We start from the raw sequence: 57,671 nt of genomic DNA, 5'->3' as shown, positions 1-57,671 counted from the left end.
CCGGTCATGGCTGTGTGCTACTTTGTCATCACGGTGGGCATCGTGGTGCTGAATATCCGGCAGCTGCCCGCCGTGCTGGCACGCATCTTTGCCGAGGCCTTCGGCCTGCGTCAGGTGGCTGCCGGCGGCTTTGGTGCGGTGCTGATGAACGGCGTCAAGCGCGGGTTGTTTTCCAACGAGGCAGGCAGCGGCTCTGCCCCCTGCGCCGCTGCCGCCGCCGAGTGCGACGACCCGGTAAAGATGGGGCTTGTGCAGGCGCTGGGCGTATTGATCGACACGGTGGTCATCTGCAGCTGCACCGCCTTTCTGATGCTGCTGGTGCCGCAGGACATCACCGCCGGGCTGACCGGCATGGACCTTTTACAGACTGCCATGCAGTACCATTTAGGCAGCTTTGGCATCGTGTTCATTGCGGTGATCTTAGCACTGTTCAGCTTCTCCACCTTTCTGGGGGTGCTGTACTACGCCCGGGGCAACGTGGCCTATCTGTGCGGCGACAACTGGTGGAGCCAGACCGCCTACAAGCTGCTGGCGCTGGCCATGCTGCTGATCGGCGGCACACAGGCCTACACCGTGGTGTGGGATCTGGGCGATGTGGGCATCGGACTGATGACCCTCTTCAATATGCTGGCGCTCGTTCCCCTTTCCGGCGAGGCGCTGACCGCCCTCAACAACTACGAAAAGCGCAAAAAGCTACATTGATAAGAATCCACCGCACAGCGTATTTTGTACGGCAGATTCTTCTCCGATAAAACGATTTAAAATGCCCGCCGCGCTTGCTCTGGGCAAAATCAGCGGAAAAACCATTTTAAATTAGAACAAGCCCGGAAAGTCTGCGGACTTTCCGGGCTTGTATTTTCACGGGAGGGGTCGTGACCGGAAACAACATCTACAAATGCTGCTTGACCTTGCCCCTTTGCTATAAAAATCAGCTATGCTGCTTCAGGGCGCAGACGGCGATGCTCAGGGCGCTCCATGCGGCCTGATACATCAGCACCGTGGCGATGGACAGCTGCCAGATGCTGCCCGCGTAGGTCAGCAGCACTGCAATGAACACCGAGAAGCACACCGACACCAGCTGCACCGTGGTGGCGCTGGTCTCGGCATTCTGTGCCTGATCTGCGGCCTGCAAGCCGCCGGTCAGGCTGGCAAAGCCCCGGTGGTGGTACAGGCAGCACTTGGGCTTTTCCGGGGCAGCATCAGCGGCTTCAATGGCCTGACACTGCTCGCCGTCCAGCACGGTGACCATGCCCTCCGGCAGATGATAAGCCTCGGTGATGTGCCGTGCCGTCAGGCTGGGGTCCTTGCTGGTGACCAGCAGACGGATGTTCTCCCTTTGCAGAGAAGCAAGGCTGCGTGCCACATTGCGGCCGCCCACATAGTGCAGCACGAACATGGCGTGCAGGTTGCCGGACACCGCCAGATACAAAATTTGCAGCGCGCCGTTTTTGGAGTGGCCGTCCTCGTAGTCCTGCTCCGGCAGAGTAACGTCCTCCTGCTCCATGTAGCGGCGGGTGCCGATGAGGATGCGGTTATTGTCGCACCATGCCGAGAAACCCTGCCCGGTGTGCTGCTCCAGATCCTTGACCGGGAACAGGATATCGGTGCGGTCCTCGATGATCTGGCTGAACAGCCCGCGCAGGGTATCGCAGCTCTCGTTCAGCACACTGGCCGCATACAGGATGGCGCGGTCGATGCGGCCGCCCTTGAAGATACGGATATCCTCCAGCGTTACGCTGTCGGCGGTAAACAGGTCGTCGGCGTCCAGCTCAATGGTGTCGATGCCGCCCAGCTCCTCAATGGCAGCCCAGCCGGGCACCACAGCGCCCACAGCGGCAGCCGCTCTTTGCAGCCGCAGCGCCGCCAGACCGGGCACCAGCACCGAGGAAAGGGGCGCGCCCATGCACAGCACGGCAGCCACTGCAGCCACGGCGCAGTTGATGCCGCCGCCGAACAGCAGGAAAGCTACGCCGCTGAGCACTGCTGCCGCCAGCAGGATATAGGCCACCTTGCGGGCGCGGCGCTCGCTGGCGCGCTCGCTGAGGCTCTGCTCCACAAAATCATCGCTGGCGGTCTGCACCGGGCGGCTCAGCAGCACCCACGGGTCCTTCTGCTCCAGATCCCGGGCGAGGGCGCGGATCAGATCTTTATCGCGGGTGCGGTAAGCGCCCCGCACTTCGCCGCCCTCTGCGGCCGGCGTGTAGCCGCCCTGCACGGCAGCCAGCATTACCCGGCTGCCCACCAGCGCCAGAAACAGCCCCAGCGCTGCCATACCGGTCAGCAGGCCGATGCCCTCGGTGCTGCGGTAGGCGTTGGCATTCAGCATGGCCACCACTGCCTGCAGCAGCGCTGCCACAGCGGCCAGCGCGGGCATGGTGTCTGCACTGGGACGACCGCGCAAGCCGGTCAGGCCGTCCCGCAGCACCGGGTAGCCCACAAACAGGCTGGCGGCAAACAGCAGCAGATTGGCGGCATAGAACGCCGCCGGGGCAGCGTCCGGGTCCAGCACCGAAAGCGGCGGCAGCAGACGCTCTGCCGTCAGCCCAAAGTGCAGCAGCACCACAGCCAGAATGCCCGCCAGCACACAGCGCAAGGTCAGCTCTGCGGCCATGTGGTGCAGCTTATCGGCAATGGATTCCGGCACAGCTTCCTCGGCAGAGGCCGCCGTTTCTGCTGCGGGTGCGGTCTCGGGCTGTGCCGGAGCCGCAGGGGCGGCAGCTGCCGGTGCGGGTACTGTTTCATCAGCAGGAGCGCCGTCCTGCTCCAGCGGGAGCAGCGGCAGGCTCATGGTATCCTCTTTTTCCGGCTTGCGGGCAGCGGGCTTCTCGTCCTCTGCTGTGCCGAACATTTGGAAAATCGACTTTTTCTCAGGCTTTTTCGGCAGTGTCTCCGGGTCTGCCGGAACGCTGGCAAACACCGCCGACGGCAGCTCCTCGGCAGGCTTCTGTGCTGCCTTTGCCGGGGCTTTCTCCGGCTCTGCGGCGGGCTGTGCAGGCGCAGGCTGCACCTTGGGCTGCGGCACTGCCTGCACAGGTTTTGCGGGCTGCGGGGCAGGCTTTGCCTTGCCGCTCATGTCGTTGAGCATATCCTTCAGCTGCTGCATCTCCCGCTGCTCCAGCTCCTCCTGCGGCAGCAGCGTCTCCGGGGCGTTCTTCGCCTTGGGCTGCTTTTTAGGGGCAGCAGCAGGCTGCGGCTCCGGCTGGGGTGCAGGCTTTTTCGGCTTCGGCTGCACGGCAGCAGCCGCCTTGGGTGCAGGCACCGGCTCTGCCGGGACAGCCTTGGCAGGCTCTACCCGGGCAGGCTGCATCGGCATAGCCGGAATAGGGTCTGCGGTGCGCAGCTCCAGCGCCATGTCCTCCTGCTCCGGCTGCACCGGCTTTGCATCTGCCCCCAGCAGGATCTCGCCGGTGGGGATCTCCAGCACCGGCTGTGCCGGGGCGGGCGTCTCTTCTTTGTCGTGGCCGAACAGCTTGCCCAGCAGCCCGGCCTTGGGCTTTTCCTCCACCGGGGCAGGCTCGTCCCGGCGGGTCATTTCCTCGGGCAGATCGATCACACTGGTGCTGAAAAAGTTGCGGAACCGCTCTTCTGCCGAGAGCTCCCCCGCCTGCTTGCCCTTGCGTTCATTTTTATTGTTCGGCATCCTTGTCCCTCCCACTGTTCTGGATGGAGTTTACCGCTTGTTTTATTCTTCTACGGCGCGCTGCGACTGGATCTCGTACAGGATGATGCCAGCCGCCACCGAAACGTTATAGCTGTCCACACCGGTGCCGGGTGCAGCCATATCCAGCCGCACCACACCGTCACACAGCTTCTTGACCAGCTGGGACACCCCGCTGCCCTCGCTGCCCAGTACCAGCGCGATGGGGCCGGTCAGGTTGTTTTTGTGCAGAGACACACCGTCCATATCGGCGCAGTAGACGAACACGCCCTGCTCCTTCAGGCGGCGGATGGTCTCGCCGATATTGGCCACCCGCGCCACCGGCAGACGCTCGGCAGCGCCTGCGCTGGACTTGATGACGGTGGGGGTGACGGACGCGCCGCCCCGCTTGGGGATGACGATGCCGTGGGCACCGCACAGCAATGCGCTGCGCATGACTGCACCCAGATTGTGGGGGTCCTCAATGCCGTCGCTCAGCACCAGAAACGGCGGCTCACCCTTGGCCTTGGCTGCTGCCAGCAGATCCTCCACGGTCGCGTACTCGATCTCACTGGCAAAGGCCGCCACGCCCTGATGGCTTTCGGTGCCGGTCATCAGGCGCAGCTTGTTGGGGTGCACCCGCTTGACCGTTGCGCCGGCCTCCTTGGCCAGTGCTGTATAGTATGCCGCCACTGCCGGGGCCATCCCCTCGGCAATAAGCACGGTGTCCACACCGGAGCCGCTCTTGAGCAGCTCGGTCACCGGGTTTTTGCCGTAGATCAGGCTCTCGCTCTTCTGCTGCGGCTGCTCTGCATCGCGGCGCGGACGGCGCGGCTGGTTACGTTCTTCCATCTTTTTATGCTCCTTCCGTTCCGGGCGGGCAGTGCCGCGCCGGAGCGTTTTATTTTGTTTATGATAATCCAAGATAAAGTATACCATATCTCGTCCGGTTTCGCCACAAATTGCAGGGATTTTATTCCCAGACACCTAAAATTTTTTCAGTAAAACACAGCTTCCCTGCCAGACTGGGCGGCTGTAAAAATGTTTTGCCCGCCGCCCGGGAAGCCCGGCGCATTTCCGCTGTTTTGCCAAGGCAAAAAGTTTTCCACAAAAAATGTCTATACATTCCGTAAACAGCCTATGATTTTTCCACAAGTTGAAAACCCGGTGGAAAGTGTGTAAAAGTCCAGCCACAGCGCCTGTTTTCTGGGTGGAATTAAACAGTTTCCACCGGGTTTTCAACAGCAGCTTCCCCCATATCTTGGCAAAAGCCTTACAATTTGTAAAATTCAAGTCGGAATTATGACAATTTTTTGAACCGGAAATTGTCCGCTTTTGCAATTTCCTCCAACATCATTTTGACGAATGTTAAAATATGTTGAAAACCCGCGCCGCTTCCGCACAAGGCGGATGTTGCAGCATATATGGATTTTTGTTGTTAAGTGCAGAACATTTCTGCCGCAGCTGCATCAGCCGCTTTGTGCCGTGACTGTTCCGCAGCAGCTCTATGCAAGAAAAAGCGCCTGTTCGGATTGATTTTAGGCGCATTTTGGGGTATACTAGCCATGTGGGCTCGTTAAACCATGCACAATGCGGTGTGTGGCAGAGCCGGAACCCCGATAATTTTTGGAGGTAATGAATAATGTTGGTAAATGCAACCGAAATGCTGCTCAAGGCACGCGATGGCCACTACGGTGTGCCGCAGTTCAACATCAATAACCTGGAGTGGACCAAGGCCGTCCTGACCGCCTGCGAGGAAATGAAGAGCCCCGTCATTCTGGGTGTTTCCGAGGGTGCAGGTAAGTACATGACCGGCTTTAAGACTGTTGCTGCTATGGTCAGCGCCATGGTCGATTCCATGGGCATCACCGTTCCCGTTGCTCTGCATCTGGATCACGGCACCTACGAGGGCTGCAAGGCCTGTGTTGAGGCTGGTTTCTCCTCCATCATGTTCGATGGCAGCCACTACTCCATCGAGGAGAACGTGGAAAAGACTAAGGAACTGGTCGCTCTGGCACACGCTCACGGCATGAGCATCGAGGCCGAGGTTGGCTCCATCGGCGGCGTCGAGGACGGCGTTGTGGGCTCTGGCGAGATCGCTGATCCCGAGGAGTGCGCAAAGATCACCGCTCTGGGCATTGACTTCCTGGCTGCCGGCATCGGCAACATCCACGGCGTCTACCCCGCAAACTGGAAGGGTCTGGACTTCGAGGCTCTGGACCGCATCCACAAGGCCACCAACAACATTCCTCTGGTCCTGCACGGCGGCACCGGCATCCCCGATGAGATGATCGCAAAGGCCATCAGTCTGGGCGTTTCCAAGATCAACATCAATACCGAGTGCCAGCTGGTGTTTGCTGAGGCCACCCGTAAGTACATCGAAGAGGGCAAGGATCAGCAGGGCAAGGGCTTCGACCCCCGCAAGCTGCTGGCTCCCGGCGCAAAGGCCATTGAGGCTAAGTGCAAGGAGAAGATCGAGCTGTTCGGCTGCGCAGGCAAGGGCTAAGCAGAAGTTCGTATCCTGACCGGTACACCACCCAATAAAGTATGCGGCCCCGCCGCACTGTTATGCACAGTGCAGCGGGGCCGCTTTTTATTTTGAAATTCGGTAATGGCCCACAATGTCGGTGCGTTTTTCCAGAATGTCCTGCTCGTAAGCCGTCTGCCATGGGTCATTGTGGTGAATGATATAGGGCACTCCGTTTTTATTTTGCCGGTCGGACACGATGCCGATATGTCTTTCAAAGATCACAATATCACCGCCCTGTCATTCTTCTATTTCTGAAACATCTGTGGTCAGAGCAACCGCGGTATGTGCAAAAAATACCTTCAGGTTTCGTACCCGTCGGAAATCTATGTTTGCATCCGGCTCTGCCACCATATAATCTTGTGACTGCTTCCGGATATCTGCGTCCACAAGCACTTGCAGATCATATCCAGCATCTTTCAACGCATAAGCAACCACATCCGTGCAAACTCCATAACCATCGTCAGGATAACCGGTCGCATAATAGCGGCTTTTGTATTTTGGATGTGTGCTCACATAGTCCATTGCTCCGTTCAGAATATCCAACTGATCGTCTACGCCGTCAACATCCCGATCTACGCTGCTATGAAACTGCGGTATCCTGCCCGGATAGTCATCCTCAAGCCGGAACGCCGAGGTGTGCTGATAATGTGTCTGCGCATAAAATACGATGCTGCAGAACAGTAAAAGCGCCAGTACCGCTATATAACACTTTGCTGTATCCTTGCGGGTTCTGTCCAAACGCATATTCTCACCCTTTTCTGCTCTGAGGATACCAGTTTTTCCCCTATTCTGCAACCCTTAAGCATATATAGCGCAACAAAAAAGCCCTGAGACTTTCATCTCAGAGCTTTCAGTTAAGTCGGCGACTACCTATTTTCACAAGCCGTTTCCAGCTAACTATCTTCGGCACAAGTAAGCTTAACTTCTGTGTTCGGAATGGGAACAGGTGGAACCTTACCGTCATCGACACCGACCGATTTGACTGAATCAGTATAACACATTTCTGTGCTTCTGTCCAGTATTTCTTAGAAGGACGTGCCTTCAAAACTGAATAATCACTGCTGACATTTTTTCGTTGACTTAAAAGTCTCAAGCGAATTGTGGTCAAGCCCTCGACCTATTAGTACACGCTTGCTGAATGGATCACTCCACTTACACATCGTGCCTATCAACCTTGTAGTCTTCAAGGGGTCTTACTTGTTTGAAACAATGGGATATCTTATCTTTGGGTCGGCTTCACGCTTAGATGCTTTCAGCGTTTATCCGATCCGTACATAGTTGCCCAGCTATGCCCTTGGCAGAACAACTGGTGCGCCAGAGGTACGTCCGCTCCGGTCCTCTCGTACTAGGAACAGCTCCCATCAAATATCCTGCGCCCACGACAGATAGGGACCGAACTGTCTCACGACGTTCTGAACCCAGCTCGCGTACCGCTTTAATTGGCGAACAGCCAAACCCTTGGGACCGAATACAGCCCCAGGATGCGATGAGCCGACATCGAGGTGCCAAACCTCCCCGTCGATGTGGACTCTTGGGGGAGATCAGCCTGTTATCCCCAGGGTAACTTTTATCCGTTGAGCGATGGCATTTCCACTCACATACCACCGGATCACTAACTCCAACTTTCGTTACTGCTCGACCCGTCAGTCTCGCAGTTAGGCTCGCTTCTGCGTTTGCACTCTTTTGCTTGATTTCCGTTCAAGCTGAGCGAACCTTTGAACGCCTCCGTTACTCTTTAGGAGGCGACCGCCCCAGTCAAACTGCCCACCTAACAATGTCCCCCGCCTTGATTCAAAGGCGCAGGTTAGAATTCCAATATCGCAAGGATGGTATCCCAACGGCCACTCCACAAAAGCCAAAGCTCTTGCTTCCCAGTGTCCCATCTATCCTGTGCATGCAACATCGAAACCCAATATTAGGCTACAGTAAAGCTCCATGGGGTCTTTCCGTCTTGTCGCGGGTAACCGGCATCTTCACCGGTACTACAATTTCGCCGGGCGGGCTGTTGAGACAGTGCCCAAATCATTACGCCTTTCATGCGGGTCAGAACTTACCTGACAAGGAATTTCGCTACCTTAGGACCGTTATAGTTACGGCCGCCGTTCACTGGGGCTTCGATTCAATGCTTGCACATCTCCTCTTAACCTTCCAGCACCGGGCAGGCGTCAGCTCGTATACGTCATCTTTCGATTTAGCACAAACCTGTGTTTTTGGTAAACAGTTGCTTGGGCCGATTCTCTGCGGCTCCATCTCTGGAGCACCCCTTCTCCCGAAGTTACGGGGTCAATTTGCCGAGTTCCTTAACAACCCTTCTCCCGTTGGCCTTAGAATCTTCTTCCTACCTACCTGTGTCGGTTTGCGGTACGGGCACCGCAGAAATTCACACAGCTTTTCTCGCCATCTTCCATCCCGGACTTCGGTACTAATTTCCCTCGATCGCTACCGGAACCAACACCCGGCTCCGAGACTTCAAATGTGTCCCTGTGTTTAACTCTTTTGGTGGTGACGGAATCTCTACCGTCTGTGCATCGGCTACGCCGTCAGGCCTCACCTTAGCTCCCGACTGACCTGGAGCGGACGAACCTTCCTCCAGAAACCTGAGGCTTTCGGCCATGCAGATTCTCACTGCATTCGCGCTACTCATTCCGGCATTCTCACTTCTATACACTCCACAGCCGCTTGCGCTACTGTTTCACCGCGTATACAACGCTCCCCTACCCAATGTACAAAGTACATTGCCTAAGCTTCGGTGTCAGGTTTAGCCCCGTTAAATTCTCCGCGCAAAGACGCTCGACCAGTGAGCTATTACGCACTCTTTGAATGTGTGGCTGCTTCTGAGCCAACATCCTGGTTGTCTACGTATCTTCACATCGTTTTCCACTTAACCTGACTTTGGGACCTTAGCTGTAGATCTGGGCTGTTTCCCTTTTGACAATGACATTTATCTGACACTGTCTGACTCCCAAGCATCAATACTCTGGCATTCTGAGTTTGATAAGCTTCGCTAACCTCTCGGCCGCTAGGCTATTCAGTGCTTTACCTCCAGGTATCTAACTTGAGGCTAGTCCTAAAACTATTTCGGGGAGAACCAGCTATCTCCGGGTTCGATTGGAATTTCTCCGCTACCCACAGTTCATCCGCCGCCTTTTCAACGGAGGTCGGTTCGGTCCTCCATGGAATTTTACTTCCACTTCAACCTGACCATGGGTAGGTCACCCGGTTTCGGGCCCATTATATGCAACTTAACGCCCTTTTCAAACTCGCTTTCGCTTCGGCTCCAGACCTTAAGTCCTTAACCTTGCTGCATACAATCGCTCGCCGGACCGTTCTACAAAAAGTACCCTATCACACTTTGACGTGCTCTAGGTGCTTGTAGGCACAGGGTTTCAGGTTCTCTTTCACTCCCCTCCCGGGGTGCTTTTCACCTTTCCTTCACAGTACTATACGCTATCGGTCACTGGGTAGTATTTAGGGTTGGAGGGTGGTCCCCCCGTATTCCGACCAGGTTTCACGTGTCTGGCCGTACTCTGGATCCTGCGCAGCTCTCTCCGTTTTCACCTACGTGGTTCTCACACTCTCTGACCGGCCTTCCCATGCCGTTCGGTTAACAGATTAAGTCCTAAAAGCAGTCCGTACCCCGGAAGTATTTCTACTCCCGGTTTGCCCTCTTCCGCGTTCGCTCGCCACTACTTACGGAATCTCGTTTGATGTCTCTTCCTCGCCCTACTTAGATGTTTCAGTTCAGGCGGTTCCCTCGATATACCTATTTTTAAGTTCAGTATAACGTACCTGAGTATGAACCCAGATGAGTTTCCTCATTCAGAAATCTCCGGATCAATGCTTATTTGCAGCTCCCCGAAGCTTATCGCAGCTTATCACGTCTTTCATCGGCTCCCAGTGCCAAGGCATTCGCCCTGCGCCCTTGTTCGCTTGACCTTTCAAACGTTCTCTTGGAACATTTGGTATCCTCTTGATTCTCTCTTGCCAACGAAGATTATTGTTACCCTTCCTTTTGAAATTGTAATATTTCTTAAAAAAGAACTTACTATAATCTTTGTTTCGCAGTTATTATTCAGTTTTCAAGGTACGTCTTTGAGTGTCCTTTTCAGGGCCCTCAAAATCGAACAATATCTACTTAAACTTTAACTTGTCACCTGTTCCAATGACTGACCATCTTGGATGCTCTGTCATTGCCTGACTCCTTAGAAAGGAGGTGATCCAGCCGCAGGTTCTCCTACGGCTACCTTGTTACGACTTCACCCCAATCACCAGTTTTACCTTCGGCGGCGTCCTCCTTGCGGTTAGACTACCGACTTCGGGTCCCCCCGGCTCTCATGGTGTGACGGGCGGTGTGTACAAGGCCCGGGAACGTATTCACCGCAGCATGCTGATCTGCGATTACTAGCAATTCCGACTTCGTGCAGGCGAGTTGCAGCCTGCAGTCCGAACTGGGACGTTGTTTCTGAGTTTTGCTCCACCTCGCGGTCTTGCTTCTCTTTGTTTAACGCCATTGTAGTACGTGTGTAGCCCAAGTCATAAAGGGCATGATGATTTGACGTCATCCCCACCTTCCTCCGTTTTGTCAACGGCAGTCTGGCCAGAGTCCTCTTGCGTAGTAACTGACCATAAGGGTTGCGCTCGTTGCGGGACTTAACCCAACATCTCACGACACGAGCTGACGACAACCATGCACCACCTGTCTCTGCGTCCCGAAGGAAACACATATTTCTATGTGCGTCGCAGGATGTCAAGACTTGGTAAGGTTCTTCGCGTTGCGTCGAATTAAACCACATACTCCACTGCTTGTGCGGGCCCCCGTCAATTCCTTTGAGTTTCAACCTTGCGGTCGTACTCCCCAGGTGGATTACTTATTGTGTTAACTGCGGCACTGAAGGGGTCAATCCTCCAACACCTAGTAATCATCGTTTACAGTGTGGACTACCAGGGTATCTAATCCTGTTTGCTACCCACACTTTCGAGCCTCAGCGTCAGTTGGTGCCCAGTAGGCCGCCTTCGCCACTGGTGTTCCTCCCGATATCTACGCATTCCACCGCTACACCGGGAATTCCGCCTACCTCTGCACTACTCAAGAAAAACAGTTTTGAAAGCAGTTCATGGGTTGAGCCCATGGATTTCACTTCCAACTTGCCTTCCCGCCTGCGCTCCCTTTACACCCAGTAATTCCGGACAACGCTTGTGACCTACGTTTTACCGCGGCTGCTGGCACGTAGTTAGCCGTCACTTCCTTGTTGAGTACCGTCATTATCTTCCTCAACAACAGGAGTTTACAATCCGAAGACCTTCTTCCTCCACGCGGCGTCGCTGCATCAGGGTTTCCCCCATTGTGCAATATTCCCCACTGCTGCCTCCCGTAGGAGTCTGGGCCGTGTCTCAGTCCCAATGTGGCCGTTCAACCTCTCAGTCCGGCTACCGATCGTCGCCTTGGTGGGCCGTTACCTCACCAACCAGCTAATCGGACGCGAGGCCATCTCAAAGCGGATTACTCCTTTTCCCTCTGCTCGATGCCGAGCTGTGGGCTTATGCGGTATTAGCAGTCGTTTCCAACTGTTGTCCCCCTCTTTGAGGCAGGTTCCTCACGCGTTACTCACCCGTTCGCCACTCGCTCGAGAAAGCAAGCTCTCTCTCGCTCGTTCGACTTGCATGTGTTAGGCGCGCCGCCAGCGTTCGTCCTGAGCCAGGATCAAACTCTTTATAAATGATATTTATCACTTAAAAGTGTTAAATCTTGTTTCGCTCAGCACGCAATCGCTTGCGTCCTGTGTGAATTACTTTTGTTTGGAATTGTTTACCGTGTTTTTCCAACACGAAAATAGGTTCCGTTACAAGTTCTTTCGATATTGTTCAATTTTCAAGGTCCTGTGCGCCGCAGCCTTAGCGGCTGAAAGCTTAATTATTTTATCACTTTCGTGATAAGTTGTCAAGCACTTTTTTGAGAAGCTTTTGAACTTTTCTGAACTTGGAGCGCTTTGTACATCTCAGTGTCAACCGTGAGCTTGTCGGGGTGAGACCCCTCCATCTTGCTTTCGCAAGACCGCTCCGTTTGCTTGAACGCCCCACTGGGGCGATTCATTGCTTTCGCAACCGCAAAGCTTTTCAGCGTCTATTGGTTCTTTTCAAGGGCTTCCTGCTGGGACTTCAGAAGTCATTCTTTTGTCTCAGCGCTTGGCGCTCACATATAGTACCATACCGCAACCACTTTTGCAAGTCTTTTTTATATTTTTTTCGCCTTTTTTTTCACTTTGTATACATCATCTAGTTTTTCGCTTGGTTTCAGGGGTGGTTTTGGCCTTTCTTCCACCATTTCTGCGCAAAAACAGCCGCCGCACAAAAAGTGCAGCGGCTGTTGCCTTGTAATTCAGTTCTTTTCTTCCTGCTTCATCTCCCGCAGGGTCAGCCAGACTGCTGCTGCCAGCATCGGCAGCGCGGCGATCAGACCAATGGGCATGGGACCCAGCACATTATAATAAGCATCCGCCGGGGTGACCAGCACCTGCGGCAGCGCCGCAACGGCATTGAACGCGCCGTGCGCAATGGCGGGCACCCAGATGCTCTCCGTTTTCTCGTAGAGGATATCCAGCAGAGTGTTGAGGGCAAAACAGACCACACACCACACCACCAAACCCAGCAGGGGTGCGCCCAGATAGTTGGTGCCGTACTCGTAGCCCACCAGCAGCATCAGCGGCCAGTGCCAGATGCCCCACACAACGCCGCCCAGCAGGCGGCCATTCAGCAGACCGAACTGCTCCTTCAGGCGGGGCATCATGTAGCCGCGCCAGCCAACCTCCTCGCCCAGCGCAGGGAACATATTGATAGCTGGGGCAAGGAGCACCGCAAACAGCCCGTTTTGCAGCAGATAGCTGAGGGTGGAGACGCCCAGCTGGCTGCGCAGGGTCTGGGCGTCCATCTCGCCGCCGTAGGCGGCTACCAACCAGCTGCAGGAAAAGTCCAGCCGGGAGGGGAACACAGCAAAATACAGCACTGCACCCAGCAGGGTGAGCACCGCCGGGCCGAACCATGCCGCCAGCCAGAACCGACGCTTGCCCTGCACCTTCCAGCCGATGCCGGTGGGCTGGCGCAGAAATGCCTTTTGCACCAGCAGTACAGCCAGCAGCGGGCAGAACATGGTAACGATGAGCGCCAGCTGATACAGCACCGCATTATTCTGCTGCAATAGCGCCATGCAGCCGCCGACCTGACACAGCCATGCCATGCCGAAGGCGAACAGGAAGTACAGGCCGAAGCCCTGTTTTTCTTTTGCTGTCATATGAACTTCACCGCCGTTCCGTAAGCTATGACCTCTGCCGCGCCCTGCATGACGCTGGCAGAGGCGTACCGCATGCCCACAATGGCATCTGCGCCAAGGCTTTCAGCGTCCTTGACCATGCGTCCGGTGGCGATCTGCCGTGCTTCGGTGAGCATATCGGCGTAGTCGGTCACCTCGCCGCCCACGAGGGTGCGGAAACCGGCCATCATGTCGTGGCCAAGGTTGCGGCTCTGCACCGTGCTGCCCCGCACCACGCCCAGCGCTTCCAGCTTTTTGCCCGGGATCTCGTTAATAGTTACGATAAGCATCTTCTTCTCCCTTTCCGATCTCTTCGATTCGATCCAGCAGCACCTTCAGGGTGCCCACGATGCAGCCCGCCGGAATGCCGAACATCACTACCAGCAGCGGCAGCGGCGGAGCGTCTTGCGGGTCGGTGTAGATTGCCCAGCCCATGGTAGCCATCACAAAAGCCATCATGGCCACAAAAAGGGCGGCACCGATGCACGCACCCCGGATGCGGCGGGTCTTTTGGTCGGTCCGTTCAATGTTCACAAAAGTCACTCCCTGTTCTTCCCGTGCGGTCAGGCGCGCCAGCGTCTGCTCCACATCCAGTTGTTCCAGAGGGCCGTTCTCCTGTTGCAGCAGCGTGCAGAAACCGATTGCCTCCTCCAAGTCGGCGCGGCGGCTGCGCAGACGCTCCAGCTGCTGGCTCATGCCCTCGGCCAGCGTGCGCTGCCCTTCCAGCATCTCCCGGATCTCTGCCAGCGGCACGTCCAGCTTACGCAGCAGCTTGATGCGGCGCAGGCGTTCCACATCCGCCTGCGAGTAGCTGCGGTAGCCGTTGCCCGGCTCCCGGCTGGGACTGATGAGCCCCTCTTCCTCGTAAAAGCGGATGTTCTTTTTGGTCACGCCGACGGCGGCTTCCACTTCGTTGATCTTCATGGGTCACGACCCCCTCCTTACGGGAATATTCTACACCTTCCACAAAGGGGAAGGTCAAGCTTTTTTTGCAAAAAGAGCCGCTGCACAACCTTGTACAGCAGCTCCTTCCTTTAAAAATAGCACTTGATCTGGAAACGGTCGGCGTTATCCTGCTTTTTCTCCACCACGATGTGCTCATGGTTAAAGTCGAAGTGCACCGGGGTGCACAGGTCGGTATTGCGGGTCAGGCGCAGCAGCTCCTGCACGCGCTTTTTCTCCTCCGGCACATAGAACAGGTAACTCACGCCCTCTTTTTTGGCGCGGCCGGTGCGGCCGATGCGGTGGGTGTAGTGCTCGTTCTCGCTGGGCACATCGTAGTTGATGACGGCATCCACGTCCGAGACGTCAATGCCGCGGGCGGCAACGTCCGTAGCCACCAGAATGGCCAGCTTGCCGTCCCGGAAGGCCTGCATGATCTGGTTGCGCTCCTTCTGGGAGAGGTCGCCGTGCAGGCAGTCCACCGAGAAGCCCAGCCGTGCCAGTTGGTTTGCCAGCGTGGCGGTGTTGAACTTGGTATCGCAGAACACCATCACCCGCTTGTAGCCCTCGCCGATGATGATCTGTGCCAGATCCGACAGCTTGTTGCGGCCGGAGGTCTCCAGCATATACTGGGTGATCTTGGGCTGGCTTTCCTCCCGGGGCTGCACGGTGATTTCCTCGGCGTTGTGCTGGTACAGCCAGCCGATATCCATCACCTCGCGGCTGATGGTGGCCGAGAACATGGACAGCGCCTTGCGTGCCTTCATCATCTCGATGATGTGACGCACATCCTTATAAAAACCCATGTTCAGCATTTCGTCGGCCTCATCCAGCACGATCTGGGTCACATGGGAGATATCGATGCTGTGGTGTTTATAGTGGTCCATCAGCCGGCCCGGGGTGGCTACCACGATCTGGCAGCCCTCGGCCAGACGCTTTGCCTGTTTTTCCATATTGGCGCCGCCGTACACGCAGGCCACCTGCACCTCTGGCATAAAGTAGGTGAGGTTGGTCAGCTCCTCAGCGATCTGTTGAGCAAGCTCCCGGGTGGGTGCCATGATGACGGCCTGCGGGTATTTGTTTTCCGGCTGGATATGCTCCACCACCGGGATGCCGAAGGCACAGGTCTTACCGGTACCGGTGGGTGCCTTGGCGATGACATCATGCCCGGCCAGCATGAGGGGGATGGTCTTTTCCTGAATTTCGGTCATTTCGGCAAAGCCCATGCGTTCCACAGCCTTGTGGATGGCTTCGCTGCACTGCAACTCGCTGTAAAGCATTTGGACAACTCCGTTCTTTATGGCGTTTTTCTCGTTGCAACAAGTATAGCATGAAATGCCGCGCTTGTCAGCAGAGAAACAAAAAGATGCCGTGCGCCGCACGCAGGGCGGGACGATTCGGGATATCGGAACGCCTGCGGGCGTTCCGATATCCCATTTTCACAACAGAGTTTTTGGTAAACAAAAAGAACCGCACCCGGGGTCACGGGTACGGTTCTCAGTGTGTGGGATCAGGCGGTCTCTTCCACGCTCTTCTTGCCGGCCTCCAGCTTCTGCTTGAAGCGGCCGCTGGCCTTGAAGCCGGGGATGGAGGTGGACTCCAGCTGGCTGGACACCTTGGTCTTGGGGTTGGTGTAAGCCTTCGGCTTGCGGGGGCGCATCTCAAAGCGGCCAAAGCCGGCGATGGTCACCTTTTCGTCAGCGCGCAGGCAGTCCGCGATCTGGTCAAACATTGCATCCATCGTGGTCTCGACCTGAGCTTCGGTAAAGCCGGTCTTGCGTGCCACGGTTTCGATCATCTGGGAACGGGTCATGTATCGATATCCTCCTGGAATGTCCAAAAGTAACGTCTTTTGGCAAATTTTGCGTTGTTGAGTATAACATATTTCGCGCACTGTTTTCGATGGATTGCGCACGAAATGTAGTTTATTGCGCACGAACCACATTCAGTTCCGTGCACCCCGCACAAATACAGCGCCCACCGTTTCGGCAGGCGCTGTAAAGAGCTGTTTTATGCGGGTGTTACGGCTTATTTTCCGCGGTACAGGGTGGCAATATCCACCAGCGGGATGTTAGCCAGGCTGTGCTCACTGCGCAGGCAATCCACCAGAGAAGCGGCGGTATCCACTGCGGTGATGCAGGGGATGCTCAGCTCCACGGCTTTACGGCGCAGGCGGACGGAATCGCGCCGGGGGTCACGACCCTTGGCGCTGGTGGAGAACACATAGTCCACCAGACCGCTCTGCAGCAGGTCCACGATGTTGGGCGCCTCGCCGGAGATGTTGCGCACCTCGTTGCAGGGGATCATGTGCTTATTGAGCCATGCACAGGTGCCGGAGGTACCATAGAGCTTATAGCCCATATCCTTCAGCTTCCATGCAATATCCACGAACTCGGGCTTGTCGCTGTCCTTCACGGTGAAGATGCAGCAGCTGCCCGGGCCGGGGGTCTTGAAGGTATAGCCTGCACCGATCAGACCCTTGAGCAGGGCGTCGTGGTAGTTGGGCGCAATACCCAGCACCTCGCCGGTGGATTTCATCTCGGGGCCGAACTGGGTATCCACAGCGTGCAGCTTTTCAAAGCTGAACACGGGCACCTTGACCGCCACATAAGGGGCGTTGGGGTGCAGACCGGTGCCGTAGCCCATATCTGTCAGCTTCTCGCCCAAGCAGCAACGCACGGCCAGATCCACCATGGGCACGCCGGTGACCTTGGAGATATACGGCACGGTACGGGAGGAGCGGGGGTTCACCTCGATGACGTACACACGGCCATGGGAGACGGCGTACTGCACGTTGACCAGACCGGTGACGTGCAGCTCGCGGGCAAAGCGGCCGGTATAGTCCACCATGGTGTCGATCTCGTCCTGCGTCAGGTGCTGCGCCGGGTAGACACAGATGGAGTCGCCGGAGTGCACGCCGGTGCGCTCCACCTGCTCCATGATGCCGGGGATCAGGAAGTTTTCGCCGTCGCAGATGGCGTCCACCTCGCACTCGGTGCCCATGATGTACTTATCCAGCAGCACCGGATGATCCATGTCAACGTGCTCGGTGATAACGCCCATGTACTCGATGATATCCGCCTTGTTGTAGGCCACGATCATGTTCTGACCGCCCAACACATAGGAGGGACGCATCAGCACCGGCAGACCGATCTCCTCGGCAGCGGCCAGAGCCTCGTCCAGATTGAACACGGTACGGCCTGGAGCGCGGGGAATGTTGCAGCGCTCCAGCAGCTCGTCAAAGCGCTCGCGGTCCTCGGCCTCATCGATGGCGTCCGCCGGGGTGCCCAGAATGGGCAGACCGATCTCGTCCATGTGCTTGGCCAGCTTGATGGCGGTCTGTCCGCCGAACTGCACCACGCAGGCATCCGGCTTTTCGGTGGCAATGATGTTGTCCACGCTCTCCGGGTTCAGCGGGTCGAAGTACAGGCGGTCACCGGTGTCAAAGTCGGTGGAGACGGTCTCGGGGTTGTTGTTGACCAGAATGGCCTCGCAGCCGTTTTTCTTCAGCGTCCACACGCAGTGCACAGAGCAGTAGTCGAACTCGATGCCCTGACCAATGCGGATGGGGCCGGAGCCAAAGACCAGTACCTTCTTCTTTTTGGGCTCGCCCTTGGCAGCGGTCTCGGCTTCCTTCTCGGCGATGAAGCCTGCGGCTTCGTTGTCGCCGTCGTAGGTGGAGTAGAAGTAGGGGGTATTGGCAGAGAACTCGGCAGCGCAGGTATCCACCATCTTGAAGCCGGCGCGGTAGTTCTCCACGGGCAGGGTGTCCACCTGTGCCAGACGGCGGATGGTCTTATCCTGGAAGCCGTACTTCTTGGCAGTCTTGTACTGCTCCACAGACAGCTGGCCGTTGCACTGTGCCAGACCCTTTTCCAGATCTGCCAGATGCTGCATCTTATCAAGGAACCACCAGTCGATCTTGGTGATATCGTAGATGACCTTGTGATCGATGCCGCGCTTCAGCGCCTCATACACGCAGAACACGCGCTCGGCGTCCTGAACGTGCATGTGCTCCACCACTTCCTCGTCGGTCAGCTCCTCAAAGGGCTTGTGGGTCAGGGTGTCCATGCCCAGCTCAATGGAGGAAACAGCCTTCATCATGGCGGCTTCGAAGCTGTTGCCGATGCTCATCACCTCGCCGGTAGCCATCATCTGGGTGCCCAGAGACTTGTCGGCGTAGACGAACTTATCAAACGGCCACTTCGGGTACTTGACCACGATGTAGTCCAGCGCAGGCTCGAAGCAGGCGCAGGTCTTGCCGGTAACGTCGTTGGTGATCTCGTCCAGCGTGTAGCCGATGGCGATCTTGGTAGCCACCTTAGCAATGGGGTAGCCGGTGGCCTTGGAGGCCAGTGCGGAGGAGCGGGACACACGGGGGTTGACCTCGATGACCGCGTAATCGAAGCTGTCAGGCTTCAGGGCAAACTGGCAGTTGCAGCCACCCTCGATGCCCAGCTCGGTGATGATATCCAGTGCAGCGGTACGCAGCATCTGGTACTCGTGGTCGGTCAGGGTCTGGGAGGGAGCCACGACCACCGAGTCACCGGTGTGGATGCCCACGGGGTCGAGGTTTTCCATGTTACATACGGTGATCACGTTGCCCTTGTGGTCGCGCATCACCTCGTACTCGATCTCTTTCCAGCCGGCGATGCACTTTTCCACCAAAATCTGATGGATGGGAGAAAGGCGCAGGCCGTTGGTGCCGATCTCGATCAGCTTTTCGCGGGTCTCGCAGATGCCGCCGCCAGTGCCGCCCATGGTAAAGGCCGGGCGCACGATGACCGGGTAGCCGATGCGGTCGGCGCAGTCCAGTGCGTCCTGCAGCGTCTCCACCACCTCAGAGGGGATGATGGGCTGGTGCAGCTTTTCCATGGTCTCCTTGAACAGCTCGCGGTCCTCGGCACGGTCGATGGTCTCGGGCTTGCAGGCCAGCAGACGGATACCGGTGCGGTCCAGATAGCCGGAGCGTGCCAGCTCCATGGACAGGTTCAGGCCCATCTGGCCGCCGAGGTTGGGCAGCACGGAGTCCGGCTTTTCGATGTCCAGAATGCGCTCCACGACTTCCAGCGTCATGGGCTCGATATACACATGGTCGGCCACGTCCGGGTCGGTCATGATGGTAGCGGGGTTGGAGTTCAGCAGAACGGTCTCGATGCCCTCTGCTTTCAGGGCGCGGCAGGCCTGCGTGCCGGAGTAGTCAAACTCCGCAGCCTGACCAATGATGATAGGGCCGGAGCCAATGACCAGCACCTTTTTGATTCTGGGGTCCTTCGGCATTTCAGCGTGCCTCCTTTGCTGCTTTGACGTTGTTCAGGAAGCGGTCGAACAGGAATTCGGTGTCCTTGGGGCCGCCGTTTGCTTCCGGGTGGAACTGCACGGTAAAGCAGTTCCACTTTTTGTACTTGATGCCCTCACAGGTGCCGTCGTTGGCGTTCACCTGTGCCACCTCGCCCATCTCAGCGGGCAATTCCTCGCCCACGACCGCATAGCCGTGGTTCTGGCTGGTGATAAAGGTGCGGCCGGACTCAAAGTCGGTCACAGGCTGGTTGGCGCCGCGGTGGCCGTACTTCAGCTTCATGGTCTTGGCACCGGCTGCCAGTGCGGACAGCTGGTGACCCAGACAGATGCCGAAGGTGGGGATGTTCAGCTCAAAGATGTGCTTGAGGTTCTCGATGACCTCCACCGGCTCGGCGGGGTCGCCGGGGCCGTTGGACAGCATGATACCGTCCGGGGCAAGGGCTTTGATTTCCTCTGCCGTTGCAAAGGCGGGCATCACGGTCACCTTGCAGCCGCGCTTGACAAGGCAGCGCACGATGTTGCGCTTGCAGCCGTAGTGCATCAGCACGATATGGGTCTCGCCTTCCGGGTTGAACACCTCGGGGGCGGCGCAGGTCACGTTCTTCACAGCATCGGTCACGGCATAGGCGCGGATCTCGGCCAGCAGGGCCTCGGTCTCGGCCTTATTGGCCGGGTCGGCGGGGTCGAAGGTGGTCAGGATGGCACCGTTCATCACGCCGCTCTCCCGGATGATGCGGGTCAGGTGGCGGGTGTCGATGCCCTCGATGCCGATGGTGTTGTTCTTTTTCAAAAAGCTGTCCAGCGTCTCCTCACAGCGCCAGTTGGAGGGGGTGGTGCAGGCTTCGCGCACGATGTAGCCCTTTGCCCAAATGCGGTCGGACTCCATGTCATCGTGGTTCATGCCGTAGTTGCCGATGAGAGGATAGGTCTGGGTGATGATCTGGCCGTAGTAGCTGGGGTCGGTCAGGGTCTCCTGAAAGCCCACCATGCCGGTGGAGAACACCACCTCGCCCACGGTCACGCCCTGCGCGCCCACGGACTGTCCGGCAAAGACCATGCCGTTTGCCAAAAGAAGATATGCGTTCATAGTTTTCCTCGTTTCAACAAAAGCTTTCAGTTTACAGGGTCTGCTTTGCTTCCTGCTTCATCTTACGGCTGCCCAGATGCACCAGCGGCAGCTTGCCCTCCTTGCAGATGGGGCACTCCTCCGGGGTATAGTTGGGCAGGTCCAGCTTCAGGGCGCTGGCCAGAATGGGGATGGGAGACGGAGCCTCGGGCTTGGTGCGGTCCACCACGCAGGTGATGCCAAGGCAGATGCCGCCGGCCTCTTCGATGACACGCTTGGTCTCCAGAGAGGAGATGCCGGTGGTCACCACATCCTCGGCGATGATGCACTTTTCACCCGGGTGGATGGCAAAGCGCTTCAGGCACATCACGTTGTCCACGCGCTCGGTAAAGATGGCGCGCTTGCCGGTCTGGCGTGCCAGCTCGTAGGCGTACACGATGCCGCCCATGGCAGGGCCGACGATGACATCCACGTCCATCTCCTTGACCTTGTCGGCCACAGCCTTCATCACCTCGGCGCAGCGGTCCGGGTACTGCTGCAGATAAGCCATCTGGCAGTATGCGCCGGAGTGCCGGCCGGAGGACAGCAGGAAGTGACCCTCCAGAAATGCGTCACAGCTCTTCAGAATTTCAAGCGCTTCACTCATTGTACTTCTCCCTCTCTTTTCAGTGGTGTATATTCCTTTGGGTGGTATTGTACCACGCTTTTACGCTATTTGCAAATTTATGCGTTAAGTTTTATTTTATGCGCATAATTGTAGATATTTTATGGATATATCGGTTTTTATTCTGCATGACGGGCACAGCCGCGGATCTCGTCCAGCGTTTTCACGCCGTTTTTGTCCATCCATGCTGCCATCTCGTCCGCAATGGTCTCCATGGCGCGGGGGTTTGCAAAGTTTGCGGCACCCACCTGCACTGCGGCGGCACCTGCCATGATGAACTCCAGCGCGTCACGGCCGGTGGCAATGCCGCCCAGACCCACCACCGGGATATTCACAGCGCCCACGGCCTGCCACACCATGCGCAGGGCAATGGGCCGCACCGCCGGGCCGGACAGGCCCGCAAAGATGTTGTTGAACACCGGGCGGCGCTTTTCCAGATCAATGGCGCAGGCCTGGAAGGTGTTGGTCAGGCTGATGGCGTCTGCACCGGCGGCCTCCACAGCTTTGCACATCTCGGGGATGTTCTCGGCCTGCGGGCTCAGCTTGACCATCAGGGGCTTTTTGCAGGCAGCGCGCACCATGCGCACCACCTCACCGGCAGCCTCGGCCTTTACACCGTAGGCCATGCCGCCCACCTTGACGTTGGGGCAGGAGATGTTCAGCTCCACGATGTCCACTGCGCTCTCGCTCAGCATCGCAGCGCCTTCCACATACTCTTCCTCGCTGTGGCCGCCAAGGTTTGCAATGGCCACCGTGCCGTACTTCTGCTTCAGTTCCAGCATCTCGGGCAGCTCCACGTCAATAAAGTGCTGCACGCCGGGGTTCTGCAGGCCGATGCTGTTGATCAGGCCGGAGGGGGTCTCCCACAGGCGCTCGCCCTTGTTGCCGTACTGGCCGTGCAGGGTAAGGCCCTTGCCGGAGATGCCGCCGATTTTAGCAAAATCGGCCAGCTCCTCGTACTCCACACCGTAGCCCACGGTGCCGGATGCGCCGATGACCGGGCTGTTCATCACAAAGCCCAGCAGGTTGGTTTTCAGGTCTGCCATCAGAAGAACACCTCCGTTGCGTCAAATACAGGGCCGTTCTTGCACACGCTCTTGCCCTCGCCGCCCTTGGTCTCGCAGGTGCAGCCAAGGCAGGCACCAATGCCGCAGGCCATCTTCTTTTCCATGCTCACAAAGCAGGGGGTGCCTTTTTCGGCACACAGGCGGGCGGCGTTCTTCATCATCACGGTGGGGCCGCACACCAGCACCACGTCGTAATCGGCAGGGTCGTACAGCTGGGTGACAAAGCCGTGGAAGCCCACCGCGCCGGTGTCGGTGGACACCTTGACGAGGTTTGCGATGCTGCGGTACTCCTCCATGCAGTAGGGGGTGTCGCGGAAGCCGAAGAACACATCCGGCTTTACCCCGGCAGCGGCCAGCTCGCGGGTAAGCTGGAACATGGGTGCGGTGCCGATGCCGCCGCCCACCACGGCGATCTTTTTGTACTTGCTCAGGATATCCGGCACATCAAAGCCGTTGCCCATGGGGCCGGTGAGCTGGAAGGTATCCTGCTGCTTGAGCTGTGCCAGCTTCTCGGTGCCCTCGCCCACCACCTGATACAAAAACTCGATGGTGCTGCTGTCCGGGTTCCAGCGGTGCACGCTGATAGGACGGGACAGGAAGGGGGCTTCGTCTGCGCCCCAGGAGCGCAGGGTGAAGAACTGGCCTGCGTGGGGGGCATGGTCGCGGTCCGGCCACACCACGGTCAGCAGACGGATGTCCGGGGCAATGACCTCATTGCGCAGGACGGTGGCTTCACAGCAGGCTGCACGCATGAGCAATGGCCTCCTTCATGTTCACACACTCGTTGTAAGCGGCCTCGTCAAAGGCAACACCCGGCTGCTTTTTGTAAGCCAGCAGGATGCCGCGGCTGGAGTTGACCACGCCGCCGTTGCCCTTGGTCAGGTACTGGGCGATATCCTCGGCCTTGCCGCCCTGTGCGCCGTAGCCGGGGATCAGGAAGAAGCTGTCCTTGTACTTGGCGCGGATCTCAGTGGCCTCCTCGATGTGGGTGCCGCCGATGACCAGACCGATGGAGGAGTAGCCATGCTCGCCCATGTAGTCCTTGCCCAGTGCGTTCAGCTTGTCGCCCACCAGATCGTAGACGTGGCGGCCGTCGGCCAGCTTCTCGTACTCAAAGTCCTTGGCACCGCCGTTGGAGGTGCGGCAGAGCACGAACATGCCCTTGCCCTGCTTTTCGGCGTAGGGCAGATAGGGGCTGATGGAGTCCAGACCCATGTAGGGTGCCAGCGTAACGAAATCGCTCTCGAAATCGCCGGTAAAGTGACCCATGGCGTACATCTCGGCGGTCTTGGCAATGTCGCCGCGCTTGATGTCCGCGATCACCGGCACACCGGCCTCGCGCACAGCCTTCAGGGTGTCGGCGTAGGCCTTCATGCCCTCCATGCCCAGAGACTCATAATAAGCGATCTGTACCTTGTAGCAGCCCGCCACAGCCTTGGTGGCATCGATGAGCTTCTTGTTGAAGCGCACGATGTTCTCGCCCTTGGTCAGGGTGCTGTCCACAAAATCGGCAGGCAGGTAGCTGAAATCGGTGTCCAGACCCACGCACACCGGGCCGCGGGCCTCCACAGCTTCGTACAGTTTGTCCATGTTCGTCATTTGGGTGTCCTCCTGTTTGTTCTCTGTTATATTAGATATCGTTATATCGCATCTTGTAAGCGTCCTCGCCCTCTCAGCCTCACTTCGTTCGGCAGCTCTCCCAAAGGGAGAGCCAAGCCCCTTACCGTAAGGCTTTGCCTGAGAGGGTCTCGTTCTTTTTACTCCTCGGCCTGATAGGTGATCTTACCGGCCTTGATGGTGGCAAACACCTTGCCGTAGAGCTGTGCGCCGTCAAAGGGGGTGTTGTGGCTCTTGGAGTGCAGCTTTTCCTTTTCCACCGTGTAAGGAGTGTCCAGATCCACCAGCACAAAGTCGGCATCGAAGCCCGGCTCCAGCTGACCCTTGGCAAGGCCCAGGATCTCGGCGGGGCGGGTGCTCATCAGGTGCACCAGCAGCTCCAGCGGCAGTCCCTCCTGCTTGCAGAGCTTGGTGTAGCACACGCCAAAGGCGGTCTCGCTGCCCACCATACCGGCCATGCCCTTCAGCTTATCCTCTTCGGAGTGGGGTGCATGGTCGGTGGCAATGGCATCCACGATGCCGGTGCGGATGCCCTCCACCAGTGCCTCCACGTCATCGGCGGTGCGGATGGGCGGGTTGACCCGGTAGTCGCAGGTGTCGTTGGTGAACCACAGGTGGTGAGGGGTCACCTCACAGGTGACCGGTGCGCCCCGCAGCTTTGCCATACGGATGGCGTCCAGCGCACCCCGGGTGGACACATGGCACATGTGCAGCCGGGTCTGGTAGTACTCGCTCAGCCAGCAGTTGCGCACCGTCTCGATATCCTCGGCCAGACGGTAGTCCCACGGGCTGATCTCCATATCCTCGGCGTGGCTCATGACCGTGATGTCCTTCTGGGTGCAGATGGCAAACGCCCGCGCCATGGTGGCGTTATCCTGCACGCCGTGGCCGTCCTCGGTGATGAACTTCACGCTGGCGGGCAGGGTCTTGAGGTGGTCGATGCTCACGCCGTCAAAGTTCTCGGTGATGGAGACAGTCTGGTTTGCATCGCACAGCCCTACCTCGGCAGCCTTCTGCTCCACCATCATGGCCTGTGCGGCAGAAGAGCAGACGGGCTTTGTGTTGGGCATCAGGTTTACAAAGGTGTAGCCACCGGCGGCGGCGGCGCGGCTGCCGGTCTCGATGTCCTCCTTGTACTCAAAGCCCGGGGTACGCCAGTGGCAGTGCAGATCCACAAATGCGGGCAGCACAGTCAGCCCACCGGCATCCACCACCGTCTCATTCTCGGCGGCAAGGGCAGAAAGATCCTGCCCTACGGCAGCGATCTTTCCATCCTTTACATAGATCTCGAGCGGCCGTCCCTCGGTGTTCACAGCGTTTGTCAGCAGCATCGCGGTTCCCTCCTGTAATGATATTTTTGGGTGTCAGGTGCCCGAAAACGGGCAAAAAAAAACTTTTCCCCGCAAAGGGAAAAGCTCATTGCGCAAAAAAAGGAAACAACGAAGCCACGGCAAAACCGGACGCGAACTGCTTGTTCAGTTTCGGGCTCTGGGCGCTGCACAGCATGGTGTTTCTCCTTTTTATGATGGTTGCGTTTTCATTCGCATTATTTTATCATAGAACCGCAAAATGTGTCAATGGCTGTGCGCAAAAACAGGTGCTAAAAGGTTTCTGGCATCTCTCGCCGAATTTTGGATACTCTACCCAAAACCCGGGGCACGCGGCAAAATAAAAGCCATTTTGTTCCACAATCCCTAGTACGGCACTGTACTTTCGTTGCCTGCTGTGCTATTATAATACGGTAAAAGGGAGAGCCCCGCCGCGTGGGCGGGTGTTTATGGGAAAGAGAGGTTTTCCGCATGGGTTTACTTGAGGACGCGCGGAACATCCAGCGCAAGGACCCCGCCGCACGCAGCGTGCTGGAGGTAATGCTGCTGTACCCGGGATTCCACATTCTGGTGTACCACCGCATTGCGCACTGGCTGTACGGGCACAAGCACTTTTTTCTGGCGCGATGGGTCAGCCAGCATGGCCGCCACCGCACCGGCATCGAGATCCACCCGGGTGCTACCATCGGCAAGTGTCTGTTCATCGACCACGGCATGGGCATCGTGTTCGGCGAGACCTGCGAGATCGGGGACAACTGCACTATCTACCACGGGGTAACGCTGGGCGGCACCGGCAAGGATACCGGCAAGCGCCACCCCACCTTGGGCAACAACGTGCTTATCGGCGCGGGCACCAAGGTGCTGGGTCCGGTGTTCATCGGGGATAACGCCCGCATCGGTGCGGGCAGCGTGGTGCTGCGCAACCTGCCCGCCAACTGCACTGCCGTGGGCGTGCCCGCCGAGGTGGTGCGCATCAACAATAAGGCGGTGAACCCCGCCGACGATCTGGACCAGCAGGATCTGCCGGACATCGTCTCGCAGCGGCTCACCGATCTGGACCGCCGCCTGAGCCAGCTGGAAAAGACCGCACAGGGCGATATCCCGCCCACTGCCGCGCAGATCGCCGCCCGGCAGCGGAAATAAAAGATTTCTTTGAAAAAAGAGGAGACAGGCTTCCCGGAAAGGGTCGCCTGTCTCTTTTTTGTTGTCAGCTGCGGTTATAACACCTGCTCGCCGTTTTCTTTATTGCAATACATCCGGGCATCGGCCTGCCGGATGGCCTCGGTCAGGGGCTGCACATTGCACACGCCGCCAATGCTTACCGAAAGCCGGAGCTCCGGGTGGCTGGGCACCCGTGCCGCCTGCACGGCGTTCTGCACCCGCCTGACGACGCTTTCCACGTCGTCAGGGCAGTTCTGCGGCATCAGCAGCAAAAATTCATCGCCGCCGTAGCGGATCAGGATATCGGTCTGGCGCAGGCAGCTCTGCATGGCTGCGGCCACAGTTTGCAGTGCCTCGTCCCCTACCAGATGCCCAAAGCTGTCGTTGACCGACTTGAACTGGTTCACATCGATCATGGCCACGCCGCCGTGCATCTCGCCCCCGGCAAGGAACTTATCAAAATAGCGGCGGGTGTAGGCCCCTGTCAGGGGGTCTACAAAGGCGCTGCGCTCCATTCCATCGCAGCGGTCCAGCAGCAGCCGGTGGCCGCCCATATCCAGCCAGCGACCATCCGTCAGCCGGGTGACCATTTCCAGGATACAGCCCCTGCCGCCTACCTCGATGTACTTGGAGATGACAAAGTAGGCTTTCTCGTCCTTGAACTCGATCTTATTCAAAATGGTCTTGCGGGCGTAGGCTTTGGCCGAGATGCAGTTTTCGCACCGGGTATCCCGGTTCCATACCATGTGGCAGTTGCCGGGCTTTTCGGTCAGGACGCCGTCACTGTCCAGCACAAGCACCTTGCGGTGCCCCGGGTCTACCAGACGCACCACATCAAAGATGCCCTGCAGCTGCCGCAGGAAGTGGGCGGGGTCCTCCTCCGGGTCGGTGGCGGTCAGCAGCTCCGCCTGATGCTCTATGCGGTGCTGCTCATCGGTCAGCTGCCCTAGCACGTTCACGCAGCGGCGCACCCCGGCACCGCTCCAGATGGTGTGCAGCACCATCCGGTGCAGGTGCGGCTTCCCGTCCCGCTGCACCATGACCGGCAGCACCACGTCCGGTGCTTCCGGCGTGGCGCGGCTGATGGCCTTGGAAAGCTTGCGCCGATCCTGCTCGTTCAAAAAGCCAAGTCCCCTGCCCTGTGCAAAATCGGTCACCGTTTTTTGCTGCATGGGCTCGGCATGGTAGTCATACACGGTCACGCTGCCTGCCAGCAGGTCATAGTCGAACCGGATGCCGCCGCACTGGGCGGCGTAGAAATCCGTGCGCTCCTTTTCCTGCTCCAGCAGCAGCTGGGAGTGGTTCTCCCGGGGCAGCGCTTCCCGGTGCAAAATCTCCTCGGAAAGGCGGTGGGTCTCCTGCCGGAAGTCCCTGTCCCACTCCGAGCGGTTCAGCTCGGTGCGCAGCTGCTCCGAGGACTCCCGCAGGCAGTCCAGCAGCAATGAGTTGAAGGCGCCGCACTCGCCGTTCAGGATCATGCGCAGCGCGGTGTCGTGGTCGTAAGCATGCTTATAGCAGCGCTCACTGGTCAGGGCATCGTACACGTCCGCCAGCGCCACCACCTGCGCCGCAATGGGGATCTCGTCCCCCTTCAGCCGGTCGGGGTAGCCATTGCCGTCCCAGCGCTCGTGGTGCCAGCGGCAGATGGCGTGCGCCACCTGCAACAGCGGCTCGTCCTGCGCAATCGCCTGTCCCAGATCCTGCAGCATCTGCGCACCCGCCACAGTATGGTTCTTGATGATGGCAAACTCTTCGGCGGTCAGGCGGCCGGGCTTGTTCAGGATCTCCTCCGGGATAACGATCTTGCCGATATCGTGCAGCGCCGAAGCGATGCTGATGCGGGCGATATCGCTTTCGTCCAGCTGATAGCGGTCGGTCTTTTGCGCCAGCCGGTGCAAAAGCAGATCGGTCAGGGTGCGGATGTGCAGGACATGAAGTCCGCTCTCACTGTTGCGGAACTCCACCACATGGCTCAGGATGCTGATCATCAGCACGCTGTTGTGCTCTTTTTCGTACACCCGATCGGTGACAAGGCGGGTGAGCCGCTTTTGCTTGGCGTACAGCATGAGGATATTCTTCACCCGGCGTATGATCATGATCCGCTCGAAGGGACGGCGGATATAGTCTGCCACACCCAGATCGTAGGCGCGCTCAATGTTGGCGGTATCCTCTGTCGCCGAAATGACGATGACCGGGATCTCGTCCAGCCATGCATGATACTTCATCACCCGCAGCACGTCAAAGCCGTCCATGCCGGGCATCATCAGATCCAGCAGCAGCAGGGAGATATCCGTGCGCTGCCGCATCAATTCCACTGCCGCTGCGCCGTCCTCTGCTTCCAGATAGTCATAGCCATCGCCCAGTATCTCCTTGAGCAGGGCACGGTTGATCTCGGAATCATCCGCGATCAGGATCTTCGGTTTCTCGTTCATGGCCATGTTTCTCCTTTTGCGGCACATCCATCTGCCCCGGCTTTGTTCCGGGTGTACCGTCCGCACTGACTGGATGTAATGGATTTTCCCTAGCATCCACTTTATTGCATTCATTTATACTTTACTGGATTTTACAGCAAAATGCAAGGCTGCGTGCAGCATTTCTGCCATTTTACGGTATTTTCTGCAAACGTTCTCATTCCCGGTTGTATAAATGCAATCCAATTTTTACAGTACCCTTTGCAAACGTTGTTCGAAAGCAAGCCGTTTGCCGTTACAGCCCTTCCTGTGAAAATGCGGTTGCCGCGCTCCGCAGAGCGCGGCAACCGCGAAATATAAATCTTATTTCCGCTGACGATGCGCAGCAACGACGACGACCGCCGCCAGCGGCGGAAACAGGGAGGAGTTGTTGGGGCAGCGGCCAGCAAGATGCGAGTGCCGCCCAAGGCACGATGCGGATGCTGGGTTCCGCAACCCGGAAGAAGCGGAGCGCATTCCAAATCGTCCCGCCCCAAAAGAAAAAGGACTGCTGCGCAAAACACGCAGCAGTCCTTTCTAGGTTCACTCTTGGGGCATCATGGCATCGAACCAGCCCATCAGCTCCGCAGCCATCTGTTCCAGCCGGGTCTCCGGCTGCCATGCAGGCTGTGCAGGCTCCGGGGGCAGTGCCGGTTCCGGGGCACAGAGCAGTTCTTCCGTTTCCGGCGCAGGCTGTTCCGGTGCAACCTCGCATTGCGGCACAGCCTCGGGGGCAGTGTCCGGCTGCGCGGACGCTTCCGTGGCAGTCTGCTGCATGGCAGCAAGGGCAGCTTCCGCTCTGCGGCAGGCGGCTTCGGCCTTTTCTGCCCGGGCGTTGGCCAGCTCCAGCTGCTCCCACGCCTGCTCACAGGCGGCTTCCAGCTCTGCATTATCGTGCTTGAGGGCAAGCAGAGTACGCTCAAAGGCGAACATCCGGGTCTGGTACCGGCGCACCTCGGCGCGTGCGGCAGCCAGCTTGCGGCTCAGCTGCTCTGCCTGCGCCCGGGCGCTTTCCGCCTGTGCTGCGGCAGATGCCTGTACAGCGGCCTGCCGGGCAAATTGTCCGCGCATGGCACCGGTCTCCCGCTCTGTCTGCACCATGATGCCCTCCCATGCACACCTTGCACGGGGCTTGCGCTGACCGCATGGGCGCAGCTGCCAGCCCCATTGTAGCCTGTAATTACTTCCGCTTGTTCAGGATGGCCAGCAGCTCATCGTAGTAACGGTTATCGCTGCTTTCCTCCTCCACGGCCTTCTTTTCAGCCGGAGCAGCAGCGCCGGGGCGGCAGTGGATGCCGGGGCTGCGGCTGCGCCGGTGTCGCTGCTGAACACCGCAGTCGGCACAGACTGTGCACCGCCCATGGCGTTGTTGATGCTGTTGCGCAGGTCGCTGGCGCTCTTATTGTCGAAGCCGGTGGCCACAACGGTCACGCGCATCTCATCGGACAGGTTCTCATCAAAGGCAGTACCCCAGATGATGTTTGCATCGGGATGTGCGCTCTGGGTGATGAGGCCTGCGGCGGTCTCCACGTCCTCCAGACCGATGTCCGGGCTGGAAGTGATGTTGATGATAACACCGTGTGCACCGGCGATGCTGGTCTCCAGCAGCGGGCTGGAGATAGCAGCCTTGGCGGCGTTCTCAGCCTTGCCGGCGCCCTTGGCGCTGCCCACGCCCATGTGGGCGTAGCCGGCATCCTTCATGATGGAGCGCACGTCGGCGAAGTCCAGGTTGATGAAGGCGGGCACGTTGATCAGAGCAGAGATGGACTCAACGCCCTGACGCAGCACGTTGTCGGCGGCCTGGAAGGCGTTCATCAGGGTGATCTTTTCCTGACTGATCATCTTCAGGCGCTCGTTGGGGATGACGATCAGGCTGTCAACGTGCATCAGCAGGTTGGCAATGCCCTGCTCCGCCAGACCCATCTTGCGCTTGCCCTCAAAGGAGAAGGGCTTGGTAACGATGCCAACGGTCAGGATGCCCATATCGTGTGCCACCTCGGCCACAACGGGTGCTGCACCGGTGCCGGTGCCGCCGCCCATACCGGCGGTGATAAAGACCATCTGGGAGCCCTTGAGGGCGTTGGCGATCTCGTCCTTGCTTTCTTCAGCGGCGCGCTGGCCGATCTCCGGGTCTGCACCCGCACCGCGGCCCTTGGTCAGCTTGGAACCCAGCTGCACCTTGACCGAGGCATGGTTCTTGGCCAGTGCCTGCTGGTCGGTATTCATGGCGATGAACTCCACGCCCTGCAGGCCGTCGCTCACCATGCGGTTCACAGCGTTGCCGCCGCCGCCGCCCACACCGATCACCTTGATCGTCGTAACGTTTTCGTCCAGTTCTTCATCGAGCATCAATGCCATAACTTTGTCCTCCATCGGATTTTTATGTGGAACTGCGCAAATGCCGCACAGAAATTATCATACGATATTTATATAACTGTATCGTATCATTTTTTTGCACCGATTGCAAGACAAAATTGCTTTTTCGTGGGTGTTTTTTTCACAAGCCCGCTCCGGGCGGGTATTTCCTGCACAATCTGTGCGCCCAGCCCCGCCAAAAGCCGGTCAAGGTCCGCATAGCCGCGCCGGATAAATTCTGTCCCGCCAAGGCGGCTGCTGCCCCGGGCAGCCAGCGCCGCAAGCACCAGCGCCGCCCCTCCGCGCAGGTCCGGTGCGGTCAGTTTTGCCCCGTGCAGTGCCCCGCCGGGCTGCACATATAGCGTGCGCTCTGCCACCCGGACATTCGCGCCCAGCGCCACAAAGCCATCGGCGCAGGCAAAGCGGTGCTCAAACACCCTGTCCTGCAAGCTGCTTTCGCCCTGTGCGCAGAGCGTCACCGCCGCCAGCAGCGGGGCGGCGTCCGTGGCAAGGCCGGGATAGGGTGCAGTGTGCACATTTCCCGCGCCGCGCAGCGCCCCGAACCGTGAAATGGCGGCAGCATCGTGCGCCCGCTCTACGGTGCAGCCCATTTGTTCCAGAATTTCCAGCAGCGGCGCATACAGCCCGGGTGCGCAGCCCGTCAGCTCCACCCTTCCGCCCGCCGCAGCCGCCGCACAGGCCAGCGTGGAAGCGATGATGCGGTCTGCCACCGGCGTAAAGGTGCAGCCCGCAAGGCAGCGCTTTCCCTGCACCCGGATGGTGTCGGTGCCCGCACCCTCCACGCAGCCGCCGCAGGCGTTGAGGAAAGCGGCAAGATCCGCGATCTCCGGTTCTTTTGCAGCGCCGTGCAGCACGGTCTGCCCCTGCGCTGTGGCAGCGGCCAGCAGCAGCGTTTCGGTAGCGCCTACGCTGGGAAAAGCAAGACAAATTTCCGCGCCCCGCAGCCCCGCCGGGGCGTACAAAGTAAGCTGTCCGGGCGCTGCGGGCAGCTGCCGCACCCCCATCTGCGCCAGTCCCTGCAAGTGCAGGTCGATGGGTCTTGCCCCGATGCGGCAGCCCCCGGGCAGCACGGTGCTCACCCGCCCCAGCCGCGCCAGCAGCGGCGCGCAAAACAGGATGGACGCCCGCATCCGGCCTGCGGCCTCCGGCGCAAGGTCGGTGCGCATGGGCCGCCCCTGCACCGCCAGCGATGCGCCCTGCCAGCCCGCCGTGCAGCCCACGCCCCGCAGCAGGGCAAGACAGTCCTCTACATCGGTCAGGCGCGGCACATTTTGCAGCCGCACCGGCCCGCCGCACAGCAGCGAAGCTGCCAGCAGCGGCAGTACACTGTTTTTGGCCGCAGGCAGTTCCACCCTGCCCTGCAAAGGCCGCCCGCCCGTAATGATCCAATCCCCAGCCATGCCAAGACCCCCGTTCTGCAAAAGATACCCCATGGTATGCAAAACGAGGGTCTTTGGTCAAAGAAATGCACCGGAAACGGCCTTCGCGCCGTCTGCAGGATTTGTCCGGTCATTTGTCCGCTTTTTTCCGGTATTTCCGCGCCGGCCCTGCCCCATTACGGCAGGAAATGCCGGTCTTTATCAGCTTTCGCCCCGGGAGACGGAAAGCACGATGCCCATCTCGCCCAGAAGCATCATCAGGCTGGTGCCGCCGGAGGAGAAAAAGGGCAGACTGATGCCGGTGTTGGGGATGGTATTGGTGACCACCGCGATGTTCAGCACTGCCTGCAATGCCACCTGCACCACAAAGCCCACCACCAGCAGTGCGCCAAAGCGATCCGGTGCGTGCGCCGCCAGCGTGATGCCCCGCCACAGCAGCGCGCTGAACAGCAAAATCACTGCACACGCGCCCAGAAAACCCAGTTCCTCGCAGAGGATAGAAAAGATGAAGTCGTTCTGCGGCTCGGGTACGAACAGATGCTTCTGGCGGCTGTTGCCCAGCCCCAGCCCCGCCGCCCCGCCGCTGCCGATGGCGTACAGGCTCTGGATAGTCTGGTGGCCGTCGCCCAGCGGGTCGGCAAAGGGGTCCAGCCACGAGTTGAGCCGGTCGGCGGCGTAGGGCACCAGCTCCGGCATCAGCACGATGGCCGTGCCGATGGCGGCAGCGCCGCCCGCCCCTGCCAGCATGAACCACCGCAGCCCGGTGCCGCCCACGAACATGAGCACCGCGCCGATGCTTAAGATCAGCACCGTACCGGAAAGATGGGGTTCCAGCAGCATAAGCACCGCCACTACCCCCAGCACCAGCGCAAAGGGCACTACCCCCACCGCAAAGCTGCCCATGCGGTCGTGGTTCAAAGCGATGATGTGGGCAAACACCAGCACCACAGCAAATTTGGCGATCTCGCTGGGCTGTAATGTGCCAAGCCCCGGCAGCACAAGCCAGCGCTTGCAGCCGTTATATTCCGGCATGAACAGCACCGCCGTCAGCAGCACCAGCGAGAGCGCCAGCAGCGGCCACGCCAGCTTGTGATAAATGTGGTAGTCCACCCGGCTGGCCATCCACATGGCCGCCAGCCCCATGGCGGCGTACAGCAGCTGCGGCCGCACATAGGCAAAGGCGTCCTGCCGCCGGTACAGCGCCACCGCGCTGCTGGCGCTGCACAGCATCACCAGTCCAAAGGCTATCAGCGTGAGCACCAGCACCAGAAAGGGCAGGTCCATGGGCGGCAGCGGCCGCAGCAGCCCTTTGCGGGCAGCAGTTCTGTGCAATCCCGGTCACCTCCGTTTCTGTTATTGTACGCGGGTGCGGGGGCGGTTAGTCATACAAGCTGCCGCCGGGCGCATAAACTGCCCGCAAAGGGGGTGCTGCCATGTGCGGCTCAAAACCCACGGACGCCCTGCGCACTTTGCCGGAGCGGGAGTTCCGTCTGCGGGCACGGCTCATTGCGGTGGGGCTGTGCACCGTCTGCTTTGCAGGGCTCATCGGGCGGCTGTTCTGGCTACAATTATGCACCGGCGGCTGGTACACCCAGCGGGCGCTGGGGCAGCAGCTGCGGGACACCGTTGTGCCCGCTGACCGGGGCAAAATATACAGCGCCGACGGCGCGCTGCTTGCCGCCAACAGCAGCTGCTGGACCCTGCGCGCCAGCCCCCGGGAGATGCCGGAGGATAAGCTTGCCCTTGCCGCCAAGGGGCTTGCGGAGATACTGGAACTGGACGAGGCAAAACTGCTGGAAAAGTTCAGCGACCGGCGCTCCAACGACTGCCTTCTGCGCTACCGTGTGGAGCGCGAAACCGCTGATGCCGTGCGGGATTTCTGCGCAGCGAACGGCATCACCGGCGTGCGCATCAATCAGGATTCCAAGCGCTGGTACCCGCAGGGGGAGCTGCTGGCTTCGGTGCTGGGGTTTACCAACGTGGACAACGCCGGGGTCAGCGGACTGGAGCTTGAATACAACGACACCCTTACCGGGCAGAATGGAGTGGTGCTGACCGCCGTGAACGCTTGGGGCTACACGCTGGCGCAGAGCTACGAGACCGAACTTGCCCCCGTGGAGGGCAGCGGGCTGCGGCTGACCATCGATGCAAATATTCAACATTATCTGGAAAATGCGTTGAATTATGCGGTGCAGGAGCACCATGTAGCCGCCCGCAGCGTGGGCATCATGATGGATGTAAACACCGGGGCGGTGCTGGCCATGGCCACCACCCCGGCCTACGACCCCAACCAGCCCCGGGTCATCGCCGACAAGGCTGCACGCGCTGCCGTAGATGCCCTTTCCGGCAAAGAGCGCGCTGCCGCCCTGCAGCTAGCGCAGCAGACCCAGTGGCGCAACAAGGCGGTGAGCGACTTATATGAGCCGGGCAGCGTGTTCAAGCTCATCACCTGCGCGGCGGCGCTGGACGCCGGTGCCATCACCCGGCACTCTACCTTTTACTGCGGGGACTCTATCTCGGTGGCGGGCACGCGGTTCCATTGCGCCAACCACAAGCGCCATGGCAGCCAGACCGTGACCCAAGCGCTGGAAAACTCCTGCAACCAGAGTTTTATCCAGATCGGGGCGCGGCTGGGCAAGCAGGCTTTCTGCGATTATTTTGCTGCTTTCGGCCTGCGGGAGCCCACCGGCATCGACCTGCCCGCCGAGCCGAAAAAGAGCCTGTACTACACTGCCGACCGCATGGGACCGGTGGAGCTGGCCTCCTGCGCCTTCGGGCAGAGCAGCAAAATCTCCTATCTGGAAATGGCTGCCGCCGTCTGCGCGGTGGTGAACGGCGGCAAGCTGATGCAGCCGTATCTGGTATCGGACATTCTTGCGCCGGACGGCAGCATTTTGCAGCATAACGCCCCGGTGTGCAAACGGCAGGTCATCCAGCCCGCCACCTCTGCCACCATGCGGGAGATGATGGAGGCAGTTGTGCTGTACGGCGGCGGTCGCAACGCGCAGATCGCGGGCTACCGGGTGGGCGGCAAAAGCGGCACCAGCCAAAAGCTGGACAGCGCCGACGAGAAGGCCCGTATTGCCAGCTTTGTGGCGGTGGCGCCCATCGATGACCCGCAGTTTTTGTGTCTGGTATGTCTGGATGAGCCCCACAGCTGGACCACCGCCGGTGGCAGTCTTTCGGCACCCGTCTGTGCCGAGGTATTGGAGCAGACGCTGGTGTACAAGGGCATCCCCCGAGCAGCAGACACCGGCAGCGCAGACGCGCCGACCGCTGCTCTGCCCGCCGATGGAGACAGCTTTGATGGTGCGTGACGGCAAACGGCAGTTGCAGCTTTGCTGCCAGAGAAACTTTCTACTTGTTCAAGCGTGCAGGGACGCTCCGCTGGGCCAGAGGCAGGGAGGGGTGTTCCGAGTCCCCCCTCCCTACCTCTGGACTCCACCCACCCCGCAACGGGCCAAGGGCTGCTCGCCCTTGACAATCCTAAAGAAGAAGTCGAAGCACAAAAAAGCTAGCGCTGCGCCAGTCGGCGCTATCGCTTTAACGCTTTTTTCGCTTCTCCATTAAAAACCCCTCAGTCGCTGCGTGACAGCTCCCCCCGGGGGAGCGGGCACGCCCGGAAGCTTTACACTTTAGCCGGAAACTTTGCCGCCATGCCAAAGGCTCCCTCTCCGAGGGAGCTGGCAAAACCGTCAGGCTTTGACTGAGGGAGTTCACCCACAAAAAAAAATAACGGAACGTCCGCAGACATTCCGTTACGCTGAAATGTATCATGATTTTTAGTTCTGGTTCGGCTGGGGACGGAAGGTGATCTCGCCGGTGGTGCTGTCCATGGCGTCCACGATGGCAAGGCTCTCCAGCTGGATGCCCTTGCTGCGGATCAGCTCGCCGCCCTGCTGGAAGCCCTTTTCCACGGCGATGCCGATACCCTCTACGGTGGCACCGGCTTCCTCGGCCAGCTCCAGCAGACCCATCAGGGCGCAGCCATTTGCCAGAAAATCGTCGATGATCAGCACATGATCCTCCGGGGTGAGGAACTTTTTGGACACGATGACGTTGTAGATCTTTTTGTGGGTGAAGGACTGGATCTGGGTCTTGTAGTTGTCGTAGTCCAGATTGATGCTCATGGATTTTTTGGCAAACACCACCGGCACGTTCAGCTCGCTGGCCACCACAGCCGCAATGCCGATGCCGCTGGCCTCAATGGTGAGCACCTTGTTGATGGTCTTGCCTGCAAACAGGCGCTTCCACTCCCGTGCCATCTCGCGAAACAGCGGGATGTCCATCTGGTGGTTGATAAAGCTGTCCACCTTGAGCACGTTACCCTCGCGCACAATGCCGTCCTTGCGGATACGATCTTCCAGCATCTTCATAAAGTATATCCTCCCACCCTTATAGGCGCGTTTTCTGCCGTCGGCTTTCTCGCCGCGAAAAGCGCCCGCCTGTTTTCCATTCCTGGGTGCGCGCCACACGCACCCAGGATATAATGTTTCACCTAGTATACCGGAAGCACCCCGCTTTGACAAGGGGTTTTCTTGCCAAAATTCGTAAAAATACGACACCAAACTCCCTCGTTTTTTCTAAAAGTATGACCTTGTCCAAAAATACCGAAACTTCGCGAGGTTGTCGGGTCATTTTTGGCTTATCCTCCCTTGTTCTTTCGCGGTTTTTGAGTATACTATTCTTAATAGGAGAAGGGTAATATCCGGGATTTTTGACCGGACGAGGAGGAAAATGGTATGAAAACAGGACTTGTGCTGGAAGGCGGCGCTATGCGCGGAATGTTCACCGCCGGCGTACTGGATGTGCTGATGGAGCATAACATCCAGCTGGACGGTGCCATTGGCGTGTCGGCGGGTGCAGTGTTCGGCTGCAACTACAAGTCTCACCAGATCGGACGCACCATCCGCTACAACACGGAATACTGCACCGACAGGCGCTACGCCAGCTTTGGCAATCTGCTGCGCACCGGCAACCTGTATAGCGAGCAGTTCTGCTACCATACCGTGCCCGAAAAGCTGGATCCCTTTGACACCGAGGCTTTCCGGGAGAACCCCATGGACTTTTTTGTGGTGTGCACCGATGTGCGCACCGGCGAGCCTATCTACCATAAGTGCCGCACCGGTGACGCCGAGGATATCCGTTGGATGCAGGCCTCGGCATCCATGCCGCTGGCGGCAAAGATCGTGAAGATCGGCCACTATCAGCTGCTGGACGGCGGCGTTGCAGATTCCATTCCTGTGCGCTTTTTTGAGTCCATCGGCTACAAGCGCAACCTGATCATCCTGACTCAGCCCAAGGGCTTTGTAAAGCAGAAAAACAAGATGCTGCCCCTTATCCGGGCAAGGTATGTGCGCTACCCTGCCTTTGTGGAGGCCGTGGCAGACCGGCACCAGCGCTATAACGAGACGCTGGCCTATATTTCCATGCTGGAGCAGTCCGGCCGGGCATTCGTTATCCGTCCGCCCATTCCGCTGGAGATCCCCTCTATGGAGCGCGACCCCGCCCAGCTGCGCCGCGTATACGAGACCGGCCGTGCCGTGGCACAGATCCAGATCGACAAGATCGCGGCCTATGTGGAGCAATCCAAGGCCGCACCGGAAGAATAACGAGAAAGGCTGCTGCACAGATTTTGTGCGGCAGCCTTTTTTTCACGGGAGGGGTCGTAGCGGCAAGCATCCTCGCCCTCTCGGTCACCGTAGGTGACTGAGAGGGCGAGTTCCCCCAAAGAGGGAGCTGGCAAAGCCGTCAGGCTTTGACTGAGGGAGTCAGGCGTCCCCTTGGGGGAACTGCCGAACGAAGTGAGGCTGAGGGGGTATAGCAAAAAAGAGGCCTGCACCTTGCGGTGCAGACCTCTTGATGTTCAAGAAAGAACGGTAAGAGAAGGGGTTAAATTACTTAACCTCAACCTTAGCGCCAGCCTCTTCCAGCTTCTTCTTGATGTCGTCAGCCTCAGCCTGGGAGACCTTCTCCTTGACAGCCTTGGGAGCGCCATCAACGATAGCCTTAGCCTCCTTCAGGCCCAAACCGGTGATCTCCTTAACGACCTTGATGACCTGCATCTTGGTAGCGCCAGCCTCAGCCAGGATGACGTCGAACTCGGTCTTCTCTTCCTCAGCGGCAGCAGCAGCGCCAGCAGCAGCGGGAGCAGCAGCAGCAACAGCAGAAACACCGAACTCCTCGCAGTAGGTGTCGATCAGTTCCTTCAGCTCCAGAACGGTCAGGCCCTTGACGGACTCGATGATGGCAGTAATCTTCTCAGAAGCCATGGTAATAACCCTCCAATATCAATGGTTTTAGTTTGTTTCAGTTTTTTGTTAAGCGGCGGTCACGCGGCCATCAGGCAGCGGGCTCCTCCTGCTTGTCGGCATAAGCCTGCATTGCAACGGCCAGACCAGACAGAGTGCTGGTGAGGGCGCCTGCAAACATGGACAGCATACCTTCGCGGTTGGGCAGCTTTGCGATGGCGTTGGTCTCGGCGGCGTTCATAGCCTTGCCTTCCATGAAGCCAGCCTTCACGACGAACTTCTTGGACTTATCGCCATCCTGATACTTGCACAGGATGCGGGCAGCAGCCATGGGGTCATCCTCGTGAGCAAAAGCAACAGCGGTGTCGCCCTTGAAGTTCTCAGCCAGACCCTCCAGAGCGGTACCCTTAACTGCCAGACGCAGCATGGTGTTCTTCACGACCATGTAATCAACGCCTGCCTCACGCAGCTCCTTACGGAGCTTGGTGTCGTTCTCGACGTTAATGCCGCCGTAAGCGACGACGCAGCCGGAAACCGCACTCTCAAACTTTGCCTTCAGATCAGCGACGTAAGCCTGCTTTTCAGAAAGAATCTTTGCACTGGGCATTCGGTTTCACCTCGTTTCAAAAACTTGTATCGAAAGCCGGAGCAATGAAAAAAGCCTCTCTCCCGCGCACTGCGCCGAGAGAGAGGCATAAAGCAACTTTACGCACGTTTCTCGGCAGGCGGTCAAACTTTACACTGGACTCCAGCGCCTGCTGTCTTAAAAACAGCATGATTATAATACCGCAAACGTGCGGCGTTGTCAAGTACTTTTTTCAATTTCCGACAAAATTTTTCTGCCATTCTGCAGAACGGCAGAAAAACATCAGAAACTAAAATCAGACACCGTACTTCAGGGTGTTCAGACGGATGCCAGGGCCCATGGTGGTGGCGATGGTAGCGCTCTTGAAGTAGGTACCCTTAGCTGCAGCGGGCTTTGCCTTGGCAATAGCCTCCATCACAGTGTCCAGGTTGGTGTACAGCTTCTCTGCACCGAAAGAAGCCTTGCCCACGGGCACATGGATGATGTTCTGCTTGTCCAGACGGTACTCGATCTTACCAGCCTTAGCCTCGCTGACAGCCTTGCCCAGATCGGGAGCCACAGTGCCGGCCTTGGGGTTGGGCATCAGGCCACGGGGGCCCAGAACCTTACCCAGACGGCCAACGCGGCCCATCATATCGGGGGTGGTCACGACGACGTCAAAATCCATGAAGCCGCCGGCGATCTTTGCGATCAGCTCGTCATCGCCAACGATATCAGCGCCAGCAGCCTCGGCAGCAGCAGCTGCGGGGCCCTTAGCAATAGCGCAGACGCGGACGGTCTTGCCGGTGCCGTTGGGCAGAACGACAGCGCCACGGACCTGCTGGTCAGCGTGACGGCCATCAACGCCCAGACGGACGTGCAGCTCGACGGTCTCGTCGAACTTGGCGGAAGCGGTCTTGCAAGCCAGCTCCAGAGCCTCGTTCAAATCGTATGCCTTAGTAGAATCGACCAGCTTTGCAGCGTCGACATAGTGCTTGCCATGTTTCATTGTATATCCTCCTGTGTGGTCATGCGGGCAGTGTTATGCCCTCCCACTGTTTATGTCTCAGCCCTCGACGGTGACGCCCATGGAACGGCAGGTGCCGCGGACCATGCTGCAGGCAGCTTCCAGAGAAGCAGCGTTCAGGTCGGGCATCTTGGTCTTGGCGATCTCCTCCACCTGAGCGGCGGTCAGAGAAGCAACCTTTTCCTTGTTGGGCTTGCCGGAAGCGGTGTTGATGCCAGCGGCCTTCTTGATCAGAACAGCTGCCGGAGGAGTCTTGGTGATGAAGCTGAAGGAGCGGTCAGCGTACACGGTGATGACGACGGGGATCACATAACCCATCTGGTTCTTGGTACGCTCGTTGAACTCCTTGGTGAACGCCATGATGTTGACGCCCTTCTGACCCAGAGCAGGGCCAACAGGGGGAGCCGGAGTCGCCTTGCCGGCCTCGATCTGCAGCTTAATGTAGCCAGTAACTTTCTGTGCCATGATAAATGCACCTCCAAAAATCTGTGGTGAGTTGCGGCGCAGTGTCTCTGCGCCTCCCACGAGCGCGTGCACGCTGCACACGCTCTATAAGAACCGCACTGCGGTCTTACCTTGGTAAACGGAACTTGCCGGTTGGTTACGGCAGCTCGACCTGACCGATCTCCACCTCTGCGGGGGTCTCGCGGCCGAACATATTGACCTTGAGCTTCACCTTGAAGTTCTCGGTATCAATGGCCTCCACAAGGCCCATAAAGCCTTCCAGAGGACCGGCGGTGATCTGCACGGTATCGCCGACAGCAAAATCGACGCTGAGCGGTGCAGCCTTCTCCACGCCCATCTTCTCCACTTCCTCAGCGGTCAGCGGAACGGGCTTGGAGGCAGGGCCGACAAAGCCGGTGCAGCCGCGCGTATTGCGCACGACATACCAGGTATCGTCGTTCATCACCATTTTGACCAGAACGTAGCCGGGGAACAGCTTGTGCTCCACCATCTTCTGCTTGCCGTTCTTGTCGATTTCAGGAACCATCTCGACGGGAACCTTGATGTCGCAGATCAGCTCCTGCAGGTGACGGTTCTCCACCATGGTCTGCAGGTCGTTGGCGACCTTGTTCTCGTAACCGGAATAGGTATGCACAACATACCAAAGAGCCTCAGTGGACTCATCTACCAGCTTGGTTGATTCTTCCATTTTGGTTGACCCTCCGTTTCAAGATGATTCTCAGGCGCCGATGATCAGGCCCAGAATACCACCAAAGATGGCATCCAGCAGGATCATCACAACCGCTGCAATGGCGACGGTCACAAGCACGACGATGGTGTTGGTCTTGACGTCCTGCTTGGACGGCCAGACCACCTTCTTCAGCTCGCTCTTGGTATCGCGGAAGAACTTTGCGACCCGTGCGCAGAAGCCCTTCACAGCGGCTTTAGCTTTGGCCACAAAGCCCGGCTTTTTCTCGGTTTTGTCTGCCATTATGCTCCGCCTTTCTTTTACTTGGTTTCGCGATGAACGGTGTGCTTCTTGCAGAAACGGCAATACTTCTTCATCTCGAGACGATCGGGGTTGTTCTTCTTGTTCTTCGTGGTGTTGTAGTTGCGCTGCTTGCACTCGGTGCAGGCCAGAGTGATTTTAACGGTCATTTGTTGACACCTCCATTATAACGGTTGTTTTGAACCTCCCTCGGGTGCGGGTGGCGCTGTAAAAACAGGCGCACTTAATAACCCCGCAAAAGAGGTGATATCATTGTACCACGCGTTTTTCAATCCGTCAAGCAGAAAAAAGCGATTTTGAGGAACTTTTTTCGCAGCCGTTGTCTTTTTGTCCCAGCGCGGCTTTTTTGCATTCTGCTTGCATCGCGGGCGTAGATATTGTATAATGAATCGAAACGGCATTTTACCGGTTTGAAGCCGCCCCTTTACCGGGGGCTTTATAAATAGGAGTGAGATATCATGCAGTCTGCAAATAAAATGTGTGTAGCGCTGCTGTTCGGCGGTATGTCCAGCGAACATGAGGTCAGCTGTGTCTCTGTGGGCAACTTTGTCCGCAACATCGACCGCAGCAAATACGAGGTGCTCACCGTGGGCATCACCAAGGAGGGCCGCTGGCTCTACACCGAGGCCACGGCAGAGCAGATGGCCGACGGCAGCTGGGAAGAGCTGCCCGGCAATATGCCCTGCGTGATCAGCCCGGACCGCGCCGACCACGGCATGATCCTGTTTACCCCGGACGGCCGGGTGGAAAAGATGCACCTTGACGTGGTGATCCCGGTGCTGCACGGCCTGTGGGGCGAGGATGGCACCGTGCAGGGCCTGCTGGAACTGGCAGGCATCGCCTATGTGGGCTGCGGCGTGCTGGCAAGCTCCGTGTGCATGGACAAGGCCGTAGCCAACGCCCTGTTTGAGGCCAACGGTGTGCCCCACACCAAGTGGGTAGCCGCCAACCGCTGGGAGATCGAGAAGGATCTGGAGGGCGTTTGCGCCGGTGTAGAAGCAAAGCTGGGCTGGCCGGTGTTCGTCAAGCCTGCCAACGCAGGCTCCAGTGTGGGCATCTCCAAGGTGTCCAGTCAGGAGGAGCTGAAAGCTGCCATCGCCCTTGCGCTGGAAAACGACCGCAAGGTGGTGTTTGAAGCCTTTGTGGACGGTCAGGAAGTGGAGTGCGCCGTCATCGGCTCCGACCCTGCCGTGGCGACCCGCCCCGGCGAGATCCTTGCCGGTGCCGAGTTCTACACCTATGATGACAAGTACAAGAACGGCGTCAGCCAGACCGTCATCCCGGCCCACCTGCCGGAGGCAAAGCTGGATGAGGTAAAGACCTACGCCGCCATGGCCTACACCGCCCTGAACTGCGAGGGGCTGGCCCGCTGCGACTTCTTTGTGGAGCACGGCACCGGACGGGTGCTCATCAACGAGATCAACACCTTCCCGGGCTTCACGTCCATCAGCATGTACCCCAAGCTGATGGAGCACGAGGGCCTGCCGGTGCCGCAGCTCATCGACCGGCTGATCGCGCTGGCTCTGGAAAGAAAGGAAAAGCAGCATGGATAATCGCCCCATCGGCGTGTTCGACAGCGGTCTGGGCGGGCTGACCGGCGTGCGGGAGCTGCGCAAGCGTCTGCCCCACGAGGAGATCATCTATTTTGGTGATACCGGCCGCGTGCCCTACGGCAGCCGCAGCCCGGAGACCATCCTGCAGTACGCCCGTCAGGACGTTGCGTTCCTGCTTTCGAAAGATGTAAAGTGCATCATGGCGGCCTGCGGCACGGTGTCCAGCACCTATCCGGCTGCAGAGGCGGCCCGGCTGCCGGTGCCGTATCTGGGCGTGGTGGATGCCGCCGCCCGGGAAGCAGCCTTTGTCACCCGCAACCGCCGCATCGGCGTCATTGGCACAGCCGCCACCATCCGCTCCCGCAGCTACGAAAAGCTGCTGCGGCAGCTGGTGCCCGGGGTGGAGATCACCGCCCGCCCCTGCCCGCTGTTCGTACCACTGGTAGAGGCCGGGTATGTGGATCACAGCGAGGCCGGAAAGCAGCAGGTCACAAAGCTGGTCATTGCCCAGTACCTGACCGAGGTGCGCGAGGCCGGGGTGGATACCCTGATCCTGGGCTGCACCCACTACCCGCTGCTGAAAAGCATGATCGGGGAGTTTATGGGGCCGGGCGTCACGCTGGTAGACCCCGCCATGACCGCCGCCCATCATCTGGAGCGGATGCTCGCCGAGCGCGGGCTGCGCGCCGACCACGAGAACGGGCAGGCACACTTTTACGTCAGCGATGTGCCGGACTGCTTTGTGCAGACGGCAGACCTGTTTCTGGGCGAGTACAAGGGCGGCCCGGTGGAGCAGATCGCCATTGATAAATATTGATAAGGAAAAATAACGTGAGCAAGCCACTGAAGGAAGACTATATCATCCGCATCAAAAGCCGCATTGAGCAGCGGCTGGACGAACCGGCTGCGGAAGAGGAAAAAGAAGAATTTGTGGAGCTGATGACCCGGGGCAGCTTTGTGCTGAAGGGCGGCAGCTACTATGTGACCTACCGCGAGACCGAGACCACCGGCTACGAGGGCTGCACCACCACCCTGAAGATCGCCGCAGACGGCAGCCGGGTGGCCATGCTGCGGTTCGGCAAGGGCGGCGGGGCAGGTACCCAGCTGCTGATCGAAAAAGGCCGCCGCAACCTGTGCCACTACGAGACCGGCTTCGGCTCCATGACCTTGGGCGTGACTGCGGACGAGATCGACTGTCAGTTGACCGAAAAGGGCGGCACCGCCCGGTTTGCCTACCTGCTGGATGCCGACAGCGCCGAGCTGGTGAGCCGCAACCGTCTGGAAGTTACCGTGACCCATGTGAATTGATGAAGTTCCCTGAGACTGTGAAAGGAATCCGACCCATGACTGATTTTGAAAAGACCTACCAGAACTACAACCCCCGGCAGGCTGCACTGGACGAGGCACGCGCTCTGCTGACCGCAGCCGCTAAGGCTGCCATGGCAGACGGCACCCTGCCCGAGGCAGAGCTGCCCGCCTTTATCGTAGAGATCCCCGCCGATGTGAAAAACGGCGATGTCGCCTCCAACCTCGCCATGGCCGGTGCACGCACCTGGCGCAAGGCGCCCAAGATGATCGCAGACGCCCTGCTGGCACACCTGCCGTCCCTTGAGGACAGCGTGTTCTCCAAGGTGGAGGTGGCCGGTCCCGGCTTCATCAACCTGTTCCTTTCCCAGAGCTTCTGGGCAGGTGTGGTGCTGGGTGCCTGCACCAACAAGGAGTATGGCCGCACCGACCACGGCAAGGGCGCAAAGTACAATGTGGAGTTCGTTTCTGCCAACCCCACCGGCCCCATGCACATGGGCAACGCCCGCGGCGGCGCACTGGGCGACTGTCTGGCCGCTGTGCTGGACTGGTCCGGCTACGATGTGACCCGTGAGTTCTATATCAACGACGCCGGCAACCAGATCCAGAAATTCGGCAAAAGTCTGGCGGTGCGCTACCTGCAGCAGTTCTGCGGCGAGGAAGCCTATCCTCTGCCCAAGGAGTGCTATCAGGGCGGCGACATCAAGGTGCTGGCCGGTGAGTTCGCTGAGCTGAACGGCGACAAGTACGTTGCCGCCTGCAAGGGTATGGACGAGGAAGCTCTGTTCGAGAGCGAGGCCTTTGCCGCCCTGAAGGACGCTCTGGTGGCCTACGCCCTGCCCAAGAACATTGCTGCCCTGAAACGCGACCTCGGCAAGTACCGCATCGACTATGACGTCTGGTTCCACGAGAGCACCCTGCACGAGTCCGGCGCGGTGCTGGCTGTGGTGGACAAGCTGCTGGAGCTGGGTGCCTGCTACAAGGCCGAGGACGGCGCTATCATGTACCGCAGCGCCCAGTACGCCGCCAAGTACGGCACCGTGAACAAGAAAAAGACCGAGGACGGCACCGAGGAAGAGGCCAAGGACGAAGTCCTCGTCCGTGCCAACGGCATTCCCACCTACTTTGCCGCCGATATCGCCTACCACTACAACAAGCTGGCTACCCGCGGCTTTGCCAAGGCCATCGACGTGTGGGGCGCAGACCACCACGGCCATGTGGCCCGCATGAAGGGTGCAATGGACGCCATCGGCCTGCACGGCGAGGATCTGGACGTTGTGCTGATGCAGATGGTCAACCTGATGCGGGACGGTCAGCCTGTCCGTATGTCCAAGCGCACCGGCAATGCTATCACCCTGACCGACCTGCTGGAGGAAGTGCCCATCGACAGCGCACGCTTCCTGTTTAATATGCACGACGCCGGCAGCGGCATCGACTTTGATCTGGATCAGGCCGTCAAGACCGACAACGACAACCCCGTGTACTATGTGCAGTACGCCCATGCCCGCATCTGCTCCATCCTGAAGAAGATGGAGAGCGAGGGCGTGCAGTTTGCCGGTGCGGAGCACATCGACGCCACCCTGCTGACTGAGCCTTCCGAGATGGATCTGATCCGTATGCTGGCCGCCTTCCCGCAGGAGATCGTGATGGCTGCCGAAAAGTACGACCCCAGCCGCATCAACCGCTTTGTCATCGACCTTGCAAGCGCCTTCCATCGCTTCTACGGCAACTGCCGCATTCAGGGCGCAGACCCCGCCGTGCAGCAGGCACGCCTTGCCTTGTGCATCGGCGTGAAGAACGCCATCTTCAACGTGCTCACCATGTTCAAGATCAACGTGCCCGAGAAGATGTAACATAAAACCACAGGGGCTGTTGCACAGCATTTGGCGCAACAGCCCCTTTTTACGGTATATGGCAGGAAAGCAGCTGCCGCTTCCGTCACGACCCCTCCCGTGAAAATGCGTTTGGAGCGCTCCGCAGAGCGCGACAAACGCGAAATTAAAAATAATTTTTCCGCCGAATATGCGCAAAGCAACGCGGAGCGCATTCAAAATCGTCTACCCCAAAACAGATACAAGGAGAACCCATGGAACCTTTGAAGATCGGCAATATCACCCTGCCCCACCGGGCGGTGTTCGGCCCTATGGCGGGCTTTACAGATGCCCCCTGCCGCCGCCTGATGGCACAGCACGGCGCGGGCTTTACCGTCAGCGAAATGGTATCCAGCCGGGCGCTGGTGTATGGCGACCATAAGACCGTCAGCCTGCTGAAGGCAGCGCCCAACGGCGCACCCTATGGGGTGCAGATCTTTGGCGAAGTGCCGGAGATCATGGGCGAAGCCACCGCCGCCATCGAGCAGTACGAATTTGACTTTGTGGACATCAATATGGGCTGCCCTGCCCCTAAGATCGTTTCCGGCGGGGCGGGCAGCAAGCTGATGCTGGATCCCGACCGCTGCGGACGCATCGTGGAGCAGGTGGTGGCGCACACCAAGCGCCCGGTCACCGTAAAAATGCGCAAGGGCTGGGACGCCGACCACATCACCGCCGTGGAGTGCGCCAAAGCCTGCGAGCAGGCGGGCGCGGCGCTGGTGGCAGTGCACGCCCGCACCCGGGAGCAGATGTACACCCCGGGCATCGACCCGGAGATCATCGCCCGGGTAAAGGATGCGGTAAAGGTGCCAGTGCTGGGCAACGGCGATATCCACTGCGCCGAGGACGCGCTGCGCATGGTACGGGAGACACACTGCGACGGCGTGATGATCGCCCGGGGCGCACTGGGTGACCCATGGCTGTTTGAGCGGGTGAACGCCGCACTGGAGGGGCTGCCCGCCCCCAAGGAGCCGAACCTGCAGGCGCGGATGAACGCGCTGCGCCGTCAGGTGGAGGAGATGGTAGAGCAGAAGGGCGAGTTTGTGGCTATGCCGCAGGCGCGCGCCCAGACTATGCACTACATGAAGGGGCTGAAGGGTGCCGCCGCCCTGCGCCGCTACTGCTGCACCCTGACCCACTTGGAGGATCTGGACGAGCTGATCGCCGCCGTGTTTGAAGAGCAGCGCAAAGCCGGGCTGGACCCCGACGACGTGCGGGAAGTACCGTTTCCGTAATTTGAACCGAAGCAGAGCAATGCCGGACGGCCTGTGGGCTGTCCGGCATTGCATTTTTTACACCTTCGTCAGCTCGTCCAGATTCTGGGTGTAGCAGGGCAGGCAGTGCTCCAGAAACCAGTCGGCCTCCGGGCAGTGCATGGCTTGCAACGCGGCGCGCTGCTGCGTGAGCGCGGCGTCAAATTCGTGGTTGCCGCTGCGCTGTTCCTCGGTGCATTTGATGAGGGCGCTCAGCCGGTCAGCGGCTTTGAGCAGTCGGTGCTCCTCTGCTGTCAGAGCACTGCCGTCCATGCAGGGGGTCAGCTCTGCGGCCAGTTCTGCGGGCAGTAGAGCCGCCATGGAGCGCACGCTCTCGCTCTCCAGCGCCTTGTAGGCGTCCCGCAGCGCCGGGGAGTGGTACTTGACCGGCGTGGGCATATCGCCGGTGATGATCTCCGGCGCGTCGTGGTACAGCGCCGCCACTGCCACCACCTCGGGGCGGCAGGGCGTGCCAGTGTAGTGCTTGGCAACGAGGCACAGCAGGTGCGCCAGCAGCGCGGTGTCACAGGTGTGCTCGCTGAGGGATTCCGCCCGGGTGGAGTGCATCAGGCTCCACCGGGTAATGTACTTCATGCGCGCCAGCAGGGCGCTGAAGGGATACAGCATAACAATACGCCTCCTTTTCTTCACCATACCCGCCCCGCGCTTGGTTGTCAAGTCCTTTTTTCTTGCACGCTGCCGTGCTATACTACAAGATGTCATCAAATCCACTTCCGCGCCGGTGCGCGGAGAAAGAGGAACGCTATGGAAAAGTTTCTAAAACCACGGCTGCTCACACCAAGGGAGCAGGACCGTAAAAAGTTCTGGCAGGCGGTAGGGCTGTGCGCCCTGACGGCGGCCATCTTCTTTTTGCCGTTCTACATCCTTGACGGCGGCTTTTTCCACTATGCCGGCGATTTCAATAGCCAGCAGATCAGCTTTTACCGGTATATGAACGGCTTTGTAAAGGGCGCGGGCTACCCGGACAGCGCCTTTGCCGGTGCGCCGCACAATACCTTTTCGTGGGCGACCGACCTTGGCAGCGGGGTGATGAACGCCTACTCCTTCTACCTGTACGGCTCGCCGTTCTTCTGGCTGTCGGTGCTGCTGCCGCAGAGCTGGCTGCCCTATATGATGGTGCCGCTGCTGGTGCTCAAGTTCGGCGTGGCGGGCGGCGGCGCGTTCCTGTATCTGCGCCGCTACGTTAAAAACGCGAACTACGCGGTGCTGGGTGCCTGCCTGTACGCGCTTTCCGGCTTTGCAGTGTACAACGTGTTCTTCAACCACTTTGTGGATGTGGTGGCGCTGTTCCCCTACCTGCTCTGGGCGCTGGACGAGGCCATTTATGAGGATCGTCATGGCCTGTTCGCCTTCTGGGTGGCGGTGAACCTGCTGAACAACTACTTCTTCTTTGTGGGGCAGGTGATTTTCCTGTGCATCTACTTTGTGTGCAAACTGACCGCAAAGGACTTCCGACTGACCGTGCGCAAGTTCGGGCATCTGTTGTGGGAGAGCGTGCTGGGCGTTGCCATGGGCTGTCTGTTGCTGTTCCCGGCGGTGCTCAGTCTGCTGCAGAACCCGCGCACCATCGACCTTTCCTCCGGCTGGGGCTTTCTGACCTATGCCAAGGTGCAGCAGTATTTGGCCATCCTGCTCAGCTGGATCCTGCCGCCGGACTCCCCTTACCTCACCTCGGTCTGGTCGGAGGGCGTCATCAAGTGGACGAGCATGACCGCTTATCTGCCGCTGTGCAGTCTGGCCGGTGCCATGGCCTACTGGCGCAGCCGCAAGGCCGACAGCAAAAAACGCATCGTAGCGGTATGCGCCGTGTGCGCACTGGTGCCGGTGCTGAACAGCGCCTTCTACGCCCTGAATTCCAGCTACTACGCACGCTGGTACTATATGCCCACCCTCATCCTTGCCGCCATGACCGTGAATGCGCTGGAGAATCCGGACATTGATCTGGACGCACCCGCCCGGGGCATCGGCTGGATCATGCTGGCTACGCTGGTGTTTGCGGTGGTGCCTGTGCGTGACGATACCACCGGGACATGGCCCTTCGGCGTTCTGAAGAACCCGGGACAGTTCTTTGCCGTGCTGGGCTTTGGCCTGCTGGGGCTTATGCTGTACCGCGTTCTTTGCAGCAAGTGGCGGCAGGACAGCCGCTTTGCCCAGCGCATGACAGCGGCGGTGCTGGTGTTTGCCTGCGTGTTCGCCATGGTACACATCGGCATCGGCAAGTTTGGTCAGTGGTACACGGACAGCGACCTTGTGGAGCAGGACACCAACGCCCTGCTGCTGAAAAATGACCTGCCGGAGGGTGACTACCGCATCGACACCTACAAGATCCACGACAACATCGGGATGTGGCTGGATAAAAGCTGCCTGCAATATTTCGGCAGCACGGCGGCTCCCAGCATCCTCAGCTTCTACCCGGGGCTGGGGGTCAAGCGGGACGTGCGCAGCGAGCCGGAGATCACAAACTATGCTTTGCGCGGCCTTTTGAGCGTGGAGTACCTCATCACCACCCCGGAAAAGCGCGAAAGCTTTGAGGACGAGGCGGACGAGGGTTGGACGTATCTTGCTGATGTGGACGGCTACACGCTGTACCACAACGACAACTATGTGCCCATGGGCTTTACCTACGACTACTATGTGACCGAGGCCACCTACGAGGCCTCGGTCAAGACCCTGCGCTCCAATCTGCTGCTGCGGGCGCTGGTGCTGGAGGACGAGGACGTAGAAAAATACAGTTCCTACCTGACCGAGCTGCCGGACGCCCTGCTGGATAACCTGCACTACGACAGCTACACACAGGACTGCGCCGACCGCCGCGCCCACAGCTGCTCCGTGTTCCAGATGAATAACGCGGGCTTCCATGCCGAGATCACGCTGGAAAAGCCGAATCTCGTCTTTTTCTCCGTACCCTACGATGACGGCTTTACCGCCTACGTCAACGGCGAAAAGACCGACATCCTGCGTGTGGATGAGGGGCTGATGGCAGTGCTCTGCCCGGCGGGTGCAAGCAGCATCGACTTTGTGTATCAGGCCGCCGGGCTTTCTGCCAGCCGGGTGGTGACCGCTGTAGCTATTCCGGTATGGGTGGTGTACGTTGCCTACTTTGTGCGCCGCAAGCGCCGCAGCACCGGCACCCCGGCAGAAGATTGACTTTGACCGGGCCGAAAAATAAAATTTTTAAATTCCCTCTTGACTTTACGAAGATAAAGTGTATAATGCAATCAAACCGATGAGGCGGAAGAGAACCTGCACAGCGCATCTGCAGTGAGCCCGGACAGTGCAAACGGGCGAAAGCGGGGCAGAGCTTCGTGGGTCGCCGAGGGCCGGGCAAACGGGCACAAGCCCCAGTAGCTTTGGACGGAAGTCTCCGTTACAGGACAGGGGAGTGTTGGCTCTCCGTGAGTGGCTCTGCTGTATTGGATGCAGGGCAAGCAAGGTGGCACCGCAGAATCGTATTTACCGATCCTGTCCTTGTGGATAACACACAGGGACAGGGTCGTTTTGTTTTAAGACCCGTCCCGCAAAGGGAGCGGGTCTTTTGATTTTGCCGCCCGCTCCGGGAAAGGAGTTAACCACTATGAAAAACCTGAACATGATCTCCCGCCGCAGCTTCCTGAAGGCCGCTCTGGCCGCTTCCGCTGTTTCTGCCATGGCACTCACCGGCTGCGGCGGCGCCGCTTCCGGCACCGCCTCCAGTGCGGCGGTCTCCTCCTCCGCAGCTGCTTCCGGCAGCGCCGCTGCCGCTGGCGAGACCTTCAAGGTGGGCATCGTCAACTATGTGGACCACGCCTCCCTCAACCAGATCGTAGAATCTGTGGAGAGCCGTCTGGATGCCATCGGCAAGGAGAAAGGCGTCACCTTTGATTACGCCGATTACTACGCCAACGCACAGGCCGACCAGTCCAACCTGAACCAGATCGGCGCAGACCTTGTGTCTGACGGCGTGGACGTGATCGTGGCAGTGGCCACCCCCACCGCCGCTACTATGCTGGCTGCCGTGGAGGATACCGACATCCCGGTGGTCTACTCCGCTGTGACCGACCCTGCCGCCGCAGGCTTTGACGGCGAGGAGAACATCACCGGCACCTCCGATGCCCTGAACACCGACGCCATCATGAACCTGATCGTGGCGGCAAACCCCGGCATTGATACCATCGGTCTGCTGTATGACCTGAGTCAGGATGCCTCCACCCAGGCCATTGCGGACGCCAAGGCCTTCTGCGAGAAGAACGGCATCAAGGTGGTAGAAAAGAATGGCACCACCACCGCCGAGGTGCAAATGGCTGCCGAGGCACTGGTAGCCGCCGGGGTCAAGGCCGTGTTCACCCCCACCGATAACACCATCATGACCGCCGAGCTGTCCATCTATGAGAGCTTTATCGAAGCCGGTGTGCAGCACTACACCGGTGCCGACAGCTTTGCGCTGAACGGCGCACTGGTGGGCTACGGCGTGGACTACGTCCAGCTGGGCGAGGCCACCGCCGATATGGTCAGCCAGCTGCTGTGCGACGGTAAGACCCCCGCAGACCTGCCCTACCAGACCTTTGATAACGGCATCGTTACCATTAACACTGAGACCGCCGAGGCGCTGGGCTTGGATCTGGCAGCCCTGAAGGAAGCCTTCAAGCCCTACTGCACCGAAATTACCGAAGTGACCACCGCCGAGAACTTCTCCTGAACGCCCCGCTCAGCCAGAACCTGACGGTTTTGCCGGCTCTCCCGCAAGGGAGAGCTTTTGGCGGTTCTGGGGAAAGTGGTTTCCCTCTCCCGTAAAAATACGTTTTTCGCACTCCGCAGAGCAATGCGGCACGCATTCAAAATAACATAAAAGGAGCATACACCATGCTGGCGGGTATCTTTTCCCTCAACGTTTTGCAGACAGCGCTGGAGCTGGGCTGCATCTACGGACTGGTGGCGTTGGCACTGTTTCTGAGCTACTCCATCCTGAATATTGCCGACCTTTCCACCGACGGCTGCTTTACGCTGGGCTGCGCCGTGGCCTGTCAGGTGGCGCTGACCGGCCACCCCATCCTTGCGCTGGCGGCAGCCATGGCTGCGGGGGTATGTTCCGGCTTTGTCACCGCCTTTTTGCAGACAAGGCTCGGGGTGGAAAGCATCATGGCCGGTATCATCGTCAACACCGGCCTGTACACCATCAATCTGGCGGTGATGGGCTTCTCCTCCACCATGTCGCTGGTCAAGACCCCTACCATCTTCTCAATGGCAAAAACTTCGCTGGGCTTTCTGGGCAGCTGGTACAAGCTGGCGCTGGCGGCAGTTATCATTGCCATTGCCTGCGCGGCGATGCTGGGCTTTCTGGGCACACGGCTGGGGCTTTCCATCCGCGCCACCGGCGATAATGCCGCCATGGTGCGGGCTTCCAGCATCAACCCCGCCTTTACCATCACGGTGGGTCTGTGCGTGTCCGGTGCGCTGTGTGCGCTGTCCGGCGGGCTGCTGGCACAGTACCAGAAAAGCTGCGATATCAACGTGGGCACCGGCATGGTGACCATTGCGCTGGCTTCTCTCATCATCGGCGAGACGCTGGTGGGCAAGCGCACCATGCTGCGCCGCATCCTTGGCGTGGTGTTCGGCAGCTGCCTGTACCGCTTTATCGTGGCGGTGGCGCTGCGGTTCAACGTGCCCGCCGCCGCCATGAAGCTGGTTTCCGCCATCATTGTGGCAGTGGCCATCTCCATGCCCGCCATCCGGGAGCACTTCGCCTTTGAAAAGCGCCGGCACGCTGCCCGTGCCCGCCGCACCGTGACCAACAGGGAGGGACAGTAAAATGGAAATGCTGCAGCTGAACGACCTGCACAAGACCTTTAACCCCGGCACCGTCAACGAAAAGGTGGCGCTGAATGGGGTGAGCCTGCAGATGGAAGCCGGAGATTTTGCCACCATCGTGGGTTCCAACGGCGCGGGCAAATCCACCCTGTTCAACGCCATCACCGGCGGCTTTATCGCCGACGAGGGCAGCATTCTGCTGGGCGGGCAGGACATGACCTTTGCGCCGGAGCACCAGCGCAGCAAGGTCATCGGGCATCTGTTTCAAGACCCGCTCAAGGGCACTGCGCCCAACATGACCATTGAGGAAAATCTGGCGCTGGCTTACCTGCGGGCAGGCACTGCGCCCAATGCCATCTTCTCCCGCATCTCCCGCAAGGATAAGGCGCTCTTCCGCGAAAAGCTGGCCCTGCTGGATATGGGGCTGGAGGACCGCATGAAGCAGCCGGTAGGGCTGCTCTCCGGCGGGCAGCGGCAGGCGCTTACCCTGCTTATGGCTACCCTTGTCACCCCGAAGCTGCTGCTGCTGGACGAGCACACCGCCGCGCTGGACCCCGCCACCGCCGAAAAGGTACTGGCGCTGACCAAGAGCATCGTAGCCGAGAAAAAGATCACCTGCCTGATGGTGACCCACAATATGCATCAGGCGCTGGAGCTGGGCAACCGCACCCTGATGATGGACGCCGGGCGCATCGTGTTTGACGTAAAGGGCGCAGCGCGCAGCAAGATGACCGTGGACGACCTGCTGGAAAAGTTCCGCGAGAACGCGGGCAAGAATCTGGATAACGACCGCATCCTGCTGAGCAAGGTGGAGAAATAACAAAAGGCCTGCTGCATCCACCCTCTCAGTCAAAGCCTGACGGCTTTGACTGAGAGGGCGAACCCGCTAAAGAAAAAGCATCTGCAACAAAATTTCGCTGATTTTCTGAAATTCAGCAGCGAATGTTGCAGATGCTTTTTACGTTATTGATTTTTAGTTTTTTACCACAGGCGGATGACCTTGATAACGCCCTCGGCCTTATCGCGCGCCAGCTCCAGATGGTGCTGCAGCGCCATGGCCGCGCCGTCCCAGTCCCCTGCCAGAGCAGCGTCCAGAATTTGCAGATGCTCCTCGCAGGTCTGCTCCTGATTGATCATGCTCACCTTGCCGGTCATGATGCGGAAGCGGGTGTTCAGACCGGTAATGCGGTCGTAGGCAGCGCGCAGATACTTGTTGGGCAGGGTGCTCATCAGCAGCTCGTGGAAGTCGTCGTCCGACTTGCAGAAGTCCTCGATGCGCTCGCTGTGGTGCATCAGCTCGGTGTAGGCCTCCAGCTGCTCCCGGGGGATGGCATTGCCGTAAGTACGCAGGGCATAAGGCTCCACCAAAAGACGCATCTCAAACATACTGTGCACGTCCTCTTCGGTGATGCCGGAGACCATCAGACCCTTTTTGGGCAGAATGGTGATCAGCCCCTCCTGCTCCAGACGCCCCAGTGCGTCCCGCATGGGGGTGCGGCTGATGTTGCCCATCTCGGCGCAAAGCTTCTGCTCGTTCAGAAACTCGTTGGGGCGGTACTCGCAGTTCAAAATTTTGGTCTTGAGGTACTGGTACGCTTGCAGCTTCAGGCTGAGCTTTGCCTGTGCGTCCTGCTCTTTCATAAGCACACTCTCCTATTCTTCTTCTCCCAAAACGTCCGAACCGGCAGCGCAAACCCACCGCTGCCGGTTTCTTCTTCTTCATGTTCAGCCAGCTTGTATCCCGGCTGCAATCCAACCACTTTATCTAGTATATTATTTCACATTAGGGCATTTTTTACAAGACTTTTTGCTTAACTTTGGCGTGTTTTCCGTTTTACACAAAGATTACGCCCCATTTTTGCTACTTTTTACAATGTTTTTTGTGCTTGTCGCCAAACAGACAGACATTCCGCCTGCTTCTTTTGCATCCAAGAGCAAACTGTGCTACAATAGGGATAAAAAACAACACATCTACACCGGAAAGGACCGAATTTCTCATGGCACGAAGCGATGGCTACAATACCCGCACCCGGCAGCTCATCTTGGATTACCTCATCAACAACCGCCAGCACGCAGTAAGCGCCTCCAACATTCTGGAGCATCTGGAAGCGCAGGGCGCAAGCCCCAACCCCACCACCGTGTACCGCTATCTGGACAAGCTGGCGGGCGAGCAGCGCATTATGAAATATGTAGCCGACAAGGGCGAGCGGGCGGTGTTCCAGTATGTGGACGAGGGACGCCACTGCCGGGAGCATCTGCACCTCAAGTGCGTGCAGTGCGGCCGCATCTATCACCTGGACTGCCATTTTATGGATGAGGTGCGCGCCCACCTGATGGCAGAGCACGGCTTTACCCTGCAATGCGAGGGCAGTGTGCTGTACGGGCTGTGCCGTCATTGTGCGCAGAACGCGGCACCGTCCGCAGCAAGCGAACAGCCTGCAAAAAAATGCGCCTGCTGTGTTGACACGGACAAAAACCCGTGATACAATGCAAACAATAAAAGCGTTGACCGGGAAAAGTAAGGCCTCAGGTTTTTCTTACAGAGAGTGCGGGATGCTGGAAACCGCGCAGAAAACGAAGTCCGAAGAACACCCGTGAGCCGCTCCCTGAACCTGCGTGCGCAGCAGTAGGGGCAGACGTGCGCCGCTCGTTATCGCGGCAGTGCTTTCAACGGGGAGAGCGCACAAAAGTGACCGGCGTATTGCGTATGCCGGTAATTTAGGTGGCACCACGGATACGGCAGCATATTCGTCCTAGGACTATGGGATGAATGTGCTGCCGTATTTTTATTTTTATCGTTTTTACAAGAGGGGTAAGAAGTATGTGTTGTGTTATGGGTTATACGGGGCATGACCTGAGTGCCGAAAAATTCAAAGAGTATCTGCTGCGCACCGTGGACCGCGGGCCGGACGACCAGCGGGTGGTGGAGGGTCCCTACGGCCTGATGGGCTTTGGGCGGCTTGCCATCATGGGACTGACCCCGGAAGGAATGCAGCCCTTTTACCGGGGCGCCGACTGCGTGGTGTGCAACGGTGAGCTGTACGGCTTCCGGTTCGAGAAAGAGATCTTAAAGCGCCGTGGCTACAAGTTCTGCTCCGACTGCGACTGTGAGATCCTGCTGCCGCTGTACTACGAGTACGGGCTGGATATGTTCCGCCACATGGACGCCGAATTTGCGCTGATCCTGTACGATTCCCGCAAGGACAGGCTCATCGCCGCCCGCGACCCCATCGGCATCCGTCCGCTGTTCTACGGCTACTCCAAGTCCAGCCACAAGATCGCCTTCTCCTCCGAGATGCGCAACCTCATCGGCTGGTGCGATGACATCCGCCCCTTCCCCATCGGCAGCTACTACTGCGACGGTCGCTTTGTGCGCTACGAGGACATCGCCGATGTGCCCGCCCCCATGCAGGACGATATGCCCACCATCCTGCAGAACATCCGCGAGAAGCTCATTGCCGGGGTGGAAAAGCGGCTGGATGCCGATGCACCTGTGGGCTTCCTGCTTTCCGGTGGGCTGGACTCCTCGCTGGTGTGCTCCATTGCCGCCAAAAAGCTGGGCAAGCCCATCCGCACCTTTGCCATCGGTATGGACACCGATGCCATCGACCTGAAATACGCCCGGCAGACTGCGGACTATCTTGGCAGCGAGCACCACGAGATCATCATCAACCGCGAGATGGTGCTCAGCAGCTTAGAGGAGGTCATCCGGCTGCTGGGTACATGGGATATCACCACTATCCGCGCCAGCATGGGCATGTACCTGC

44 protein-coding genes, 3 rRNA genes, 2 pseudogenes and 1 other annotated feature (2 of these 50 running past the window's edge) are annotated in these 57,671 nt (G+C 58.9%); of the genes and pseudogenes, 16 read left to right on the top strand and 33 right to left on the bottom strand.

Annotated elements, in window-relative coordinates:
* Window positions 1-702, top strand: the 3' portion of a protein-coding gene (locus ACXPUX_RS06155; RefSeq protein ID WP_458830805.1) for an alanine/glycine:cation symporter family protein. The gene continues 684 nt to the left of window position 1, outside the view; only the last 702 of its 1,386 coding nucleotides appear in the window; the start codon falls outside the window, past its left edge; it ends in the stop codon at window positions 700-702.
* Window positions 703-928: 226 nt separating this feature from the next.
* Here the strand turns inward: ACXPUX_RS06155 and ACXPUX_RS06150 are convergent, their stop codons facing one another.
* Together ACXPUX_RS06150 and rlmB are read right to left on the bottom strand one after the other, a co-directional pair.
* Window positions 929-3,640, bottom strand: coding sequence for a cell envelope biogenesis protein OmpA (locus tag ACXPUX_RS06150; protein WP_458830803.1), 2,712 nt, complete (start codon window positions 3,638-3,640; stop codon window positions 929-931).
* A 42-nt stretch (window positions 3,641-3,682) separates the two neighbouring features.
* Window positions 3,683-4,576: a 23S rRNA (guanosine(2251)-2'-O)-methyltransferase RlmB gene (rlmB, locus tag ACXPUX_RS06145; protein WP_458830801.1), complete on the bottom strand. Its 894-nt coding sequence runs from the start codon at window positions 4,574-4,576 to the stop codon at window positions 3,683-3,685.
* A 703-nt stretch (window positions 4,577-5,279) separates the two neighbouring features.
* On the opposite strand from rlmB, the gene fba reads away from it, so the two are divergent.
* The gene (gene fba, locus ACXPUX_RS06140) at window positions 5,280-6,143 is read left to right on the top strand and encodes a class II fructose-1,6-bisphosphate aldolase (RefSeq protein ID WP_316544576.1); all 864 of its coding nucleotides are present in this window, start codon (window positions 5,280-5,282) and stop codon (window positions 6,141-6,143) included.
* Between the two features lie 87 nt (window positions 6,144-6,230).
* Here fba and ACXPUX_RS06135 read toward each other — a convergent pair.
* From ACXPUX_RS06135 to ACXPUX_RS06060, 16 genes and pseudogenes are all read right to left on the bottom strand, one after another.
* Window positions 6,231-6,911 (bottom strand): annotated as a pseudogene (locus ACXPUX_RS06135) (DUF1287 domain-containing protein).
* Between the two features lie 113 nt (window positions 6,912-7,024).
* A 5S ribosomal RNA gene (rrf, locus tag ACXPUX_RS06130) occupies window positions 7,025-7,141 on the bottom strand.
* 126 nt (window positions 7,142-7,267) lie between these two features.
* Window positions 7,268-10,103, bottom strand: a 23S ribosomal RNA gene (locus ACXPUX_RS06125).
* A 270-nt stretch (window positions 10,104-10,373) separates the two neighbouring features.
* Window positions 10,374-11,884 (bottom strand): 16S ribosomal RNA (locus ACXPUX_RS06120).
* The 16S, 23S and 5S rRNA genes sit together here, the layout of an rRNA operon.
* A gap of 659 nt (window positions 11,885-12,543) precedes the next feature.
* Window positions 12,544-13,452: a lysostaphin resistance A-like protein gene (locus ACXPUX_RS06115; RefSeq protein ID WP_458830800.1), complete on the bottom strand. Its 909-nt coding sequence runs from the start codon at window positions 13,450-13,452 to the stop codon at window positions 12,544-12,546.
* Complete coding sequence (locus tag ACXPUX_RS06110; protein WP_458830798.1) at window positions 13,449-13,760, bottom strand: heavy metal-binding domain-containing protein; 312 nt, start codon at window positions 13,758-13,760, stop codon at window positions 13,449-13,451. Before ACXPUX_RS06110 ends, ACXPUX_RS06115 begins: the two co-directional genes overlap by 4 nt.
* Window positions 13,741-14,394, bottom strand: coding sequence for a MerR family transcriptional regulator (locus tag ACXPUX_RS06105; RefSeq protein WP_458830796.1), 654 nt, complete (start codon window positions 14,392-14,394; stop codon window positions 13,741-13,743). The genes ACXPUX_RS06110 and ACXPUX_RS06105 overlap by 20 nt, the downstream gene beginning before the upstream one ends.
* Before the next feature lie 110 nt (window positions 14,395-14,504).
* Window positions 14,505-15,692, bottom strand: a complete 1,188-nt coding sequence (locus tag ACXPUX_RS06100; RefSeq protein ID WP_015537546.1) for a DEAD/DEAH box helicase — start codon at window positions 15,690-15,692, stop codon at window positions 14,505-14,507.
* A 230-nt stretch (window positions 15,693-15,922) separates the two neighbouring features.
* The gene (locus tag ACXPUX_RS06095; RefSeq protein ID WP_005920451.1) at window positions 15,923-16,225 is read right to left on the bottom strand and encodes an HU family DNA-binding protein; all 303 of its coding nucleotides are present in this window, start codon (window positions 16,223-16,225) and stop codon (window positions 15,923-15,925) included.
* 215 nt (window positions 16,226-16,440) lie between these two features.
* Window positions 16,441-19,692, bottom strand: a complete 3,252-nt coding sequence (gene carB / locus ACXPUX_RS06090) for a carbamoyl-phosphate synthase large subunit (protein WP_458830793.1) — start codon at window positions 19,690-19,692, stop codon at window positions 16,441-16,443.
* A 1-nt stretch (window position 19,693) separates the two neighbouring features.
* Window positions 19,694-20,800: a carbamoyl phosphate synthase small subunit gene (locus ACXPUX_RS06085; protein ID WP_117949688.1), complete on the bottom strand. Its 1,107-nt coding sequence runs from the start codon at window positions 20,798-20,800 to the stop codon at window positions 19,694-19,696.
* 31 nt (window positions 20,801-20,831) lie between these two features.
* Window positions 20,832-21,425, bottom strand: a complete 594-nt coding sequence (pyrE, locus tag ACXPUX_RS06080) for an orotate phosphoribosyltransferase (RefSeq protein ID WP_005920457.1) — start codon at window positions 21,423-21,425, stop codon at window positions 20,832-20,834.
* A 137-nt stretch (window positions 21,426-21,562) separates the two neighbouring features.
* On the bottom strand, window positions 21,563-22,489 hold the full coding sequence (locus ACXPUX_RS06075; protein ID WP_112091765.1) for a dihydroorotate dehydrogenase: 927 nt from the start codon (window positions 22,487-22,489) through the stop codon (window positions 21,563-21,565).
* Complete coding sequence (locus tag ACXPUX_RS06070) at window positions 22,489-23,262, bottom strand: dihydroorotate dehydrogenase electron transfer subunit (protein ID WP_055186833.1); 774 nt, start codon at window positions 23,260-23,262, stop codon at window positions 22,489-22,491. Before ACXPUX_RS06070 ends, ACXPUX_RS06075 begins: the two co-directional genes overlap by 1 nt.
* Window positions 23,243-24,109, bottom strand: coding sequence for an orotidine-5'-phosphate decarboxylase (gene pyrF, locus ACXPUX_RS06065; protein ID WP_458830789.1), 867 nt, complete (start codon window positions 24,107-24,109; stop codon window positions 23,243-23,245). The genes ACXPUX_RS06070 and pyrF overlap by 20 nt, the downstream gene beginning before the upstream one ends.
* Before the next feature lie 158 nt (window positions 24,110-24,267).
* The gene (locus ACXPUX_RS06060; RefSeq protein ID WP_005920465.1) at window positions 24,268-25,458 is read right to left on the bottom strand and encodes a dihydroorotase; all 1,191 of its coding nucleotides are present in this window, start codon (window positions 25,456-25,458) and stop codon (window positions 24,268-24,270) included.
* A gap of 468 nt (window positions 25,459-25,926) precedes the next feature.
* On the opposite strand from ACXPUX_RS06060, the gene epsC reads away from it, so the two are divergent.
* A complete protein-coding gene (gene epsC, locus ACXPUX_RS06055; RefSeq protein WP_349187056.1) occupies window positions 25,927-26,598 on the top strand; it encodes a serine O-acetyltransferase EpsC in 672 nt (223 codons plus the stop codon).
* A 74-nt stretch (window positions 26,599-26,672) separates the two neighbouring features.
* On the opposite strand, the gene ACXPUX_RS06050 is transcribed toward epsC, so the two are convergent.
* From ACXPUX_RS06050 to ACXPUX_RS06030, 5 genes and pseudogenes are all read right to left on the bottom strand, one after another.
* Window positions 26,673-29,048: a diguanylate cyclase domain-containing protein gene (locus tag ACXPUX_RS06050; RefSeq protein ID WP_458830786.1), complete on the bottom strand. Its 2,376-nt coding sequence runs from the start codon at window positions 29,046-29,048 to the stop codon at window positions 26,673-26,675.
* 561 nt (window positions 29,049-29,609) lie between these two features.
* Window positions 29,610-30,167 carry a hypothetical protein gene (locus ACXPUX_RS06045; protein WP_458830784.1) on the bottom strand — a complete coding sequence of 186 codons (558 nt, stop codon included), beginning with the start codon at window positions 30,165-30,167 and terminating at the stop codon, window positions 29,610-29,612.
* A gap of 79 nt (window positions 30,168-30,246) precedes the next feature.
* Window positions 30,247-31,424: pseudogene (ftsZ, locus tag ACXPUX_RS06040) on the bottom strand (cell division protein FtsZ).
* Window positions 31,425-31,510: 86 nt separating this feature from the next.
* The gene (locus ACXPUX_RS06035; RefSeq protein ID WP_458830783.1) at window positions 31,511-32,842 is read right to left on the bottom strand and encodes a UDP-N-acetylglucosamine 1-carboxyvinyltransferase; all 1,332 of its coding nucleotides are present in this window, start codon (window positions 32,840-32,842) and stop codon (window positions 31,511-31,513) included.
* A gap of 180 nt (window positions 32,843-33,022) precedes the next feature.
* Complete coding sequence (locus ACXPUX_RS06030) at window positions 33,023-34,105, bottom strand: FtsW/RodA/SpoVE family cell cycle protein (protein ID WP_458831177.1); 1,083 nt, start codon at window positions 34,103-34,105, stop codon at window positions 33,023-33,025.
* A gap of 149 nt (window positions 34,106-34,254) precedes the next feature.
* Here ACXPUX_RS06030 and ACXPUX_RS06025 point away from each other — a divergent pair, with 149 nt between their 5' ends.
* Window positions 34,255-36,138 (top strand): peptidoglycan D,D-transpeptidase FtsI family protein, encoded by a 1,884-nt coding sequence (locus ACXPUX_RS06025; RefSeq protein ID WP_458830781.1) that lies wholly within the window; start codon window positions 34,255-34,257, stop codon window positions 36,136-36,138.
* A 465-nt stretch (window positions 36,139-36,603) separates the two neighbouring features.
* Here ACXPUX_RS06025 and ACXPUX_RS06020 read toward each other — a convergent pair whose 3' ends face one another.
* Window positions 36,604-37,197, bottom strand: a complete 594-nt coding sequence (locus ACXPUX_RS06020) for a xanthine phosphoribosyltransferase (protein ID WP_458830779.1) — start codon at window positions 37,195-37,197, stop codon at window positions 36,604-36,606.
* A 366-nt stretch (window positions 37,198-37,563) separates the two neighbouring features.
* On the opposite strand from ACXPUX_RS06020, the gene ACXPUX_RS06015 reads away from it, so the two are divergent.
* Complete coding sequence (locus tag ACXPUX_RS06015; RefSeq protein WP_458830777.1) at window positions 37,564-38,433, top strand: patatin-like phospholipase family protein; 870 nt, start codon at window positions 37,564-37,566, stop codon at window positions 38,431-38,433.
* Between the two features lie 285 nt (window positions 38,434-38,718).
* Here the strand turns inward: ACXPUX_RS06015 and rplL are convergent, their stop codons facing one another.
* The 7 genes from rplL to rpmG all read right to left on the bottom strand — a co-directional run bounded on the left by rplL (window position 38,719) and on the right by rpmG (window position 42,266).
* Window positions 38,719-39,093: a 50S ribosomal protein L7/L12 gene (rplL, locus tag ACXPUX_RS06010; protein ID WP_005920491.1), complete on the bottom strand. Its 375-nt coding sequence runs from the start codon at window positions 39,091-39,093 to the stop codon at window positions 38,719-38,721.
* 70 nt (window positions 39,094-39,163) lie between these two features.
* A complete protein-coding gene (gene rplJ / locus ACXPUX_RS06005; protein WP_005920492.1) occupies window positions 39,164-39,679 on the bottom strand; it encodes a 50S ribosomal protein L10 in 516 nt (171 codons plus the stop codon).
* A gap of 274 nt (window positions 39,680-39,953) precedes the next feature.
* Window positions 39,954-40,646, bottom strand: coding sequence for a 50S ribosomal protein L1 (rplA, locus tag ACXPUX_RS06000; protein WP_458830774.1), 693 nt, complete (start codon window positions 40,644-40,646; stop codon window positions 39,954-39,956).
* A 57-nt stretch (window positions 40,647-40,703) separates the two neighbouring features.
* The gene (gene rplK, locus ACXPUX_RS05995) at window positions 40,704-41,129 is read right to left on the bottom strand and encodes a 50S ribosomal protein L11 (RefSeq protein WP_005920496.1); all 426 of its coding nucleotides are present in this window, start codon (window positions 41,127-41,129) and stop codon (window positions 40,704-40,706) included.
* Between the two features lie 136 nt (window positions 41,130-41,265).
* The gene (nusG, locus tag ACXPUX_RS05990; protein WP_005920497.1) at window positions 41,266-41,817 is read right to left on the bottom strand and encodes a transcription termination/antitermination protein NusG; all 552 of its coding nucleotides are present in this window, start codon (window positions 41,815-41,817) and stop codon (window positions 41,266-41,268) included.
* A 30-nt stretch (window positions 41,818-41,847) separates the two neighbouring features.
* Window positions 41,848-42,099 (bottom strand): preprotein translocase subunit SecE, encoded by a 252-nt coding sequence (gene secE / locus ACXPUX_RS05985; protein WP_005920499.1) that lies wholly within the window; start codon window positions 42,097-42,099, stop codon window positions 41,848-41,850.
* 17 nt (window positions 42,100-42,116) lie between these two features.
* Window positions 42,117-42,266, bottom strand: a complete 150-nt coding sequence (gene rpmG / locus ACXPUX_RS05980) for a 50S ribosomal protein L33 (RefSeq protein WP_005920501.1) — start codon at window positions 42,264-42,266, stop codon at window positions 42,117-42,119.
* A 309-nt stretch (window positions 42,267-42,575) separates the two neighbouring features.
* Here rpmG and ACXPUX_RS05975 point away from each other — a divergent pair, with 309 nt between their 5' ends.
* From ACXPUX_RS05975 to dusB, 5 genes are all read left to right on the top strand, one after another.
* Complete coding sequence (locus tag ACXPUX_RS05975) at window positions 42,576-43,670, top strand: D-alanine--D-alanine ligase family protein (protein WP_458830770.1); 1,095 nt, start codon at window positions 42,576-42,578, stop codon at window positions 43,668-43,670.
* Window positions 43,663-44,487 carry a glutamate racemase gene (gene murI / locus ACXPUX_RS05970; RefSeq protein WP_458830768.1) on the top strand — a complete coding sequence of 275 codons (825 nt, stop codon included), beginning with the start codon at window positions 43,663-43,665 and terminating at the stop codon, window positions 44,485-44,487. Before ACXPUX_RS05975 ends, murI begins: the two co-directional genes overlap by 8 nt.
* Before the next feature lie 14 nt (window positions 44,488-44,501).
* Window positions 44,502-44,978, top strand: a complete 477-nt coding sequence (locus ACXPUX_RS05965; protein ID WP_236131825.1) for a YwiB family protein — start codon at window positions 44,502-44,504, stop codon at window positions 44,976-44,978.
* A gap of 35 nt (window positions 44,979-45,013) precedes the next feature.
* Complete coding sequence (gene argS / locus ACXPUX_RS05960; protein ID WP_458830766.1) at window positions 45,014-46,828, top strand: arginine--tRNA ligase; 1,815 nt, start codon at window positions 45,014-45,016, stop codon at window positions 46,826-46,828.
* Window positions 46,829-47,061: 233 nt separating this feature from the next.
* Window positions 47,062-48,081, top strand: coding sequence for a tRNA dihydrouridine synthase DusB (dusB, locus tag ACXPUX_RS05955; protein WP_458830764.1), 1,020 nt, complete (start codon window positions 47,062-47,064; stop codon window positions 48,079-48,081).
* 57 nt (window positions 48,082-48,138) lie between these two features.
* On the opposite strand, the gene yfbR is transcribed toward dusB, so the two are convergent.
* A complete protein-coding gene (yfbR, locus tag ACXPUX_RS05950; protein WP_458830762.1) occupies window positions 48,139-48,726 on the bottom strand; it encodes a 5'-deoxynucleotidase in 588 nt (195 codons plus the stop codon).
* 138 nt (window positions 48,727-48,864) lie between these two features.
* On the opposite strand from yfbR, the gene ACXPUX_RS05945 reads away from it, so the two are divergent.
* The 4 genes from ACXPUX_RS05945 (at window position 48,865) to ACXPUX_RS05930 (ending at window position 54,724) form a co-directional block, all read left to right on the top strand.
* Entirely contained in the window at window positions 48,865-51,267 is a 2,403-nt protein-coding gene (locus tag ACXPUX_RS05945) for a YfhO family protein (RefSeq protein ID WP_458830760.1), read from the top strand.
* Window positions 51,268-51,694: 427 nt separating this feature from the next.
* Window positions 51,695-52,795: an ABC transporter substrate-binding protein gene (locus ACXPUX_RS05940; protein ID WP_458830758.1), complete on the top strand. Its 1,101-nt coding sequence runs from the start codon at window positions 51,695-51,697 to the stop codon at window positions 52,793-52,795.
* 164 nt (window positions 52,796-52,959) lie between these two features.
* The gene (locus tag ACXPUX_RS05935; protein WP_458830756.1) at window positions 52,960-53,904 is read left to right on the top strand and encodes an ABC transporter permease; all 945 of its coding nucleotides are present in this window, start codon (window positions 52,960-52,962) and stop codon (window positions 53,902-53,904) included.
* 7 nt (window positions 53,905-53,911) lie between these two features.
* On the top strand, window positions 53,912-54,724 hold the full coding sequence (locus ACXPUX_RS05930; protein WP_458831175.1) for an ABC transporter ATP-binding protein: 813 nt from the start codon (window positions 53,912-53,914) through the stop codon (window positions 54,722-54,724).
* 161 nt (window positions 54,725-54,885) lie between these two features.
* On the opposite strand, the gene ACXPUX_RS05925 is transcribed toward ACXPUX_RS05930, so the two are convergent.
* The gene (locus ACXPUX_RS05925) at window positions 54,886-55,545 is read right to left on the bottom strand and encodes a GntR family transcriptional regulator (RefSeq protein ID WP_458830754.1); all 660 of its coding nucleotides are present in this window, start codon (window positions 55,543-55,545) and stop codon (window positions 54,886-54,888) included.
* A gap of 356 nt (window positions 55,546-55,901) precedes the next feature.
* Between ACXPUX_RS05925 and ACXPUX_RS05920 the strand changes: the two genes are divergently transcribed.
* Both ACXPUX_RS05920 and asnB read left to right on the top strand, forming a co-directional pair.
* Entirely contained in the window at window positions 55,902-56,387 is a 486-nt protein-coding gene (locus ACXPUX_RS05920) for a Fur family transcriptional regulator (protein ID WP_458830752.1), read from the top strand.
* Between the two features lie 13 nt (window positions 56,388-56,400).
* Window positions 56,401-56,663 (top strand) — a binding site (T-box leader).
* A gap of 62 nt (window positions 56,664-56,725) precedes the next feature.
* Window positions 56,726-57,671, top strand: the 5' portion of a protein-coding gene (asnB, locus tag ACXPUX_RS05915; RefSeq protein WP_458830750.1) for an asparagine synthase B. The gene runs 641 nt beyond the window's last position; 946 of the gene's 1,587 nt are visible here — the first part of the coding sequence; it begins with the start codon at window positions 56,726-56,728; its stop codon lies off the right edge, out of view.

It is taken from the genome of Faecalibacterium sp. PGM34 (assembly GCF_054456555.1).
The sequence above is the reverse complement of the archived record's forward strand: the minus strand, read 5'-3'. Positions and strand labels throughout refer to the sequence as shown.

Excerpts from the sequence above, each read along its gene's own strand:
- ACXPUX_RS06150 (WP_458830803.1), bottom strand. The coding sequence starts at position 3,640 with ATGCCGAACAATAAAAATGAACGCAAGGGCAAGCAGGCGGGGGAGCTC.
- rlmB (WP_458830801.1), bottom strand. The coding sequence starts at position 4,576 with ATGGTATACTTTATCTTGGATTATCATAAACAAAATAAAACGCTCCGG.
- fba (WP_316544576.1), top strand. The coding sequence starts at position 5,280 with ATGTTGGTAAATGCAACCGAAATGCTGCTCAAGGCACGCGATGGCCAC.
- ACXPUX_RS06115 (WP_458830800.1), bottom strand. The coding sequence starts at position 13,452 with ATGACAGCAAAAGAAAAACAGGGCTTCGGCCTGTACTTCCTGTTCGCC.
- ACXPUX_RS06110 (WP_458830798.1), bottom strand. The coding sequence starts at position 13,760 with ATGCTTATCGTAACTATTAACGAGATCCCGGGCAAAAAGCTGGAAGCG.
- ACXPUX_RS06105 (WP_458830796.1), bottom strand. The coding sequence starts at position 14,394 with ATGAAGATCAACGAAGTGGAAGCCGCCGTCGGCGTGACCAAAAAGAAC.
- ACXPUX_RS06100 (WP_015537546.1), bottom strand. The coding sequence starts at position 15,692 with ATGCTTTACAGCGAGTTGCAGTGCAGCGAAGCCATCCACAAGGCTGTG.
- ACXPUX_RS06095 (WP_005920451.1), bottom strand. The coding sequence starts at position 16,225 with ATGACCCGTTCCCAGATGATCGAAACCGTGGCACGCAAGACCGGCTTT.
- carB (WP_458830793.1), bottom strand. The coding sequence starts at position 19,692 with ATGCCGAAGGACCCCAGAATCAAAAAGGTGCTGGTCATTGGCTCCGGC.
- ACXPUX_RS06085 (WP_117949688.1), bottom strand. The coding sequence starts at position 20,800 with ATGAACGCATATCTTCTTTTGGCAAACGGCATGGTCTTTGCCGGACAG.
- pyrE (WP_005920457.1), bottom strand. The coding sequence starts at position 21,425 with ATGAGTGAAGCGCTTGAAATTCTGAAGAGCTGTGACGCATTTCTGGAG.
- ACXPUX_RS06075 (WP_112091765.1), bottom strand. The coding sequence starts at position 22,489 with ATGGCAGACCTGAAAACCAACCTGCTGGGCTTTGTGATGAACAGCCCG.
- ACXPUX_RS06070 (WP_055186833.1), bottom strand. The coding sequence starts at position 23,262 with ATGCGTGCAGCCTGCTGTGAAGCCACCGTCCTGCGCAATGAGGTCATT.
- pyrF (WP_458830789.1), bottom strand. The coding sequence starts at position 24,109 with ATGACGAACATGGACAAACTGTACGAAGCTGTGGAGGCCCGCGGCCCG.
- ACXPUX_RS06060 (WP_005920465.1), bottom strand. The coding sequence starts at position 25,458 with ATGCTGCTGACAAACGCTGTGAACACCGAGGGACGGCCGCTCGAGATC.
- epsC (WP_349187056.1), top strand. The coding sequence starts at position 25,927 with ATGGGTTTACTTGAGGACGCGCGGAACATCCAGCGCAAGGACCCCGCC.
- ACXPUX_RS06050 (WP_458830786.1), bottom strand. The coding sequence starts at position 29,048 with ATGAACGAGAAACCGAAGATCCTGATCGCGGATGATTCCGAGATCAAC.
- ACXPUX_RS06045 (WP_458830784.1), bottom strand. The coding sequence starts at position 30,167 with ATGGTGCAGACAGAGCGGGAGACCGGTGCCATGCGCGGACAATTTGCC.
- ACXPUX_RS06035 (WP_458830783.1), bottom strand. The coding sequence starts at position 32,842 with ATGGCTGGGGATTGGATCATTACGGGCGGGCGGCCTTTGCAGGGCAGG.
- ACXPUX_RS06030 (WP_458831177.1), bottom strand. The coding sequence starts at position 34,105 with ATGGACCTGCCCTTTCTGGTGCTGGTGCTCACGCTGATAGCCTTTGGA.
- ACXPUX_RS06025 (WP_458830781.1), top strand. The coding sequence starts at position 34,255 with ATGTGCGGCTCAAAACCCACGGACGCCCTGCGCACTTTGCCGGAGCGG.
- ACXPUX_RS06020 (WP_458830779.1), bottom strand. The coding sequence starts at position 37,197 with ATGAAGATGCTGGAAGATCGTATCCGCAAGGACGGCATTGTGCGCGAG.
- ACXPUX_RS06015 (WP_458830777.1), top strand. The coding sequence starts at position 37,564 with ATGAAAACAGGACTTGTGCTGGAAGGCGGCGCTATGCGCGGAATGTTC.
- rplL (WP_005920491.1), bottom strand. The coding sequence starts at position 39,093 with ATGGCTTCTGAGAAGATTACTGCCATCATCGAGTCCGTCAAGGGCCTG.
- rplJ (WP_005920492.1), bottom strand. The coding sequence starts at position 39,679 with ATGCCCAGTGCAAAGATTCTTTCTGAAAAGCAGGCTTACGTCGCTGAT.
- rplA (WP_458830774.1), bottom strand. The coding sequence starts at position 40,646 with ATGAAACATGGCAAGCACTATGTCGACGCTGCAAAGCTGGTCGATTCT.
- rplK (WP_005920496.1), bottom strand. The coding sequence starts at position 41,129 with ATGGCACAGAAAGTTACTGGCTACATTAAGCTGCAGATCGAGGCCGGC.
- nusG (WP_005920497.1), bottom strand. The coding sequence starts at position 41,817 with ATGGAAGAATCAACCAAGCTGGTAGATGAGTCCACTGAGGCTCTTTGG.
- secE (WP_005920499.1), bottom strand. The coding sequence starts at position 42,099 with ATGGCAGACAAAACCGAGAAAAAGCCGGGCTTTGTGGCCAAAGCTAAA.
- rpmG (WP_005920501.1), bottom strand. The coding sequence starts at position 42,266 with ATGACCGTTAAAATCACTCTGGCCTGCACCGAGTGCAAGCAGCGCAAC.
- ACXPUX_RS05975 (WP_458830770.1), top strand. The coding sequence starts at position 42,576 with ATGCAGTCTGCAAATAAAATGTGTGTAGCGCTGCTGTTCGGCGGTATG.
- murI (WP_458830768.1), top strand. The coding sequence starts at position 43,663 with ATGGATAATCGCCCCATCGGCGTGTTCGACAGCGGTCTGGGCGGGCTG.
- argS (WP_458830766.1), top strand. The coding sequence starts at position 45,014 with ATGACTGATTTTGAAAAGACCTACCAGAACTACAACCCCCGGCAGGCT.
- dusB (WP_458830764.1), top strand. The coding sequence starts at position 47,062 with ATGGAACCTTTGAAGATCGGCAATATCACCCTGCCCCACCGGGCGGTG.
- yfbR (WP_458830762.1), bottom strand. The coding sequence starts at position 48,726 with ATGCTGTATCCCTTCAGCGCCCTGCTGGCGCGCATGAAGTACATTACC.
- ACXPUX_RS05945 (WP_458830760.1), top strand. The coding sequence starts at position 48,865 with ATGGAAAAGTTTCTAAAACCACGGCTGCTCACACCAAGGGAGCAGGAC.
- ACXPUX_RS05940 (WP_458830758.1), top strand. The coding sequence starts at position 51,695 with ATGAAAAACCTGAACATGATCTCCCGCCGCAGCTTCCTGAAGGCCGCT.
- ACXPUX_RS05935 (WP_458830756.1), top strand. The coding sequence starts at position 52,960 with ATGCTGGCGGGTATCTTTTCCCTCAACGTTTTGCAGACAGCGCTGGAG.
- ACXPUX_RS05930 (WP_458831175.1), top strand. The coding sequence starts at position 53,912 with ATGCTGCAGCTGAACGACCTGCACAAGACCTTTAACCCCGGCACCGTC.
- ACXPUX_RS05925 (WP_458830754.1), bottom strand. The coding sequence starts at position 55,545 with ATGAAAGAGCAGGACGCACAGGCAAAGCTCAGCCTGAAGCTGCAAGCG.
- ACXPUX_RS05920 (WP_458830752.1), top strand. The coding sequence starts at position 55,902 with ATGGCACGAAGCGATGGCTACAATACCCGCACCCGGCAGCTCATCTTG.